Origin of the sequence: Algibacillus agarilyticus (assembly GCF_003286125.1) — a bacterium.
Lineage (GTDB): Bacteria > Pseudomonadota > Gammaproteobacteria > Enterobacterales > Alteromonadaceae > Algibacillus > Algibacillus agarilyticus.
On sequence record NZ_QMED01000009.1, the window covers coordinates 115,343 to 166,623 of the forward strand.

General features: G+C 38.6%; 44 protein-coding genes and 2 pseudogenes. 21 read left to right on the top strand and 25 right to left on the bottom strand.

The window, feature by feature from the left end; translation table 11 throughout:
* Window positions 1–902: 902 nt before the first annotated feature.
* The 4 genes from xseB (at window position 903) to DPX34_RS09320 (ending at window position 4,849) form a co-directional block, all read left to right on the top strand.
* A complete protein-coding gene (gene xseB, locus DPX34_RS09305; RefSeq protein WP_438938514.1) occupies window positions 903–1,178 on the top strand; it encodes an exodeoxyribonuclease VII small subunit in 276 nt (91 codons plus the stop codon).
* A gap of 2 nt (window positions 1,179–1,180) precedes the next feature.
* The gene (ispA, locus tag DPX34_RS09310) at window positions 1,181–2,065 is read left to right on the top strand and encodes a (2E,6E)-farnesyl diphosphate synthase (protein WP_111978158.1); all 885 of its coding nucleotides are present in this window, start codon (window positions 1,181–1,183) and stop codon (window positions 2,063–2,065) included.
* 17 nt (window positions 2,066–2,082) lie between these two features.
* Window positions 2,083–3,948, top strand: a complete 1,866-nt coding sequence (gene dxs / locus DPX34_RS09315; RefSeq protein ID WP_111978159.1) for a 1-deoxy-D-xylulose-5-phosphate synthase — start codon at window positions 2,083–2,085, stop codon at window positions 3,946–3,948.
* Between the two features lie 169 nt (window positions 3,949–4,117).
* Complete coding sequence (locus tag DPX34_RS09320) at window positions 4,118–4,849, top strand: hypothetical protein (RefSeq protein ID WP_111978160.1); 732 nt, start codon at window positions 4,118–4,120, stop codon at window positions 4,847–4,849.
* 384 nt (window positions 4,850–5,233) lie between these two features.
* On the opposite strand, the gene DPX34_RS09330 is transcribed toward DPX34_RS09320, so the two are convergent.
* The 5 genes from DPX34_RS09330 to DPX34_RS09350 all read right to left on the bottom strand — a co-directional run bounded on the left by DPX34_RS09330 (window position 5,234) and on the right by DPX34_RS09350 (window position 9,075).
* A complete protein-coding gene (locus tag DPX34_RS09330) occupies window positions 5,234–5,677 on the bottom strand; it encodes an NUDIX hydrolase (protein WP_111978161.1) in 444 nt (147 codons plus the stop codon).
* Between the two features lie 2 nt (window positions 5,678–5,679).
* Entirely contained in the window at window positions 5,680–6,957 is a 1,278-nt protein-coding gene (locus tag DPX34_RS09335; protein ID WP_111978162.1) for an ATP-binding protein, read from the bottom strand.
* 27 nt (window positions 6,958–6,984) lie between these two features.
* Window positions 6,985–7,701, bottom strand: a complete 717-nt coding sequence (locus DPX34_RS09340) for a response regulator (RefSeq protein ID WP_111978163.1) — start codon at window positions 7,699–7,701, stop codon at window positions 6,985–6,987.
* The gene (locus tag DPX34_RS09345; protein WP_157964677.1) at window positions 7,698–8,027 is read right to left on the bottom strand and encodes a DUF3019 domain-containing protein; all 330 of its coding nucleotides are present in this window, start codon (window positions 8,025–8,027) and stop codon (window positions 7,698–7,700) included. Before DPX34_RS09345 ends, DPX34_RS09340 begins: the two co-directional genes overlap by 4 nt.
* 67 nt (window positions 8,028–8,094) lie before the next feature.
* A complete protein-coding gene (locus tag DPX34_RS09350) occupies window positions 8,095–9,075 on the bottom strand; it encodes a MipA/OmpV family protein (RefSeq protein ID WP_111978165.1) in 981 nt (326 codons plus the stop codon).
* A gap of 177 nt (window positions 9,076–9,252) precedes the next feature.
* Here DPX34_RS09350 and DPX34_RS09355 point away from each other — a divergent pair, with 177 nt between their 5' ends.
* On the top strand, window positions 9,253–11,442 hold the full coding sequence (locus DPX34_RS09355) for a beta-propeller domain-containing protein (RefSeq protein ID WP_111978166.1): 2,190 nt from the start codon (window positions 9,253–9,255) through the stop codon (window positions 11,440–11,442).
* 358 nt (window positions 11,443–11,800) lie between these two features.
* Here the strand turns inward: DPX34_RS09355 and DPX34_RS09360 are convergent, their stop codons facing one another.
* Window positions 11,801–12,406: a pseudouridine synthase gene (locus DPX34_RS09360; RefSeq protein ID WP_111978167.1), complete on the bottom strand. Its 606-nt coding sequence runs from the start codon at window positions 12,404–12,406 to the stop codon at window positions 11,801–11,803.
* 393 nt (window positions 12,407–12,799) lie between these two features.
* Here DPX34_RS09360 and DPX34_RS09365 point away from each other — a divergent pair, with 393 nt between their 5' ends.
* The 3 genes from DPX34_RS09365 to DPX34_RS09370 all read left to right on the top strand — a co-directional run bounded on the left by DPX34_RS09365 (window position 12,800) and on the right by DPX34_RS09370 (window position 16,266).
* The gene (locus DPX34_RS09365) at window positions 12,800–15,016 is read left to right on the top strand and encodes an NADP-dependent isocitrate dehydrogenase (protein WP_111978168.1); all 2,217 of its coding nucleotides are present in this window, start codon (window positions 12,800–12,802) and stop codon (window positions 15,014–15,016) included.
* Window positions 15,017–15,194: 178 nt separating this feature from the next.
* Complete coding sequence (locus DPX34_RS22285; RefSeq protein ID WP_269815518.1) at window positions 15,195–15,326, top strand: hypothetical protein; 132 nt, start codon at window positions 15,195–15,197, stop codon at window positions 15,324–15,326.
* Window positions 15,327–15,378: 52 nt separating this feature from the next.
* Window positions 15,379–16,266 (top strand): DUF1186 domain-containing protein, encoded by an 888-nt coding sequence (locus tag DPX34_RS09370; protein WP_111978169.1) that lies wholly within the window; start codon window positions 15,379–15,381, stop codon window positions 16,264–16,266.
* A 398-nt stretch (window positions 16,267–16,664) separates the two neighbouring features.
* Here DPX34_RS09370 and DPX34_RS09375 read toward each other — a convergent pair whose 3' ends face one another.
* Both DPX34_RS09375 and DPX34_RS09380 read right to left on the bottom strand, forming a co-directional pair.
* Complete coding sequence (locus tag DPX34_RS09375) at window positions 16,665–17,057, bottom strand: hypothetical protein (protein WP_111978170.1); 393 nt, start codon at window positions 17,055–17,057, stop codon at window positions 16,665–16,667.
* A gap of 544 nt (window positions 17,058–17,601) precedes the next feature.
* Window positions 17,602–18,780, bottom strand: coding sequence for an aldo/keto reductase (locus DPX34_RS09380; protein ID WP_111978171.1), 1,179 nt, complete (start codon window positions 18,778–18,780; stop codon window positions 17,602–17,604).
* Window positions 18,781–18,921: 141 nt separating this feature from the next.
* Here DPX34_RS09380 and nadD point away from each other — a divergent pair, with 141 nt between their 5' ends.
* Both nadD and DPX34_RS09390 read left to right on the top strand, forming a co-directional pair.
* Complete coding sequence (gene nadD / locus DPX34_RS09385) at window positions 18,922–19,494, top strand: nicotinate (nicotinamide) nucleotide adenylyltransferase (protein WP_111978172.1); 573 nt, start codon at window positions 18,922–18,924, stop codon at window positions 19,492–19,494.
* 122 nt (window positions 19,495–19,616) lie between these two features.
* The gene (locus tag DPX34_RS09390; protein WP_157964678.1) at window positions 19,617–20,714 is read left to right on the top strand and encodes a glycoside hydrolase family protein; all 1,098 of its coding nucleotides are present in this window, start codon (window positions 19,617–19,619) and stop codon (window positions 20,712–20,714) included.
* 239 nt (window positions 20,715–20,953) lie between these two features.
* Here the strand turns inward: DPX34_RS09390 and DPX34_RS09395 are convergent, their stop codons facing one another.
* Window positions 20,954–22,063, bottom strand: a complete 1,110-nt coding sequence (locus DPX34_RS09395) for a methyl-accepting chemotaxis protein (RefSeq protein WP_111978174.1) — start codon at window positions 22,061–22,063, stop codon at window positions 20,954–20,956.
* Window positions 22,064–22,426: 363 nt separating this feature from the next.
* Between DPX34_RS09395 and DPX34_RS22410 the strand changes: the two are divergent.
* Window positions 22,427–22,504 (top strand): annotated as a pseudogene (locus DPX34_RS22410) (transposase); the annotation flags it as partial.
* 211 nt (window positions 22,505–22,715) lie between these two features.
* Window positions 22,716–23,252, top strand: coding sequence for a hypothetical protein (locus tag DPX34_RS09405; RefSeq protein WP_111978175.1), 537 nt, complete (start codon window positions 22,716–22,718; stop codon window positions 23,250–23,252).
* Window positions 23,253–23,763: 511 nt separating this feature from the next.
* Here the strand turns inward: DPX34_RS09405 and DPX34_RS09410 are convergent.
* From DPX34_RS09410 to DPX34_RS22415, 3 genes and pseudogenes are all read right to left on the bottom strand, one after another.
* Window positions 23,764–24,648, bottom strand: coding sequence for a hypothetical protein (locus DPX34_RS09410; protein ID WP_111978176.1), 885 nt, complete (start codon window positions 24,646–24,648; stop codon window positions 23,764–23,766).
* Between the two features lie 192 nt (window positions 24,649–24,840).
* Window positions 24,841–25,260 (bottom strand): IS1096 element passenger TnpR family protein, encoded by a 420-nt coding sequence (locus DPX34_RS09415; RefSeq protein ID WP_111978177.1) that lies wholly within the window; start codon window positions 25,258–25,260, stop codon window positions 24,841–24,843.
* 231 nt (window positions 25,261–25,491) lie between these two features.
* Window positions 25,492–25,581: pseudogene (locus DPX34_RS22415) on the bottom strand (transposase); the annotation flags it as partial.
* 145 nt (window positions 25,582–25,726) lie between these two features.
* On the opposite strand from DPX34_RS22415, the gene DPX34_RS21720 reads away from it, so the two are divergent.
* Window positions 25,727–25,870, top strand: coding sequence for a hypothetical protein (locus tag DPX34_RS21720; protein WP_157964679.1), 144 nt, complete (start codon window positions 25,727–25,729; stop codon window positions 25,868–25,870).
* Window positions 25,871–25,927: 57 nt separating this feature from the next.
* On the opposite strand, the gene DPX34_RS09425 is transcribed toward DPX34_RS21720, so the two are convergent.
* The 3 genes from DPX34_RS09425 to DPX34_RS09440 all read right to left on the bottom strand — a co-directional run bounded on the left by DPX34_RS09425 (window position 25,928) and on the right by DPX34_RS09440 (window position 31,890).
* The gene (locus DPX34_RS09425) at window positions 25,928–26,998 is read right to left on the bottom strand and encodes an SMP-30/gluconolactonase/LRE family protein (RefSeq protein WP_111978178.1); all 1,071 of its coding nucleotides are present in this window, start codon (window positions 26,996–26,998) and stop codon (window positions 25,928–25,930) included.
* Window positions 26,999–27,708: 710 nt separating this feature from the next.
* Complete coding sequence (locus DPX34_RS21890; RefSeq protein WP_198673666.1) at window positions 27,709–30,174, bottom strand: sulfatase-like hydrolase/transferase; 2,466 nt, start codon at window positions 30,172–30,174, stop codon at window positions 27,709–27,711.
* Window positions 30,175–30,816: 642 nt separating this feature from the next.
* Window positions 30,817–31,890 carry a family 16 glycosylhydrolase gene (locus tag DPX34_RS09440; protein ID WP_232824697.1) on the bottom strand — a complete coding sequence of 358 codons (1,074 nt, stop codon included), beginning with the start codon at window positions 31,888–31,890 and terminating at the stop codon, window positions 30,817–30,819.
* Window positions 31,891–32,439: 549 nt separating this feature from the next.
* Here DPX34_RS09440 and DPX34_RS09445 point away from each other — a divergent pair.
* The gene (locus DPX34_RS09445) at window positions 32,440–33,345 is read left to right on the top strand and encodes a nucleotidyltransferase domain-containing protein (RefSeq protein ID WP_232824698.1); all 906 of its coding nucleotides are present in this window, start codon (window positions 32,440–32,442) and stop codon (window positions 33,343–33,345) included.
* 64 nt (window positions 33,346–33,409) lie between these two features.
* On the opposite strand, the gene DPX34_RS09450 is transcribed toward DPX34_RS09445, so the two are convergent.
* Genes DPX34_RS09450 through DPX34_RS09460 form a run of 3 tightly spaced genes read right to left on the bottom strand, consistent with a single transcriptional unit; the run spans window position 33,410 to window position 35,013 of the window.
* On the bottom strand, window positions 33,410–33,973 hold the full coding sequence (locus DPX34_RS09450; RefSeq protein ID WP_111978179.1) for a DUF3833 family protein: 564 nt from the start codon (window positions 33,971–33,973) through the stop codon (window positions 33,410–33,412).
* Window positions 33,970–34,512 (bottom strand): chalcone isomerase family protein, encoded by a 543-nt coding sequence (locus tag DPX34_RS09455; RefSeq protein ID WP_232824699.1) that lies wholly within the window; start codon window positions 34,510–34,512, stop codon window positions 33,970–33,972. Before DPX34_RS09455 ends, DPX34_RS09450 begins: the two co-directional genes overlap by 4 nt.
* A 12-nt stretch (window positions 34,513–34,524) precedes the next feature.
* Window positions 34,525–35,013 (bottom strand): DUF2878 domain-containing protein, encoded by a 489-nt coding sequence (locus DPX34_RS09460; RefSeq protein WP_111978180.1) that lies wholly within the window; start codon window positions 35,011–35,013, stop codon window positions 34,525–34,527.
* 38 nt (window positions 35,014–35,051) lie between these two features.
* Here DPX34_RS09460 and DPX34_RS09465 point away from each other — a divergent pair, with 38 nt between their 5' ends.
* Window positions 35,052–35,228, top strand: coding sequence for a hypothetical protein (locus tag DPX34_RS09465; RefSeq protein ID WP_438938515.1), 177 nt, complete (start codon window positions 35,052–35,054; stop codon window positions 35,226–35,228).
* A 611-nt stretch (window positions 35,229–35,839) separates the two neighbouring features.
* On the opposite strand, the gene DPX34_RS09475 is transcribed toward DPX34_RS09465, so the two are convergent.
* Window positions 35,840–36,172: a YnfA family protein gene (locus tag DPX34_RS09475; RefSeq protein WP_111978181.1), complete on the bottom strand. Its 333-nt coding sequence runs from the start codon at window positions 36,170–36,172 to the stop codon at window positions 35,840–35,842.
* 305 nt (window positions 36,173–36,477) lie between these two features.
* Here DPX34_RS09475 and DPX34_RS09480 point away from each other — a divergent pair, with 305 nt between their 5' ends.
* Window positions 36,478–37,818, top strand: coding sequence for an alginate lyase family protein (locus tag DPX34_RS09480; RefSeq protein WP_111978182.1), 1,341 nt, complete (start codon window positions 36,478–36,480; stop codon window positions 37,816–37,818).
* Between the two features lie 290 nt (window positions 37,819–38,108).
* Window positions 38,109–39,026, top strand: a complete 918-nt coding sequence (locus DPX34_RS09485; RefSeq protein WP_111978183.1) for a manganese-dependent inorganic pyrophosphatase — start codon at window positions 38,109–38,111, stop codon at window positions 39,024–39,026.
* A gap of 57 nt (window positions 39,027–39,083) precedes the next feature.
* Here the strand turns inward: DPX34_RS09485 and DPX34_RS09490 are convergent, their stop codons facing one another.
* Window positions 39,084–39,830, bottom strand: a complete 747-nt coding sequence (locus tag DPX34_RS09490) for an RluA family pseudouridine synthase (protein ID WP_111978184.1) — start codon at window positions 39,828–39,830, stop codon at window positions 39,084–39,086.
* A 222-nt stretch (window positions 39,831–40,052) separates the two neighbouring features.
* Here DPX34_RS09490 and DPX34_RS09495 point away from each other — a divergent pair, with 222 nt between their 5' ends.
* On the top strand, window positions 40,053–40,874 hold the full coding sequence (locus DPX34_RS09495) for a ribonuclease H1 domain-containing protein (protein WP_111978185.1): 822 nt from the start codon (window positions 40,053–40,055) through the stop codon (window positions 40,872–40,874).
* Between the two features lie 148 nt (window positions 40,875–41,022).
* Here the strand turns inward: DPX34_RS09495 and DPX34_RS09500 are convergent, their stop codons facing one another.
* The 3 genes from DPX34_RS09500 to DPX34_RS09510 all read right to left on the bottom strand — a co-directional run bounded on the left by DPX34_RS09500 (window position 41,023) and on the right by DPX34_RS09510 (window position 43,732).
* Window positions 41,023–41,862 (bottom strand): class I SAM-dependent methyltransferase, encoded by an 840-nt coding sequence (locus DPX34_RS09500; protein ID WP_111978200.1) that lies wholly within the window; start codon window positions 41,860–41,862, stop codon window positions 41,023–41,025.
* A 156-nt stretch (window positions 41,863–42,018) separates the two neighbouring features.
* The gene (locus DPX34_RS09505; protein ID WP_198673667.1) at window positions 42,019–42,576 is read right to left on the bottom strand and encodes a GNAT family N-acetyltransferase; all 558 of its coding nucleotides are present in this window, start codon (window positions 42,574–42,576) and stop codon (window positions 42,019–42,021) included.
* A 58-nt stretch (window positions 42,577–42,634) separates the two neighbouring features.
* Complete coding sequence (locus DPX34_RS09510) at window positions 42,635–43,732, bottom strand: SGNH/GDSL hydrolase family protein (RefSeq protein WP_111978186.1); 1,098 nt, start codon at window positions 43,730–43,732, stop codon at window positions 42,635–42,637.
* Between the two features lie 292 nt (window positions 43,733–44,024).
* On the opposite strand from DPX34_RS09510, the gene DPX34_RS09515 reads away from it, so the two are divergent.
* Both DPX34_RS09515 and DPX34_RS09520 read left to right on the top strand, forming a co-directional pair.
* Entirely contained in the window at window positions 44,025–45,302 is a 1,278-nt protein-coding gene (locus tag DPX34_RS09515) for a DEAD/DEAH box helicase (RefSeq protein WP_111978187.1), read from the top strand.
* Window positions 45,303–45,851: 549 nt separating this feature from the next.
* Complete coding sequence (locus DPX34_RS09520) at window positions 45,852–47,438, top strand: esterase-like activity of phytase family protein (RefSeq protein WP_111978188.1); 1,587 nt, start codon at window positions 45,852–45,854, stop codon at window positions 47,436–47,438.
* Window positions 47,439–47,502: 64 nt separating this feature from the next.
* Here the strand turns inward: DPX34_RS09520 and DPX34_RS09525 are convergent, their stop codons facing one another.
* On the bottom strand, window positions 47,503–48,381 hold the full coding sequence (locus DPX34_RS09525; RefSeq protein WP_111978189.1) for a transporter substrate-binding domain-containing protein: 879 nt from the start codon (window positions 48,379–48,381) through the stop codon (window positions 47,503–47,505).
* A gap of 229 nt (window positions 48,382–48,610) precedes the next feature.
* Here DPX34_RS09525 and DPX34_RS09530 point away from each other — a divergent pair, with 229 nt between their 5' ends.
* Window positions 48,611–49,777 carry a transposase gene (locus tag DPX34_RS09530; protein WP_111978190.1) on the top strand — a complete coding sequence of 389 codons (1,167 nt, stop codon included), beginning with the start codon at window positions 48,611–48,613 and terminating at the stop codon, window positions 49,775–49,777.
* A gap of 943 nt (window positions 49,778–50,720) precedes the next feature.
* On the opposite strand, the gene DPX34_RS09535 is transcribed toward DPX34_RS09530, so the two are convergent.
* Window positions 50,721–51,185, bottom strand: a complete 465-nt coding sequence (locus DPX34_RS09535) for a DUF3806 domain-containing protein (RefSeq protein ID WP_111978191.1) — start codon at window positions 51,183–51,185, stop codon at window positions 50,721–50,723.
* Between the last annotated feature and the right edge of the window lie 96 nt (window positions 51,186–51,281).

Below are 51,281 nucleotides of genomic sequence, written 5' to 3' on the forward strand. Positions count from 1 at the left end.
ATTCGTTAGCTTGGTCGATTTTTTCATTACTGACTTAACTATAATCCGCGCGCTAACAATAGTCGACCGCAATCTACTACTTTCATGTTACAAATCAATATGCTGCTAGGGCGTGTTTATCTTTTATGTATACTTTTGCAGCCGTATTTGCACGATTTATACAAGGCAGAGCGATTGCGGTGTCGTTATTCTACATAAAAGAGCGATAAAGACTTTATGCTTCTGCAAAGTCACCTTACCCCACATCCATGTTGGGCAACATAGTAGAAATAGGGCAAATGCGCTGCCCTTTGGGTTCAATCCAAAACGTTTTGCTCTTTGTTATTGGCTTTTGACGTAGAACCACTATGCCATCAAGCCAATGCCGCGATCAAAACGCTTTGGAATTGAACAAAATCTATACGACAAAGATAAACACGCCCTAGTTTATTGCAACCCATTTAAGCGTTAACATACTAAAACCAGCTATAGATTAGCTAATATTACTCAATTTAGTTAACTTTAGTTGGAATACAAAGCGATGTCTGCAACTTGATGAAATTAAACCAAGCCCAAATGCCCGTTCAGCGTCTTTTAAAACCACTGAGGAATATCAAGCCAATTCCCCTGATAAAACAGCGTGTTATGATATTAGTATCGGCCTGTAACAGCATGACTTTAACTCAAATCTAAGCATACGCCAATTAAAATACCTCCGTATTAAAATAGTATAACAATCATAGCGCTTTATACTTTATTGAATTCAATAACAAACAACTAGCGCGTTTAAATAAAACCCTATAAAAAGTAAAGAATACAAGATTAAAAACATGACGACCAAGCCAACCCAATACTCTGACTCTAAGCCCTATTTTATGCTAATTTTGCGGGATTAAAGTTGACCGAAAACCAGTCGTCATGTAGTGTTGCGCAACATTTTTAAAACACTTGATATCATGGCCGCTAAAAAACCTGAAAACATGACTTTAGAAGCGACGCTCGGTGAACTAGAAAACCTCGTTACACAGTTAGAATCAGGCGATTTACCGCTTGAAGATGCCTTAAAAAACTTTGAAAGAGGCATAGGTTTAGTCACTGCAAGTCAGCAAAAATTAACGCAAGCAGAACAAAAGATACAGATGATCACGCAAGCTAGTGAAACCGCTGCTTTAAAAACATTCAAACCTGAAGAGGATTAAGAGTGTCACTTGAACAAGCGCTAAATACGGCCCAGCAGCATATCGCTGATGTGTTCGATCACTATTTATCTGAATTACCGGTCAACAAAAAAGACACACTGCATCAAGCGATGGCTTATAGTTTAACAAACGGCGGCAAACGCATACGTCCGTTTTTAGTCTTTATTGTTGCCGACATATTAGGTCTACCCACCAAAGACGTATCGGCAGCTGCAGCCGCACTCGAAATAATCCATTGTTATTCATTAGTACATGATGATTTACCGGCAATGGATGACGATGAATTACGTCGTGGAAAACCAACTTGCCATATTCAATTTAATGAAGCTCAAGCTATTTTAGCCGGCGATGCATTGCAGCCATTTGCTTTCGAAATTTTAGCAACTGCACAGCAAACCGATGCCGTTAAAGTAAAATGGGTACAAAGTTTAGCCCAAGCTGCGGGTATTGTTGGCATGTGTGGTGGCCAAAGCTTTGATCTAGAAGCTGAAAACAAACAACTGACCTTAATTGAACTCGAAAATATTCATAACCGAAAAACCGGTGCCTTATTATCTTGTGCAATAGAGCTTGCTTGTGCAGCCAAACCTAACTTACCGCCACAAGAACAACAAGAACTCCTCACCTTTGCTAAAAACATCGGGCTCGCTTATCAAGTTCGTGACGACATTTTAGATGTTATTTCGAGCACCGAAGTACTAGGAAAGCCGCAAGGTTCAGATGTTAAATTACTAAAAAGTACATACCCTGCACTAATGGGACTTGAAGAAGCACAAGTAAAAGCAGACAGCTTATATCAAGAAGCACTAGAGGCTTTAAGTCGCTTACCGTACAATACACAGCAACTAGCAGATTTTGCTGCTTATATTGTTAAACGAAACTATTAAAATATTCATACCCATACATGAGCACAGATATTAGCAACTACCCTATTTTACGTTTAATTAATTCACCCGAAGAGCTTCGAAGTTTACCCCTGTCTGAGTTAAATCAAGCAGCGGATGAATTACGTCAATTTTTGTTAGCATCTGTTAGCCAAAGTAGTGGGCATTTTGCCTCAGGTCTTGGCACGGTTGAGCTCACTGTCGCCTTACATTATGTTTATAACACGCCCTTTGATCATCTTATCTGGGATGTGGGCCATCAAGCTTACCCACATAAAATATTAACGGGCCGTCGTGATAAAATTGATACCATTAGACAGCTAGATGGATTACATCCGTTTCCATGGCGAGAAGAAAGCGAGTTTGATACTTTTAGTGTCGGCCATTCTTCGACTTCAATCAGTGCTGCCGTGGGCATGGCCATTGCGGCAGAAAAAGAAAAAGCCAATCGCAAAGTGGTCGCGGTTATCGGCGATGGTGCCATGACCGCAGGCATGGCATTTGAGGCCATGAACCATGCAGGTGGCGTTAAAGCGGATATGTTGGTCGTATTAAATGACAATGATATGTCTATCTCTGAAAATGTTGGCGCCTTAAATAGCCATTTAGCCCGCCTATTATCAGGTTCAATGTACACATCATTACGTGAAGGCAGTAAAAAATTATTAAGTGGTTTACCGCCAATTAAAGAACTAGCCAGCCGAGCAGAAGAACACTTAAAAGGAATGGTCGTTCCGGGGACTATCTTTGAAGAATTAGGTTTTAACTATATTGGTCCAATTGACGGACATGATGTTAAAGGTTTAATCGACACCTTAAAAAATATGCGTGGCCTTAAAGGCCCTCAGCTATTACACGTGGTAACTAAAAAAGGCAAAGGGTACAAACCTGCTGAAGCCGATCCGATTGGTTATCATGCCGTACCCAAATTTGATCCGAGTATCAGTAAGTTACCCAAAAAATCGGCATCCTCGCCTAGCTATTCACAAATATTTGGTGATTGGTTATGTGATATGGCAAAACAAGATCCAACATTAATGGCCATTACCCCTGCCATGCGTGAAGGCTCAGGTATGGTTAAATTCTCTAAAGAATTTCCTGCACAATACTTTGACGTCGCCATTGCCGAGCAGCATGCTGTAACACTAGCAGGTGGTATGGCAGCAGCCGGGTTAAAACCCGTAGTCGCCATTTATTCATCATTTTTGCAGCGAGCCTATGATCAATTAATTCACGATGTTGCATTACAAAATTTACCCGTACTTTTTGCCATCGATCGGGCTGGCGTTGTCGGTGCAGATGGCGCTACACACCAAGGGCTTTATGATTTAAGCTTTTTACGCTGTATTCCGAACCTAATTATCATGTGCCCAGCAGACGAGAATGAATGCCGACAAATGTTATACACCGGCCATCAACTAAAACAACCGGCTGCAGTGCGCTACCCCAGAGGTTCAGGTACGGGCATTGAACCCAACAAAGCCATGCAAGCACTTGAAATAGGTAAAGGTCGTTTACTTATTCAAGGCCAAAAAATCGCAATTTTAAATTTTGGTAGTTTAATTACTTATGCCCAAGAAGCCGCAGAGCAATTAAACGCCAGTGTGGCTGATATGCGATTTGTTAAGCCGCTCGATTTATCTTTAATCGATCAACTGCTAGCAGATCATGATGTGCTCATTACACTCGAAGACAACGCAATCGCGGGTGGCGCAGGCAGTGCGGTTAACGAATATTTACAACAACGTAAATTGATTAAACCCGTACTAAATATCGGTTTACCTGATGAGTTTATTAGACACGGAACCCAAGAAGAAATTTATTCATTATATAAACTCGATACAGCAGGTATTGTCGAACAAATAAAAGCATACCTAGGTCAATAACAACATTTTACCACACTGCTATTTGTAACTATAAATAGCAGTGAAATGCCGTTTTTACACTTCCCGCGACTCTTTTACATTTTACGTACACTTCTTTACAGTTACGCTAACCTTCAATCGATACACTTATTCCGACCTTTAAAAAGCACATAAAGACGAGGAATACGTTATGAAACACTTAGTTGCCGCTTCTATATTTTCAGTGGGTTTAATCGCCTGTGGATCAGATTTTGATACTAAATCAAATGGAATGCGTTACAGCCATGATTTTGCTACAGAATCAGATGTTTGGACAGCAGGCTATGCCGATTACCCAACAACCAATACCGATCAGTATGAGCTAACCAGCCAGCCTTTTACTACGTTTGATTACATGAGTCATGATGTAGAAAAAAGTACCGATGGTCACTTGTTGTCAGGCAATAATCATTCAGATGATTTGGTCATGTATTTAAAAACCCCCATTGATAACCTAGACAGTAACCAAAAATATAAAGCGGTGTTTTTTCTGCAACTAGCCGCAAATTATGGCCCTAACTGTGTCGGTACAGGAGGCTCACCCAGCGACAGCGTTTGGATAAAATCAGGAATTGCAGTTGAAGAACCCGAAACCCTTGTTGAAAGTGGTGATACCGATATGTATCGATTAAATTGGGATATTGGCTCGCAATCTACTGATGGTACACAAGCTATCGTATTAGATACGTTAACGGCGCCTGGGCTAGATTGCACAGGCGATGATTATGCTATTATCAATGTTAACAGCGCCGACAAAACGTTTGAATTTACCACGGATGATACAGGTTCAGCTTGGATATTTATCGGCATAGATTCAGGTTTTGAAGGCACAACAAAAACATATTTAACCGGCTATGCGCTCGATTTATACAAAGTAGATTAAAATCAAGCGAGCTTTTATACCAATTCATATAAATAAGTGATCTCTCAGAATGCATCCAGCGGTTTTTGAACAAGGCGTCGGTGTACAGGAATGGTTGTTCCCTTTCAAATACCGATAACGCAGGTCAAAAGCCGCTGGGGCATTCCTTTCAGGCGAGTTTTAAATGCGCTTACTCTGTGTTGCTCGAATTCAAAAGAGCACCACTATTCTTTTATTTAAGCGCATTTAAACGCTCGCTGAGTGGGCACTTATTATTACGGATTGGTATTAGTCTCAAATAAAGCGGTTATGCATAAGTGTGATAACCGTTAATAGGCATGATTGCCATTTATACCTGAGTCACGTCAATATGCCTGTTCAGAACCTTGAAGTGACTTGGGTATATTAACAATATTGGATCGCTTGTAACGCGTATTGTTGACCTAATAGATAATCATCAATACAAAGTTGAACCATATGGCTACGATGTTGAGGTGCTAATTGTTTGATTTGATCTAAGGTAAACCAGTGAGCAGCTGTAATATCATCATCTTGCGGTTGTGTTACAGGGGGTTCACCGGTTAATTCGATTGCATAACAAAAACGCAAATACTGAATATTTTTTTCAGGGATTTCACTTTGATAGATCCCCACAATAAATTCAGGTTCTAATACAAGACCCGTTTCTTCCAATAACTCACGTTTAGCGGCGTCTAATAAGCTCTCATTCGCTTCTAAGTGACCGGCGGGTTGATTATAAACCACCTTGCCATCTTCAAACTCTTCAACCAATAGAAACTTTTCTTGGCATTTTACCACTAAGGCTACGGTGGTGTTTGGTTTAAACATGCTTAATCCTTTAATGTTTTACTAAATTGTAATTCAAAACGTGCGCCACCCGATTTACTTTTACCCAGTGCAACAATCGAGCCTTGGTGCCACTGCATAATATGTTTAACAATAGCCAAGCCTAAACCAAAGCCCCCCGAACTGCGGGTACGGCTTTCATCCAAACGTGAAAAAGGCTGAAAAATAGTCGCTAAATTATGCTCTGCAATGCCATCCCCGTCATCTTCAATGGCAACAACTAATATATCGGGTTGATCAATCAGCTCTACATTAACTTGAGAACGCCCATATTTACAGGCATTTAGTAATAAATTTTGCAAAACCCGATCGATAAAATGACCATCACACATTAACAATGTTGATGCTTGGCGATTCAATTTAAATTTTATTAGCGGGTACTGCAACGCCAGCGATGCAAATTGCGTGTTAATAAGTTGAATGATATCGACTTCACTTAAATGTAATGCGGGTTGAGTTTGTTCAAATTTTGCATAAGTCAGCATTTCAAAAACCAATGCATCAATTTCATCTAAATCTTCGATGATTGAATCAGCATAAGTTTGTGCATCTGCATACGCTTGCTTTTGTATTTTATTCGACATCATCTCAACGGCAAATTTGGCTCGTGCTATTGGGGTTTTTATTTCATGTGAAACAGCCGATGTCAGTTCTTTGTGTGATTGAATTAAAGCCGCAATCCGCGAAACCATATCATCAAAATTGTTAGCAATAATACTGATCACTGAGAGCGATTTAACCCCACTACGGCTTGATAAATCACCTTGACTCACTCGAATAGACGCTAATCTTAATTTAGTTAAATCGCGCCACAGTGGTTGTAACCAAAGCCAAATAATAGCGGCTAAGCAGGCATAAAAAACCAAAGTGATAATAAATTTAACCCAAGCTGCGGTGGGTAAAACAAATTTAACAACAAGCAGTTGGTTATGCACTGGCAACCAAGCGTAATAATAACCTTGCCCTTGTTGATCATCTAAAATAATGGGCGCGTGTTTAATATCGGCTAATAAATGTGCAGGCAGTTGTAAATCATTAACCGACCATAAACTAAAGTCATGCTGGTATATTGTTGATAAAGAAGTTAAAACATCATCTAAAGGAGGATCAACACGGTTGAGTAACGTGCTAATAGCTTGAATGTCGTGTTGACTAAAGGCGATTTCATACGATATTTGCTGCCAAACCCAATCAAATAATAAACCTAAGCCAATAAATGAAATAAACAATAATATGTATAAACTCGTAAAAAGTTTGCGCATGTTAACAGCCTAAAAAATCAATTTGATTTACCAAGCATCAGGCACAAGCAAATACCCTTGCCCCCAAATCGTTTTTATTCGTGTCGGCGCATCCGGGTTATCACCTAATTTTTTGCGCAATTTAGAGATTCGAACATCAATAGACCGATCTAAACCATTATAGTCACGACCTCGAAGCACTTGGGTTAAATAATCTCGACTTAAAATATCGCCAGCATTCGTTGCTAAAACCAATAACATATCAAACTCATGACTCGTTAACGAAATCGGTTCATCACTTAAATCTACAGTACGTGCACTCTGGTTTATACTTAAAGATCCAAACGTTAAGTGTGTTGAATCGACACCTGTTTTATCTGGTGAGCTTGGGTTAATTCGGCGTAACAATGCATGAATTCGCGCTAGCAAAACACGGGGTTCAACCGGTTTAGCAATAAAATCATCGGCCCCAATTTCTAACCCAAGCACCTGATCAAAATCAGTGGTTTTGGCGGTTAAAAATAAAATAGGGCCATTAAAGTGTGGGCGGATCCGTTTACATATTTCAAAACCATCTAAACCAGGTAACATAACATCCAATATAATTAAGTCAGCTTTAACTGAATGCGCTAATTGCACAGCGGCTTTGGCACCGTTGTTTATCACTTCAACTGAAAAATTATTACTTTCTAGATAATCACTAATAAGACGAGATAATTTTATGTCATCTTCGACTAACACAATATGCTTAGTTGAATTAATCAAAACAAACTCCAAGGGTTACGTTGCCGACGGCGATAATGAGCCAACTGTAAAACGGGTAATTCACTCTCATAAATAATGGTTCCGGTTTCATCAACTAACGTGACTAATAGTGGCTCTGAGCCTAAATAGGTATAAGTAAAAGCGTGCTCAACGGGCGTGTGAATACAGTTAACGGATTGTTCATTAACATGTAAGCAGGCTGCAACAGGTGAATAATAATGAATAAGCACATCAACACTGCAAATAGCATGATTATTAAGCGCACAGGCTTTAGGTTTTAGAATAATATAGGGCTTTTTTTGTGCAACAACCGAAAATGAGCTCATTAATAGTGAACTCATTATTAATAAAAATAAGAAAATACCTTTTAAGAGGCTACACACGTTATTTACGCTAAAAATGGTAACTTACCCCAGTAAACCACTTCGTAAGTGATTTTCGATTAACCAATGGACTATCAACAACGTCTTGACTCAGTCGTTCAATTTTAAAATTTGAAATCAATGACCAATTCGAATTAATTGGGTAAATGGCAGTCATCTCGGCAAAAGCAGAAAAACCACCCGCCGCTTGATAAACATAACGCGGATCATTCGTTTCATCATCGTTTATACCATAATAATAGTCTAGCCAATTATCGCTTTTATAGTGTAAACCCAATTTGCTAATCAATTTTAAATGGGTAAAAGCCCACGGATAACTCGCCTCTGCAGCTAAACCATAACCTTTATGTACGCCCGATACATCATGAGTCAATCGAATATGATAAGCACCATGTTCATAAAAGCGGTTATATTCAACCCCCATGTTAATCGCAATCTTGCGTTCTATGTCTAACATTAACGGTGTTACCGTGGGTTGGTCAATACTGTCGCCTTTATTTATGGGGGGCGTAAAACCACCGCCACTCGCAGGAGGACTCAAATCATCTTCGACAGGCTCACCTACATCGGGGCTCTGCGTTTCATCGGGTGTTGATACCGATTGTGAAGTCGTCACATTGCTTAAATGCCACTGATGAAAATAAGCAGAGTCATCGGCCAAATTAGCGATCACATTAAATGATGAATGGGGTGTATCTCTAAATGAATAGCCAACCGTGCCATTATCAATAAACCAATTACCGTAATAAAAATTAAAATCGGCTAACACAACAAGCGGAATATCATCACGATATTGATACGGGTTTTGCTTACGGCCATAGCCTAAGGCTACACTCAATTCAAACTGCCCGTCTTCGACACACAAGTCATCAATATACGAAGCGACAGTACAACTCGAATCACTTTGTGACGCATTAGCTTGTGCAATCATCAACACACTGAGTATTGAAATACCTAAATAAAATAAAATAAATCGATTAAAGTCTGGCATTGAAACCTATCTTAAAAATACATGCGCTGATTACAATGTATCATTCGTAAAATAATATACCTAACCACAAGCAACTAGATTTACATTTCGTTACAATTATCAACATAATTAATACAGTTTCATTAGACGTACTGAGCTAAATTTAAGCTGTTACCTCTAAACAAACAAGGAATTGACATGAAGCACGCACCTAACTATTTAAAATTAAGTGCTGTAAGCGCAAGCTTAATAGCACTAGCAAGCTGTGGTTCAGATAACACAGTTACACCGCCAACCCAACAAACAGATGAACCCTTTGAAATAATACAGCTGAACGCCCCGACGCCTACACTTGCCAAACTAAAAAAAACCAGCAGTGCAGATGAAACAAAAACACGTTTAAAAAATAGTTTATTACAAACAACCAATCAAAATTATTTCACCAAGACCAGTGACACCATTGAAACCGCTCTACCTTCAGTTCCACAAGAATCGGCTGATGCGGTTACAGATGATTCAAGTGATGGTGGCAGCACAGACGATTTTAGTCAAACCAATTTAATAGAAGCCAATGTTGATGAAGCTGACTTTGTAAAATACAACGGCAACACATTATTTGTCAGTGTAAACAAATACAATCATAGTAATATAGATACGGCTATCGAACCGTTTATTAGCGATACATTACCCTCCTATAGTGTAGATTCGTATATTAGAGTTTTGCAGCCTAACAACGACAATGTTATGCAAGAAATAGCCAAAATTGACGCGCCCACCGATACGTTACACTACGATAATTTGTATCTAAATGGCGACACACTCACGGCATTTGCTCACGAAAATCAATATTTTTGGTCATTTAGAACATGGGGGTATCCTAATGTTTGGCAAAATGGGTCGTTTGATGTTCTAAGTTATGACATCGGCACCCCGAGTACACCAACCGCATTAAATCAAATAAAAATATCGGGCCATTTAGTGCAAAGTCGCCGGATTGGCGATAAATTGTATGTATTAAGTCAGTTTTCGCCGACTTACCCAACCGATCTAATCTATTACCCAAAAACAGAAGAAGATTACCAAACGAATGCCCAACAAGTTGAGCAATTAACCGATGATCAACTGTTTCCAACTATTTCGATTAATGATCAAACGCCAGTATTATTAGGATCAATGGACGATTGTTATATACCAGAGACAAGTGATGAAAAATCATCCTATGGCAACATATTGTCGGTTACCGTTTTTGATATAAATAATTTAGCGCAATTCGAATCAAGCTGCTTAAACACCTATAATGACGGCTTCTACATGTCTGAAAATGCGATGTATATTACGTCACACGTATACGACTCTGATAGCTTAGCCATTCATAAACTGGATTTAACCGATACAGGCGTAACATATGCGGCCACGGGCATAGTACCGGGTTATTTAGGCTGGCGTGGTATGTCGTTTAAAATGAACGAAAAAGATGATTTATTACGCGTAATGACCACGCGTAACACAAACGATAATAATGACCGATTCGACCATAATTTGTACATATTGCAAACTAACGAATCAACCAATACATTAGAACCAATCGCACAGTTACCTAATGCGCAAAACCCGAAAAAGATAGGTAAAGATAACGAAGATATTTTTGCTATCCGGTACTTTGGAGACAAAGCTTATGTTGTTACCTTTGAGCAAATCGATCCTTTATACGTTATCGATTTAAGTGTGCCGAATGCGCCGGTGATCACAGGCGAGTTAGAAATACCCGGCTTTTCAACGTATTTGCACCCTCTAGGTGAAAATTATGTGATGGGTATAGGTGAAGATGCTAATGTGCAAAGAGGGTTTGGGCTGATTGAACCCGCAATAGTAGACCCAATTAATACAAGTGATACTGAAACTGAAAGCACTTCACCAGTCAATGATGAAATAGAAGACGTAGTGAATGAAGGTGGCATTAAATTAGGCCTATTTGACGTATCCGATATAAATAACCCCGTTGAAATGCAAAGTTATGTGCTGGGTGATCATGGCACATGGAGCCAAGCACTCTACGAACACAAAGCGTTATCCATATTAAAAACGGGTGATACACAATACAAATTTGCGATACCGGCAACAGTTTATAACAACAGCCCTACCAATGGCTGGTGGCAGTGGCAATACACGGGGCTTGAATTATTTAATATCGATTTAGCTAATTCAACCGCACCTTTGGTTCATACTGGCACATTAAAAACAGAAGTAAAATCAGCCACCAAAACGTATCAAACTTACAACGCGAGTGGTCGAGGTATTATTCAAGGTGAAAGAGTTCATTATGTACAAGATAGTTATGTTTGGTCGGCAGACTGGATAGCAGCAGAAGATGCCGTCGGTCCTAATTAGCGTCAAATATAGTCAAAGCGATCGGGTTTTAGGGGAAGCCGTCAAGCTTCGAGACCCCATGAGCATATGCTCTACTATGTGATTGGGGTCGCCTAAATGGATTTAGGTGTTAGAACGACGCAGGAGCCAAAGTCGAGAGTAAGCGCTGACAATGAACCATAAAACCTGAGCGAGAAGACTATAAAAGCGTTAGCCATCAAGTCAATATAGATAAGCGGTGCGTTTAACAACGTGCCGCTTTTTATTATCCAACTGAGGGCGTCCAAAAATATTGCATTCAAGAAAGCATTAATACCAATTCATATAAATAAGTGACCTCTCAGAGTGGGCACTTAGTATTACGGATTGGTATAAACAGCTAATCTATAACTTTATATTCCCCAACCTTTAAACCATCCAATGAATAAGGGCCAACACGAGCGCGGATCAGCCTTAACGTTGGGTTGCCCACATGCGCAGTCATTCTTCTCACTTGTCGGTTTTTACCTTCACTTATAGTGATCTCAAGCCATGTCGTCGGAATATGTTTACGTTCGCGGATAGGAGGAACACGCGGCCAAACAACAGGCGCTTTAATAACGCTAACTTTAGCCGGTTTAGTTAAGCCATCTTTTAACTCAACACCTTGGCATAATGCCTTAATCGATTCGTCACTCACCTCGCCTTCTACCTGAACCCAATAAGTTTTTTGCTTATTGTTTTTAGGGTCAGCTAAAGCATGCTGCAATTTGCCATTATTAGTTAAAACCAATAAGCCTTCAGAATCTTTATCTAAACGCCCTGCTGCATACACATGCGGTATATCAATAAATTCTTTAAGCGTTTTTCGATTTTGATCATCCGTAAATTGGGTCAAAACATCAAAAGGTTTGTTAAACAAAATAACTTTAGTATCTTGCGGTTCTTGCACCTTGTAAGCGGGTTTTCTTGGTTTGCGATTATATGAGCGGGCCGGTTTTTTCATTTAGAGAGGTTTCGGTTACCGGTAAAAAACAGGTTTAACTGCTAAATACCATTATTCTTTAAAGTTATGATCAGTATAACGCCAAAACGGTGCAACGATAAGATATTCATCTCAACTTCGACTATAATATCACCGCATAGAGCTTAAACCCAATAACATAGACCAGCGAATTATTGGGTGTAAGTTCTTTTAAAAATTATGTTTAAAGTGCAACCTATAAAAAATAGGTCACCGTGAAACAATAGTTAAATTTTATATTTCAATAGATAACGTTAAAACAACATGTTTTTTAAACTGATTAGTGATAAAAACCTTAACGCATCTTAATAATTGACTATATTTATTCACAAAATTACACACTTTTAATTCGCTATTAAAAATTTAAGGAAAACCATGTCTAAAATTATTTATACAATTACTGACGAAGCACCAGCGCTTGCAACGCATTCTTTATTACCTATTATCCAAGCTTTTACCGCGCCAGCGGGCGTAGAAGTCGATACACGTGATATCTCATTAGCGGGTCGTATTCTTGCAAATTTATCTGAATTTTTACCAGCTGACCAACAAATCGCAGATGCATTAGCTGAACTTGGCGACTTAGCTAAAACGCCAGAAGCAAACATCATCAAATTACCAAACGTTTCAGCTTCTATTCCACAATTACAAGCTGCAATTAAAGAATTACAAGCGCAAGGCTACGCACTTCCTGAGTTCCCTGAAGTACCACAATCAGACGAAGAAAAAGCAATTAAAGCGGCTTACGCTAAAGTATTAGGTTCAGCTGTAAACCCAGTATTACGTGAAGGTAACTCAGACCGTCGTGCTCCAGGTTCAGTTAAACAATACGCTAAAAACAACCCGCACCGCATGGGTGCATGGGCTAAAGATTCAAAGTCTCACGTTGCTCACATGTCAGGTGGCGATTTTTACGGTAGCGAGCAATCAGTTACCGTGGCAGATGCAACCGATGTTAAAATTGAATTCCAAGGCAAAGACGGTTCAGTTAACGTTTTAAAAGCATCAACGCCTTTACTAGCCGGCGAAATTATTGATTCATCAGTAATGAGCGCTAACGCATTACAAACGTTCTTAGCCGAGCAAATTGCCGACGCTAAAGCACAAGACGTTTTATTCTCTTTACACATGAAAGCAACCATGATGAAGGTTTCTGACCCGATTATTTTTGGTCAATGTGTATCGGTATTCTACAAAGACGTATTAACTAAACATGCAGCCGTATTTGCTGAGTTAGGTGTAGATGTTAATAACGGTATTGGCGACGTATACGCTAAAATCACATCATTAGACGAAGCTAAGCAAACTGAAATCAAAGCTGATTTAGATGCGGTTTATGCTAACTCGCCTGCAATGGCAATGGTTGATTCAGATAAAGGTATCACTAACTTACACGTACCAAGCGATGTGATCATTGATGCTTCAATGCCTGCCATGATCCGTGGTGGCGGTAAAATGTGGAATGCAGAAGGTAAAGAACAAGATACTAAAGCTGTTATCCCTGACCGCTGTTATGCTGGCGTTTATGACGAAACAATCAAGTTCTGTATCGAAAACGGTGCATTTGATGTAACAACAATGGGCACCGTGCCTAACGTTGGCTTAATGGCTCAAAAAGCTGAAGAATATGGTTCGCACGATAAAACATTCCAAATGTCAGCTGACGGTGTTGTTAAAGTAATCGATACAGCAGGCAACGTATTAATGGAACAAAATGTTGAAGCTGGCGATATCTTCCGCATGTGTCAAGCGAAAGACTTACCGATTCAAGATTGGGTTAAATTAGCCGTTAATCGTTCACGTTTATCAAATACACCAGCCATATTCTGGTTAGATGAAAACCGTGCACACGATGCAGAGATGATCAAAAAAGTTAACGCTTATTTACCACAGCATGATACTGAAGGGTTAGATATTAAAATTTTAGCACCTGTGGCAGCAACTAAAGTCACCTTACAACGTGCTAAAGATGGCTTAGATACTATCTCTGTAACAGGTAACGTTTTACGTGATTACTTAACAGATTTATTCCCAATTTTAGAATTAGGTACATCAGCTAAAATGCTTTCAATTGTGCCATTAATGAACGGTGGCGGTTTATTTGAAACCGGCGCAGGTGGTTCAGCACCTAAGCACGTACAACAGTTCGAAAAAGAAAACTATTTACGTTGGGATTCACTGGGTGAATTCTTAGCGTTAGCGGCTTCTTTAGAGCACTTAAGCAACTTTGCTAACAACCCTAAAGCACAAGTTTTAGCAACAACGTTAGACAAAGCAACAGGCACATTCTTATTAAACGATAAGTCACCTGCCCGTAAGCTTGGCTCAATTGATAACCGCGGTAGCCACTTCTATTTAGCACTTTACTGGGCTCAAGAATTAGCAGCACAAAATGATGATGCCGAATTAAAAGCCACATTTACTAAATTTGCAGCTGAATTAACCGCTAACGAAGATAAAATTGTTGGCGAATTAAACGGTGCTCAAGGTCCAGCTCAAGAAGTAGGCGGTTACTACAAGCCAACGGTTGAATTAGCCTCTAAAGCAATGCGTCCGAGTGCAACACTAAATGCCGCACTTGCTACCTTATAAGATTTAGCTTTACGCAAAAACTGTAAGCTAAACTCGATAAAAGCCGTTAATATTTATATATTAACGGCTTTTTTTTAGGCTAAAAATTTAAACGGTCAATAAGCAACCCAAGCTAATCGCTAATAGAACCATTTGGTACCCCAAATACCCAGACACTCGATGGCTAAAGCTTAAACTAATGATTAACACTAATAACAAACATAATGCCGAAACTATTGCCGAAACAGGTGAAGTGCAATGGACCGTACCTTATTCCATGTTATTTCCTGTTATTCAGTCAATGCTTGATGATGACACACGGTTACTTTAAAATTTAATCAATTAACTTGTTCCCTATATCTATACCTACAAAGAGCCACCGCATGAAATTAACCGAAATAACTGAACACTTAAGTACGATTGTTAATGGCAAACCACCCATTGAAGCTATTTTAGCGGCAAAAGAGAACTGGTCAGAATTTTTGCCAGTTATTGTCGAGTTAATGAATAAATTTCACCAAGAAACGTTAACTAAACAAGAAAATACCTTGTTATTTATGGGCATACTTCTGCTCGTTGAAATGCAGCAACATGATGCTTTTGAAAATTTTATCGTATTGTGCGACGGTGACGACGAGTATGCAGAACCATTAGGGGAATTGCTAGGCGATAGCGTAACAGAAGGTTTAAGTAGCTACTTTTATATTTTAGCCAACGGCAGACATGAATCATTAGCAAAATTATTATCAAGCAAAGTTGCTGGTGAATACATTAGAAAAGCAGCACTTGAAGCAATATTTTCTCAATATGAATCAGAGCAGATATCTAAAGAAACGTTAAGTGCGATAGTTGATTGTTTATTGGTTTTATATAAAGAGCAAAATGACTTTTACTTACTCGGTAGTTTGGCCTGTTTATTAATGAACTATCAATGGCAAGAATACCAGCCCCAAATTTTAGCCTTGTTTGATGATGATTATCTTGAGTCCTTGTATTTATCAAGAAAAAACATAGAGAAATGGCAAACAACAGCCAAAAGTAAACGCCTGCTAGAATCAGGTTTAGTTAAGAAAGAACTCGATGTTATGGCAGGAATAAGTAATTGGATATGCTACAGCCCCACAGATAATAAAATATCAACAGATAAAAAAAGCTATATAACCGCAAAAACACTCACACCAGAACGCATTGCAGAAGACAAAAAAGCCCCCGGCAGAAATGAACCTTGCCATTGTGGCAGTGGAAAAAAGTATAAAAAATGCTGTATGTAAAAGATCAACGATAGAGATCATTGAGAACATAAGATCATCATGGACATGCATGGATGCATAGTCGATGCACTTAGGTAATATCAAATAAAATCAAAGATTTATTTGTGCCTGTCCTGCACGAACATTTCTTCAAATAAAACAGAAGCTTATTTGTGCCAGAAGCTTATTTGTGCCTGTCCTGCACGAACATTTCTATATCTGACCGGAATAAGAAATAGTGAGGCAAAGAACAGAAAACACAACTGGGATGCAAAGGCGCTAATCGGCCGGTGAATTTTAAACATTTGGAGGAAACGCCCTCTGCTCTGGCATCCTGCTTCGCTCTACCGACTATAGTCATGTGCGGAGCGCATGCAGGGTGTTGTGTGGCTGGATGCTAGATACCTCCGGTTACCCGATTAGTTGCCATCTTTAGATGCCCAAACTATGTCTACGCCATTGATTAAAAATTTGATATGTTCACTCGTCTGAATCATAAATTCATTCGTTAAACTTGGATGCCCCCATAAAACAACGCTCTTATTTTTACAGTCTGTATTTAATGGGTGAAACTTGATATCTGAATATAGAGTTTCTATAGAAAACTCTCCGTGTTTGTTTTCTATTTTTAAGTTCTGATTAATATATACTTGAATTTCACATCCTATGGCATCAATACGACAAATATGATTGTTTTTTATCGTCGGTATTTTAATATCATGAGCCTTATCGTTTGACGGCAAAATAGAAAAGTAACCAACCAAAGAAAGAAGTATAGCGATAACACCTAAATGCAATGGACTAGAATTCATACACTGTACCTAATAGCAACTAACATTTAGTGTTCATTCACACGTAGTGTGTGGATTAATCATTTGTTGAACGGGCAGATGAACAACGAGGTTGGTTTGATTTATGCTATAGGGATTTGCTTTTTTAAGCTTGATTGATGTTATCAACATAGCATCCCTGTTATTTGCATTTTCTATCAATTTTCGACGACTTGCTCGCTCTATACAACCTAATTTAAGCTAGCCACGCGTTTGATTCAACTCTATTTTTTATTTCACACAACCGAGCTTCGCTTAACAAATCATAAAGAAATCAAATATTCATGCGGGACAGCAAATCAAATATTCATGCGGGACAGCCATCGATGCATAGTCGCTGAATCAACAACTTCTTCGTGCCTTACTTATCTAATATCAAATAAAATCAAAGGCTTATTTGTGCCTGTCCTGCACGAACAATTCTACATGACCACACTGCAAGTACGAGGCAAAGAGAAAGTACTTGTGTGATTTAAGGCCAACACCATTTTGTTGTTGAAGTGAAACCGTATAAGATTTCACCGTTTTAGACTGACGCTATATCTACCTTTCTACCCATTACTTTCAAATTGTCGACCATAATATCGATTGTATTCATTTCAGAAACACAAGCTGACAAATTGGGGTTTTGCAAAGCCCATAAATACGCTTTAGAGAATTTAGACATGTCTGGCTCGGGAATTGCCGTGTTTAATTTTTCGAGGCGCCATTCTGGCTGATCTTTTAACCATAATAATTTAGCGACTTTCATGGCGACCATACCTATTCCCGCTTCTTTGGCTTTAAACATAAGGTTTTCTAGAGCAGCATGGTTAGCAATATTGTAAGCAAACATAGTGATATCGTAATAATCGACCTCGATAGCTTTTGCCAAATGCCCTGCCACATCGTTGTGAAAAGAAACAGCAGAAGCGCTAATCAACCCTTTTTGTTTAAATTCGGCTAAGACTTCTTGAAGCACTTCATCGTCCATCATTTCGGGCATAGCGATACCGTGGGGGCAATGTAATACGTCTAGATGATCGGTTTGTAAACGCTTAAGTGAGTCTTCGAATATTTTGTAAGCGTGCTGCTTAATTTTACCTCGCCATTCAGACTTAAAACCATATTCTTGAAGCATTAAATATCGATAATAAGTCTTCGGAAATTGTGCTTCTTGACCCGTAAAATAATTCATATGGTAACCTGGTTTCATCACCGATCGCTGCTCAATCATTGCATTGGCTTTTTTTAGCAAAGCGTCTTTTTTACCTTGTGGTAAACCTTTTTCAATATCGCGAATGACTCTGTCTATATACCCATAATAAAAACTTAACTTAGTCGATAAAAAGACTTTGTCTCTATTACCTGACTTTTTAAGATATTGACCTATCGTAGACTCCACTTGTCCATTGCTATAAGCCGGCGCCGTATCGATATAATTAAGGCCTTGATCAATCCCATAGTCCATTACTCGATCGTAAGAGTCGTCAGTAAAAGGAAAAGTGCCAATCACTAACTCCGAGACCATCATTCCAGTTCTGCCCATCATTCGATAGGCCACACCATCTTGTTTGTTGCGCCAAATAGGCTTAATTTGGTCTAAAGATTTAGCAACTTTTGGCGTATTTGTGCCCCCGAATGAGCTATGTGCTAGTGTCAGCCCTATAGAAGCTGCAGCTGTTTTTTTAATGAAATCTCTTCGAGAATTTGTTGGCTTAGACATACGACAATCTCCTGAACTTGATTATTAAGCACAATACTCAATAAATAACACTTTTAATATATCACAATTAAACTTTACACTTTAAATATAAAATTGTTAACATGTTTTTTTACTGATTACGTTTTTGAGAATTAATCAAACATGCTTACAGGATTATATTTCGGTTCTTTTAATCCCATTCATATAGGACATTTGGCCGTCGCCAATTATATGCTTGAGTTTACCGATCTGGATGAAATATGGTTTGTGGTGAGTCCGCAAACGCCTCTTAAAAAAAAGCATTCACTGCTAAATGATCAATTTCGTTTAAAGATGGTGAAATTAGCGATGAGCCAAGACCCAAGGTTTAGCGTATCTGACGTAGAATTTGAAATGCCTAAACCGTCTTATACATCTGATACGTTAACGCATTTAAGCAAACACCATCCTGATAGACAATTTGTTTTGGTTATGGGAGCAGATGGGTTGTCAACGTTTCCCGGTTGGAAAAAATTCGAATTCATTCAGGATAAATATACACGCTATGTATATCCCCGGTTCGAAGACGATATTGAGACCTACAAAGAGCAGAAAAATATTAAATTTGTACAAGCACCCAAAATGGAAATCTCTTCCAGTTTTATAAGAGATGGGATTAAAAGTGGTAAAGATATTCGGCACTTCTTACCTTCTAAAGTGTACGACTTTATTCAAACGAAAGGTTTCTATCTCTAACTTTCGTTCGCGGTTCATACACGTAGGCATAAACGCAGTAAAGAAGAGATCAACAAATTACTCATAGCACCGTAAGCTAAGCAATGCGAGTGCTATTAACTCGATGATATGGAAAAGTAACGATGAAAAAAAACATAACCCCCACACTGGTGCGCCACCGCTATATTCCGCTTTTTTTATCCCTGACGTTATGTCTATTTACAATGGGAGCAACCGCCAAAAACACTGACACTTACAACCTGTCAGCTGCGATGCAGCCGGTTGCACAAGAAAATGTTTTTCATGATGATGAATATTTCAACTGGGGCTCAACTATTGTTAAAGGCAAAGATGGAAAATATCATTTGTTTTACGACCAAATGCCTAAAAAGCATGGCTTTTACTCTTGGTTAACCGATGGCATTGTATCTCGTGCTGTTTCTGATAGCCCCACGGGGCCGTGGACAAAAGTTCAAGAAGTCATGGCCGGAAGAGGCGATGGTCATTGGGATCAATACACAGTGCATTGTACTAAAGTGTATGAATTTGACGGCAAATATTACCTTTATTATATGTCGACAAACTCAGGCATTACAGACTTAACCAAAGAGCAACTTCAAGAAGCTCGTAGTTCAGATTGGAAGCCGGGTAACCTTAGAAACATGCTGCGCTTAAATCAACGTATTGGTGTTGCAGTAGCCGATAATATCGAAGGACCTTGGAAACGCTTTGATAGACCCGTATTTGAACCTCAATTACCCATTGCCAATCAGTCAAATAACGTCACGGTGACTAAGCGCCCTGAAGGTGACTTTTTAATGGTTATTCGCGGTGATCAACCGGATCAAAAACCGAATGAAATTATCCGAATGCAAGCTGCATTACTGGCCGACAACCCGCTAGGCCCTTGGAAAATGCAACATAAACCTGTGGTCATTAATTATAATTCAGAAGATCCAGAAGTTTGGTATGACGCCGAGCGTAAGCGTTATTATAACTTATATCATGCATTTGGTTACATGGGCATGTTAACCTCAACCGACGGTTTAAATTGGGAAAGAGCCAAACATTATAAAGTGGCTGATAAAGAGTATGTAACCACAACAGGGAAAACCGTAGAAGTTCATCGATATGAGCGAATGGGGATATATTCTGAAAACGGTAAACCGCTGGTCATGACCGCAGGAATATTTTTAAAGAACGGCGATACTCATTCGTTGTTTATTCCGCTTAAACAATAACGTTTTTTAAATAATGTATATGATTAAACACCTTCATCATGAAGGTGTTGATATTATAGTCTTCTCGCTCAGGTTTGATGGTTCATTGTCAGCGCTTTGACGGCTTTGCTTACAGGGATGTCAGTACTTATGTTTCGTCTGAAACGAGAAATCGGCCGCTAAAACCCGGTCGCTTTGACTATATTCGCATGTTTTACTAAACATGCGCTGCAAGCACAAGGTAATTAGAGGGCTGTTTGTTACAGCGCTTTTAGCTCGTCAGATAGTTGATTTAAGTTTTGTGCAATTGAATCAATTTGTTTAATTGTTGTTGAGAAGGCTTGGTTGGTTTCTTCCATTGCATGAGTCCCTTCACTAACAACTTGTGAGCTGGCTTTAATTGCGGTTTGGATTTCTTTTACGGCTTGCTCACTTCTTTCTGCTAATTCACGAACTTCATGAGCGACAACACCAAATCCTCGTCCACTCTCGCCGGCTTTAGCGGCCTCAATTGCAGCATTAATAGATAATAATTTAGATTGGCTTGCAAGGGCTTTTATTAATTCAATGGTGCCTACAATTTGTTCATTCTTTTCGTCAATTTGTGTAATGATGTTTGTCATTTCGCCAACAATATTTGAGCATTCTCCCGCACTTGATTTAGCTTGATCTGTTTCTGATTGTATCGCGTAAACGCGGCTAATTTTGGCTTGTATTTTTTGTGCGTTTTCTTGAACTTGCTGGCGATCGTTAACGGCTTCTGTGACATTACGAGTGACACCGATTAAGCCATTAACTTGTTTAGATATATCATGCTTCCAAATTACTTTACTTGTTGAAAACCAGGTATCACCCGCTTGCTCTTCTGCATCTTTAATTGGCTGGCCAGTCTTCATTACGGTTTGTTCATCTCGCCAAATTTTTTGGCAAAAATCAATTGGCATAAATTTGTCATCACTGAAACCGATTTGTAAATTAGGCAGCGCTTGTTGGAATGATTGGTTAGCAAAGACATAGTTATGTTGAATATCTTTTACGTAAATCCAATCGGGAATTAAATCGAGTACGGTTTTATACAGTCTTTCTTTATCACTCGATTGTTGTAATTTTAGGTTAACGGCAGCTAATTCTTGCTTTAATTCGGAAATTTGCTGTTGGTTTACTTTTAATTCTGGGGCTTCAGATACTTGATCAAGGGGCACGGCAAATAAACTTGGTAACGCCAACATTATAATGATATTGCAACTCAGAATTGCAATGGTGAGCCAAGTTGGTAAATATAAATCGACTAAGATCGTCAATAAAAATAAAGCAGCGGCTATGTAACCCATCTTTTTAATGGCCAATGCGGAATTATGATTGTCGGGCATGTGTAAACTCACTTTGGTTTTGGCCAATTAATTTGGCACGATTAAAAGCTATTCCCATTAATTTAAAACAAATATCATCCCTGCTACTTATCTTATATTAATTACATATAAAAACAAATGTTCATTTATAAATTAAAATAATAAGAGAGTTAAAGGTAAGTATCAGTCCCGTTTTAAGTTAGCGACTAACTTTACGCCATAATCGTTGTTTAAGTGATATAGATAGGTGTAAGCCTAAGTTATGCATTAACAATGTAAAAATAGATGTTTTAATAAAATCGTGTGCGACAGGCAGCGTTAGTACCCTAACTGAAAAATTGAAATCAAATTAAAGGCTTATTATTGGCTGTCCTACATGGGTGCTCGGAAAAAGTGAATACACAGTGGCAACTGTATTGTTTAGTGCATAATATTGAGAAGTTAAGAGGCAAACTACACTAATAGCGCAAAACAGCCTCTATTTACGGTACAAACCAGCATAACAGCCACCCAAATCACACTCACCTGAAATAGCTAATCAGCATAAATACCCTCAAAAAATACGGTAAATAAGATTGAAGCGACTGACAAACTCAGATACTGTTTAATGCAATTAAAAATAACAATAAAAACGAGTTATTCTACAAGCTCGTTAGGTTTCTAGGGGAAGTTTTTGAGTAGAATTGAATATCGTAAACAGGTAGACCAGCTAGAGGTAATAATTAAGCCAATTAATGAGGGGAAATTTCAGACTTACTTTCTAGCTTTTTGGCTAATTGGATGGGCATTCGGCTGGGTCGCAGCATTCAATATGTTGCTTTCAGAATCTATTAGCCCGGGATATCTATTCGTGGTCGTATGGATTGTTGGTTGGACTTTCGGTGGAGCTTTCGCTGGGCTTTGGTTGGCGTGGAAGGCAGCTGGTTTCGAGCAAGTTATTGTCGACAAGACACAGTTAAGTATCAAGCACAATATATTCGGGTACGGTCCGCAAAAAGTACACCAAGTAAGTTCATGTAATAACTTGAGGGCTGCAGGTTACTTTGGAAACGACAAGGACATTTCAATACTTAATCAAATTGGCATGAAGGGCGGTGTGATAGCGGTTGATATTCCGAATGAAGTTGTTCGGTTTGGCGTGTCGCTTGAAGAGGGTGAAGCACTTGAAGTTGTCGAATCACTTCGAAAATACATAAAAACGCCTTGCTAAGCGCGCAAAAAATTGTTGGCTAAAATTAGCGAGGAACGAGCAAAAAGCCAACTGTTTTTTGTCCGTTTAAGCAACTTAGGCATATTTTGAACTTAGCTTTGACCAAATTTGATAAGTACCAATTGAAGACCAATTGCGACATCGAGGACAGTCACTCTAAGAAAAGAAAGGTTTCACCGATTCTAGCTACATTGTGTTTGATAAATTAGTTGGTTGATCGCGTTATTTATTCACTTTTCTGGTTTTAAACGATGATATGCAGGACATCCACTTATATTTTTGAGAAGTAAGGGTTCACGGCTCTTAAAATATGCGGTAGAAAGTAAACTTTAATGCTTGCTGTCACCTCAGGGCGTGTTGTTAGACATATGCTACCAATCAACATCATGATATTGTTCTGGTTTATTGCCTGATTCATAACTATTCATGCGGGACAGTCATCGATAAAATTATGTAATACCAAATAAAATCAAAGGCTTATTTATGCCTGTCCTGCACGATATGTTCCATTCTAAACCGATTCGCTCTTAGTTAATTGTTTTAACAACGGGTATCTTTCTTGATAATACTCATATTCTTGCGCTTTACCTTCTGGCGTTTGCGCATATTGCCAGCGCGTTTTTAATTCATCTGGTAAGTTTTCTCTTTGTAATTTTTCGCGTACTTGATTGACTAAGCTCCATGCAGCTTGATAGCGCTCTTCATCAACTTCTTTAAAAGGGTCAAGCTGTTCATAATAGGCAATGAGTTGCAAAAACTGATCAACCTCCTCAGACACTCGCCCCCATGAATAGTCAACTATATTTGAACAATAGAATGAGAAATCTAAAAGGTATTTATAATATGAATGAATATAGTATTTTTGGTCTAATAAAATTGAGTTACTTGCACTACAAAAAGCAGGAAATATCAGGTCATTGCGAGATTCTCTTAACTTAGAAAATTGTTCTTCGGTTTCACCATATAACAGCTTGCAATAAATCGCCTCATTACCATCTAAATAGCCTTGTTCGTTAAGCCCTAATGACATTGTCGGTGACATTCGTTTAAAAAACTCAATGTAACGACTAAAGCTTAGCTCGCTCCTAAAAAAAGCGCAGTCCTCAAATACTTTCGTTAGCCCTTTTTCTGTTTGATCTGCATGAAACATCATACAGATAATAGGATTAAACTCTTTATAATTACGATCTGACTCGGCACCATCTAGTTGACCTGTTAAATAATAGTTTTTATAAGAGTTAACATCTTTAGCAGACATTTTTTTATCTTGCTTGATAACTTTACTTAATTCGCGCCACTTAGCTTTGCGGTTTTTAACCCACTCTTTATCGTCTAGCCGCCAAGCTGATGTGTCAATCAATTTTGCAACCTGTTGCCTTAGTGTTAAATCTGACATAAAGCCAACTCCTCTGTGTCTATATTTGCAGCTTCAAATATGTCTGTTGCAAACTAAGTTATTATTTCGTCGATGATATGCAGGACATCCACTTATATTTTTGAGAAGTAAGGGTTCACCGCTCTTAAAATATGCGGTAGAAAGTAAACTTTAATGCTTGCTGTCACCTCAGGGCGTGTTGTTAGGCATATGCTACCAATCAACATCAGGATATTGTTCTGGTTTATTGCCTGATTCAGATACTATTAACGGATAAGATTGGTTAGCAATTGCCGGCTTAGCCTTATGCCTTGTTTTAGACACCCGAAAAATCCAATCATCTCCAAAATCAAACCAATAAAATAGTTTTCTATTTTTTGGTAAAGGAAATATATCCGTTAATTTAGTATCGAGGGAATGTTCATTTTCATCGAAAGAAATTCGTTCAGAGCCAAAAGCCTTTGAAGATATAAAAAAATCGAATAGGTGATCATCATTAAACCTAACTGCTTTTTGAATTTCATTATGAAGGTCGGCTAGACTGGTTGCCTCTTCAATTTCAAAAGTACAAGACCATTCCTCTTTGGCATGTAAACCTGCCAGTAATTCAATTTGTAATTTTATTATCATCATGAGCTAATAATGTGCCTAACGAGCTTGTAGAATAACTCGTTAATATTGTTATTTTTAATGGCGTTAAACAGTATCTGATTTTGCCTGCTGCTTCAATCTTATTTACTGTATTTTTTGAGGGTATTTATGCTGTTCAGCCATTTTAGGTAAGTGTGATGTGGTAGCTGTTATGCTCTTTTTATCGCCAATAGAGGCTGTTTTACGCTATTAGTGCCACTTGCTTCTTAACTTCTAAATATTATGTACTACACAATACCGTTGCCACTGTGTATTTACTTTATCTTGAACCCGTAACGTGAATTTATTCAAGCCTTTGTTCACTATCTATGCCGCGTTATCTATGCCCGGCAGGCATAGATATAGTCTTCTCGCTCAGGTTTTATGGTTCATTGTCAGCGCTTTCTCGCCCCAATCACATAGTAGAGCATATGCTCATCGGGTCTCGAAGCTTGACGGCTTTGCTTACATGGATGTAAGTACTTCGGTTTCGTCTGGAACTAGAAACCTGCCCCTAAAACCCGATCGCTTTGACTATAGCTTTGAAGGTTTATTTGTGTCTGTTCTGCATTATTGCCAGCAGGCTGCAGAAGCGGTGCCTAAATCAATTTAACTTCCCATTGGATCCTGCTCCTTGAAGTCACTTGAGTATAAACACCTTAAAATCGGTTTATAACTCGATAGCTGAAATAGTGTAAGGCTTGCCATGGCCTTTATTTACAATGCCTTTACCTTTCATTAAATCAAAATTAGAAATAACTAATTTGTCTTGGTAGACGATTAAATCAGCGGGTTGATCAATCTCACCATTAGCGCCATTGTTATCACTATATTGCGCTAACAAACTAATTTTACCGCTGGCCGTGACTTTATAAATTTCATTTTTTAAAAAGCCGGCTAAGTAAACGTTATCTGCTTTATCAATGGCTAATCCATCAATACCTACCGAGTTATCTAACTCTGCAAATACTGATTTTTCTACGACTTTACCTGCTTGATCTAAGCGTAATTTGTAGATAATAGCATCGCCAAAGTCACCGACTAACAAATCACCTTTTGAATCAAAAACTAAGCCATCTAAACCAAACTGACGGCTCTTGTTTTCAGTTTGTCTTGAAAATATTAAGTGTTCAGATGTTAAGTCACTCGCCACTTTAACGTTTCTGTCGTTCTCTGAAAAACGGTATATACCACTACTCATATTAGCCGTTTTAGCTTTAGGTAGTCTTAATTGTGATACATACAAATTACCTTCTTGATAACGGACGCCATTAGGTGAGCTCATGCCTGTTGCAATTACTTCAGTGCTCGCAATTTTGTTACCATTCAGTGTTACTTTTAATAAGCTCCCTTTATGACGACCTGCATTATCGCAAACATAAAGGCTACCATCGGGGGCATATGCTAATCCCATTGGTTGAGCAAAACCGTTCTTGGTTTTTATTTTACCGATTTCAGTGACAGAGCCATCAGCTGTCACGTTTAAAAGCATACCTTTTACTTTTTTGCTTGCGTAGTTAGGGCACGATAGCGTTAAACTTGAATCGGGCGCGATAGCAAAAGCATCGGGGTTTGGACATGAGTCTGGTAAATTTGCGAATAACGTGGCTGGCTGCAAGTTTATAGGAGCCTGTTGTTTAACGGCTGTTGGTGTTTGCTTGGCTGTACTGTCAGTTGTGGTAGAGCATGCTTGCAACAAACCAATAGCGGCTAATGAGATTAATGTTAGTTTGGCTTTCATGAGAGTCCTCTGTTAATTATATTTCCATCAACTTAAGATATGATGTTTATATTTACACCATCTAATAACCATAATTAAAATAATGTTATCAATGTTAATGAGTTTGTTATGAGGACTTATTAAAAAATTAATGCAAATCAGGAGGTAGAACAGACACAGGTAAAACAGGTGATTTCTTGAGGAAACAAAAGAAAATTGAGGTGCAAAGAATAATCAAAATTGACGGCTCTTATACTCACTTATACTCAAGTCACTTCTACATGTTTTTTCATCATATCTATGCCGGACAGGCATCGTTAACAGTCTTGCCAGAAAAGCTAAATTCATCAATCAGACGTAATTTATGCGTATTTATAGTCAAAGCGATCGGGTTTTAGGGGCAGATTTCTCGTTCCAGACGAAACCTCAGTTCTTAAATCCCTGTAAGCAAAGCCGTCAAAGCTACCGCGTCCTGCTCTCGCCCCTTACCTGCATCCATGCAGGCAAGCTTCGAGACGCTATGAGCATATGCTCTACTATGTGATTGGGGGGGGTGAGTAAGCGCTGTCAATGAACCATAAAACCTAAGCGAGAAGACTATAAAGCCATCACAGTGAATAAATAACATGAGCAACTAATTTATTTATCAAACACAATGTAGCCAAAATCAGTTAAATTTATCTTTTCTTAGATAGGCTGTCTGCGATGATCTTCTTAAATATAAATAGGCGTTATTTGCTCTGCGCATTATTTATCGGAACAACAAAAGCCGTGGACGTGTTAGCTTTACCGCCCATTAACGCTAAAAACAGATGAGTCGGCTTGCCTGATTGCATCAGTACTTGTGGACGTTCCATACGCTCAATGGTGGTTTCATGGGTGTAGTCCGTATTGGTTTTGTAACCTAATAGAGGCTCACCCCAATTGATGCCATCATCTGATTCTAACAACAAACCTACGTGTGGATGAATTACGCCCATATCGCGCATGATCATTTGAAACTTACCGTCGTGCTGAAAAATATAAGCATCTTCAACTTGTTTTTTTAGATAAGAAAAACTGACCAATGGATTTTTCTCATGTTTTTTATAGGGCCCTTCAATATTATCAGCAATGGCTACGCCCATTTTTCGCATGTTGTCGTTGTATTTATCCCACGCTTTGTAATAAAGCCAATATTCACCATTTGGGTGTTGTAATAACGCGGGGTTAGTTGTTAAGTAACTGTCCCAATCTTTCGAGTTTTTACTAATATCAAGAATTGGATCATTTTGAACTCTTTTGTATGGACCATAAATATGATCGCTTAATGCTAAACCGATACGTTGAGTAGAAGCATGATGGCCGTCATAATCGCTCGCGCGAGCTAAGTTATTACCAATATAAAATAACGCGTATTGGTCACCCACTTTTTGAATTGTTGGGTTATGAATGGTGTCGGCATCCCAATGTTCGCCACCTCGACCACTTAAGACTGTTCCTAAAGGTGTGTAAGGCCCTTCTGGTTGATCGGCTACCGCATGTGCTATTTCACTATGGGTTAACCAAGCGCCATGATCACCACGCCAGCGAGAGTAAAATAGATGATATTTGCCTTTTTCATCAACAATAGGTGACGCGCCCCAAATGTTCCAGTTGTCACGCTCGAGTATGCGTTGGCCTTTGTAAAGTTGTTTACTGAAGTCTGACTGAGTCACTTGCTCATAATTAGGTGGTGTACTTTTGTGTGATGAGTGTTTTTTGCCACTAAAAAACGGCTTCGTTAATGGGTCATTAGTTTTTAACATGTTGTTAAACATTTTATCGTCTAACTGCGCAATCACCTTCAGTAATTTGGGTTCAATTGTGTTAATTAAATTGGTTGTTTCTTCTGGGTCATTGCTTAAGTCGTAAAATTCATCACGGCCTTTATTAACAAAATCTTTCATTAATTTATATTTGCCGTCACTGTACATACGCATTCCACTAACCGATTGATGAAGAGTGCTATAGGCCGCATAGTAATCGGTTGAAAGCACAGCATTACTGTTGAAGAAGGCTGTGGATTTATCGGTACCTCGTAATAAGGTATTTGCATCAGGTTTAGCTTCAACAAGGGATAATAAAGTTGGATACCAATCTAAGTTTGAGAATGAGGTTACGTTTTTAGCGCCTTGTGGAATATGTTTAGGCCAGCTAACAATCATCGGCACTTTAATCGAGTTATCGTACATATTGGGTCGTTGGTTACTTGGAATATTTTTAGTCCCTTGAGTGTCGTTTTTTAACAGCCAATGACCATTACCTTTATGCCACATGCCATTGTGAGCCATGTTATAACCATGATCTGAGGTGAACACGACAAGCGTATTTTCTCGTAGTCCTAACTTATCTAATTGCGCCATTAATCGGCCTAAATTACGATCAACACTGCGTACGCTAGATAAATAGTCTTTCATCATTTTTTTAGCGCGCGGCTTGTCTAAATTTGGGTAATCAGGGTGAGGTAATTTTATGTCTATATTTTCATATGGGGCCGCATCTTCAGGGGCTACAGGTAACCAATAGGTATGAGGGGCTCTGTAGTTTAAAGATAATGAAAATTTTCCATCTTTCTGACGCGTTAAAAAGTCAATGGCTTGGTCGGTTAATATATCAGCAGTTAAGCCTTGGTATTTTTTTTCAACGCCATTTGATTCTAAAATAGGGTCTTTCGTTGTTGTGCCTCCCGCGATAAAACCATGGAATTCATCATAGCCATAATGGGTAGGATGATGCTGGTTTAAATAGCCTAAATGCCATTTACCGACTAAGCCAGTATGGTAACCCTTTTTTTGTAGTATTGATGGCCAGGTGACTAAATCTGGATTTAAGCCTAACTTGGGCTCTTTGCGGGTCAGTGATTTGTGTGTGGTATTTATCCAATCATCAATATCAACTTCATAACCGTAACGAGAGGTTAATAAACCCGCACGAGAAGGGCTACAAACCGGTGTAGTGGTATAAGCATTTGGAAAATACATACCTTCACTGGCAAGTTTGTCCATATTGGGGGTTATTGCTTGCTCATTTCCACTGTAACCCAAGGCCCACGGCGCTTGATCATCGGTATAAATAAATAAAATATTGGGAGATGTTGTTTTGTCAGACGAGTCAACAACTTGACTACAGCTGGTCATTATAAATAACGATAATAATACTAAGGCGATTTGTTTCATTTTAATATGCTCTAACTTATTTATAGGGGTTTTGATTTTGTAATTGAGATTAACGATTTTTTTTTCAAATATTTATATTATTCAATTTAACAATCAATAACTTAACTTTATGTAAATCACATTCAACTTTGTGAACCTTAAGCATTTATATCAATATGCTAAATCACAATAGTTTTATTAGCAAATAAATAAATTCATATACAAACAAAAAAGAAAGAAAAAGTAGAGTGCGGGAATTAAATAAATGTGTTAATTGGGTAGCGGCATTAATCCACGTTCCGACTTCAATTTAGAGCAACAGCTAAGTATTAATGTGAGCTTCATTTTGTTTAGGGTGGTGGCAATCTTATTTAACGAATCCACACCCTACCCTGTAATGATTAACACAATAAAGAAATAAATCTGGCTGATCAGGTTGTTTTAATCATTTGCTCTTAAGTCGAGCGAAAACGAGATTGAAAAACCTGTGCGAAACGCTGTTGGACCAACAACGATCGCCAAACGAGTAACCGTTTAATTTTTGCCTTAATTAGCTAATTAATATATCAACCCACCAAACTAAAAAACGCCACCTCACCCTTTAACAAGATGAGTGGCGTTTTTGTGTGTTTAAGCGCGTAGCTAAATTTTATTCAAACCGCTTTATTTACTTTCTGGTTGTTGCCAAACGCGAACATATTCAATTTCATAATCAACAACAGCGTCGTCTTTTTCACCTTCAGGGCTGTTCTTTTCTAAATCTTCTTTCGAATCGGGGTAACCACGCCATGGAAAGGCTTCAGAATCTAACCAAAGGTGCATGGCTTTATCAATAACGTACCCTTTATCGCGGCCTTTCTTTTTGGCAAATTTTTCAACATCGTCACGCGATACATCAGAAACTAATTTACCATCAACAAAATAGCGAATGCCTGTTTCTGTCCATTCAAAGCCATACGTGTGAAAGTCAGCTGCGACTCTAAAACCTAAATCTTTGGTCTCGGTGTACGTGACATTTTTACCGTTCTCGTGCCCAAACTTTGGATCCCAATCATGTATTGTCCACCATAAATCACGATCACGATGGGCTTGACCCTCGATTCGATGACTACCAAAATGCTCAAACATATCAAGTTCTAACTCTGTGTCATTTCGCTGACCATTAGGTTTTTCATGTCTTGTCATCCAAAATGCACTTGAAACTTCGGCATCTGCCGCTTTAGCGCGTACTTCCATGTAACCATATTTAAATATTTTACGGTTAATAACAGCTGCTGTTGTAATATTACCGTATTGATATTTTACGTTATCTAAACCTTTTTCAGTTGTAAACGGAAAATCGGGTTCCCAGCGTGTTTCAAGCATGAGTTTGCCATCTTCTAAACGATAGTTTCGGCCCGAGAATTGTGCTGGTGCGCGCCCAATCCAAACTTCACGGTTGGGATGGTCAGGGTCTTTATAAACGGGTTTACCGTTTTCAAATTTACCCACAATAAACCAACGCTCTTCATTTAGGGTATCACCTTCAAATTCATCACTTACCTCGGTGTTTAAAACCCAACCACCGATGTTATCCGGATCTGAATGCGGTAAAACCGAAGTTTGATTTGTGGTTTTCTCTTGTGTTTCAGCACAACCTATTAATGATGCTAAAAGGCTTGTAACGCCTATAACGCTTAATAAACAAATCATTTTACCGAGTTGTTTTTGATGTTGTTTTAAATGAGTATCACGCATATATCCAAACCTTTATTAAATTGGTAAGACAACAAATTTTTAACTTTGCGCTTAGTCAGTTATTTAAAGCGCAAACTTATCCTAACAAAATAATAACATAAACATATAATGTTTATATAGATACAATTTACAGTTTATTTACACTCAATGTACATCAACCTACTTTATATTCGGTTGATAATTAAAACAGGTACGTAATTACACTGTTTAAACGCTTAGAACAATTTTTACAAACTTGCTTATATGATGTACAAAGCAGAGGTGAATTTTTTGTGAATAAAGATACGGATATATTAATACCAATCCGTAATAATAAGTGCCCACTCAGCGAGCGTTTAAATGCGCTTAATCAAGGCGCTTGAATGAAAGAATAGTGGTGCTCTTTTGAGTTCGAGCAACACAGAGTAAGCGCATTTAAAACTCGCCTGAAAGGAATGCCCCAGCAGCTTTTGACCTACGTTATCGGTATTTGAAAGGGAACAACCATTCCTACACACCGACGCCTTGTTCAAAAACCGCTGGATGCATTCTGAGAGAGCACTTATTTATATGAATTGGTATAACTTAAAGCGCGGTGTAAAAATGGCAGTTAACGGCATAAACAACATAACCCAATATCAAATAAATACAGCGGTTAAACAAGAAATAATGGAACGTATTAAGCAGGCTGAAATAGAGCATGGCGTTAAAGTGCTTTATGCGATTGAATCGGGTAGTCGGGCGTGGGGGTTTTCTTCACCCAATAGCGATTATGACGTGCGTTTTGTTTATGCTCATCCAAAAGATTGGTATTTATCGGTTAACCTAGAAGATAAACGAGATGTCATTGAGTACCCGATTACCGATGAAATAGATATCAACGGTTGGGATATACGCAAAGCGCTTAAACTATTTTATAAATCGAACCCGACTATTATTGAGTGGTTATACTCCCCTATTATTTATATTGATAATAATCACTTTGCCCAGCAATTAAGGCAATTAGTTAATCCGGTATATTCACCGTCAAAAGGCATTTACCATTATCGCAATATGGCAAATTCTAATTACCGTGCGGTAAACAAAGACGAACGCGTGCCACTCAAAAAATATTTTTATATATTGCGTGCTTTGCTATCCGTCCAGTGGATTGAAAAATTTCAATCGCCGGCCCCTGTCGAGTTTGAAAAATTACGCACGTTATTGGCCGATGATCATGGTAATAATTGTGAGGGTAATAATCAGAGCAATAATAATGAGGTCGATAAAAATGAACTTAACACCACTATTTCGCATTTGCTTAACCGCAAGCAAATAAGCGAAGAGGTTGCATTAATACCGACTATACCCATTATGAATCAATTTATTGAAACAGAACTTAACCGTTTAAAAATTTATCAGGGTAAACAAGTCGATAAAACAATACGCTTTGACGAGCTCAACACGTTGTTTTTAGCTGTGCTTAATAAAAATTAAACACTGAGTAAATTGAGGGTCGGTATTTTATGTACTGTCCTTAAGCTTATTTTCCAAGTTGAGCCTAAGATTGAAATGTTCCACAATTTTTAACCGGCTGTTGTTTATCAAAAAATAATGTGACCTCGGCTATTTGCACGCCTAATTTATACATGGCGGTTTTATTCATCACGCGATATTGATCAAGCTGATACATCCAATCATCCATTGTTACTTCGATAACGTCATCATCTAATTGAAGTAACAATTGGTATTCAAACTGAAAAGCGAAACCTTGATGCCGACCAATTGCTTGTCCAATAACATCTTCTGCCGTTCCTTGGTAATCGCCATTGGTTTGTTTAATCAACGCCCAGTTGCGGTATGTTACTTCACCATCGGCAAAATAAAAGGTTTCGGCTAACAATCCTTCATTGCCTTGCCAGCTTCCGTCTATTTCAACACAAAACCGGCGTTGAACGTGATTGGTATAATCTTGAACGATACCCCAAGCAATGACGCGCCCACTAAAATAGGCTTTAACATCAAATGGTTTATCAACTGCCTGATAATCATTTAATTGTGTAGTGCAACTTAATAATGATAAGCAGCTGATTAACAAAACAAAACGCATGACAAAAAATTTCATTGTGTTATTCCTAATAAATCCGTTCTCAGTTCCGGTTGGCTGGTTTTTTCTGATAACCATATATCAAGAAATAAAGGCCCAAATGCAGGTTCTATAATTTGTCCTATATAAACACCATTAAAATAAAATTCGGTGGTTCCATTCGTTAGTACTAAAGTGAGCGTGTCGCCAGATTCAATATCAGGCCAGATCTGATTTAATGTTTCAAGATAAGGGGTATATAGGCTTTCTTTTATATCGATATGTTGCCATTGCTCGACAGTGCGCTTAATCAAGTCTTTTTTAGAAATGTCAGCTAAATAGTTAATCTCATAGATCAAATGTTCAAATTTAATATTAATGGGATAACGACCGGTTGTGGTTAATAATTTACTTTTGTATAAATCCCAAAATAAAATCGAAAACGTCGCTTCACCCATTTGAGTAAAGGCATGTTGTTCATAAACTTTATCAAGTGTTTTGTTATTATTTGCCAGTAACGTCGCTGATAAATTTAAAATGCAAAACCCGATTAACCAGTAGCATGATTTTTTAAACATATGAATCCAATCCTAGTAACCTTTAAGAGTAAATTGAGCGCTTAAATAATAAAAAAGTAAAAATAATACTGACCATATAACCGCCAGCACGCCATACATAATCACCAATTCATAACCCAACGTGACCGCGTCAAATTGAGATGCAGCAATATAACTAAATGGGGCGAGCCCGCCACCAATCCCAACTTGTAAATACTTTGATGATTTTAAAAAACTTAAACTATGACAAAGCGTGCAAGCAAAACATGCCCACATAACACCCAGCCATATAGGTATATACCTTGACTCGTTATTAAATATATAAAACTCAAAGTAATATAATGCTGAATCAACTAAAATACCCAGCAAGGTAACACTTAAAATAAGCAACCATTCAGAATATTTTTTTGCATAAAAAATCAAATGAAATGCCACCAGCACCATGGCTATTGGAATAAACGCATTTTCCCAATATAGCAAACCAAACCAGCAAATTTGAAAACCAATAATATTTAGTATCATGAATATACAGCCCCTACATTTTTACTTACGGACGTAAAGTGGATGAAGATCACTTTCCAAGTAGGGCTTTTCACCAAAAGGTATTAGTGCATGGAGGTTCGGGTGTTGTTGGTCAAATTGCCTTGCAAATTGCTAATTATTTAGGGGCTAACGTTTATTCAACTGGCGTCGGCGAAAAGCAATTAGCATTAATTGAAACCGGTGAAACTATGTAACAACATACAAATGGCCACAACCGTTTCAACTGTTGAATATCGATTTATCACCTGCACTCTTTAAAGGTTTGTTTTTGCCTTTATGTTGATCCCCATGCTGCATAACGTGAAGCGTGCAGCTCACCGAGAAATACGGCGTAATACCAATCCGTAATAATAAGTATGCCCACTCAGCGAGATTTTAAATGCGCTTGAATGAAAGAATAGTGGTGCTCTTTTGAGTTCGAGCAACACAGAGTAAGCGCATTTAAAACTCGCCTGAAAGGAATGCCCCAGCGGCTTTTGACCTGCGTTATCGGTATTTGAAAGGGAACAACCATTCCTGTACACCGACGCCTTGTTCAAAAACCGCTGGATGTATTCTGAGAGATCACTTATTTATATGAATTGGTATAAATTAGCGGATATGGTTGATGCCGGAAATTAAAAACCGATAGTTGATGAACGGCATTTCAATTTAGCACAAGTAGGCAAAGCACACGACCATTTAGCCAGTGATAAAGCGGTGGAGTAAGTGGTAATCGCTATTTAATCGCATTGTATTTAAAGGTATATCAATACCTGACCTTATACTCAAAAAACGCGATCGCGAGCAAAAAATGCTCGCTTATTTATGCAGGGCGAGGTGCAAACATAATGATAGCCATACCGAGCAAAGCCACACCCGAACCCACTAAATCCCAAGTGGTTGGTCGAATACCATCAACGCCCCATAACCACAACATCGCCACAAAAATATATACACCACCATAGGCGGCATAAACTCGGCCTGAAGCTTCAGGGTGCAATGAAAGTAACCAAGCAAAAGCCATTAAGCTGAGCGCAGCTGGCAATAATAAAAAGATTGATTTCCCTTCACGCAACCAAAGATAGGGTAAATAACAGCCTAAAATTTCGGCCAGTGCGGTGATCACAAACAGCCCTACCGTTTTAAATTCTTGCACATTATATGACCTCTTAATTATTTAACGATTAAAAACCGATACTGAGCCTCTAAACGAGTGTCGTTCGATTTGATTTAATATGTCCCGCTTTTTTTTCACACCTCTGTGTTTCAATCACCTTCATAAAATCAAACTAAATGACAAAAAATGAGCTACTTATTAACATTGATCAGCATGATGAGTCAAAAATGCATCAACATAATCGTTAACACTCATATTCTTGTGATTTAAATTAAACATTTGCGCTTAATTATTCTATTATTTACAAACTATTTACACTTATTGTTGTTCTATATAGGTTTTTTATGCAAATTAAACGTACTTCTCTACTTGCTTCCATTTTAAGTTTGTCGGTTACACTCACCGCTTGTCAAAACACAATAGATACGGGTTCTGCACCGTCAACTAAAACCAAATCATCTACATACTTATATCTTGATGAAAACTGGTTAAACGACAGTTACCAACGTTATCAAGCAGGCGATCCCGTTAGGCAGTTAGTCGTTAAACGTTTAATTACTAAAGCCGAACAAGGTTTAACCAAAGGCCCTGTTTCGGTATTAGATAAATCGCATGTCCCACCCAGTGGAGATAAACACGATTACATTAGTATTGGTCCTTATTGGTGGCCAGATCCAACAAAACCAGATGGTTTGCCTTGGAAAAAACGCGATGGCAAAGTCAACCCAACCAGCGCAACAGGGGGGACAGATAAAACAACCATGAACAACATGCTATTTCAAATTAGCGATTTAACCCTTGCTTATCATTACACCAAAGAAGAAAAATACGCTAAACATGCCGCTTTACTGATCAAGAATTGGTTTTTAGACCCTGCGACCCGCATGAATCCATCGCTAAATTTTGGTCAAGCCGTGCCGGGTGATAGTGACGGACGTAAATACGGGATTATTGAAACACGTTGGTTTATTCGTTTAATAGACGACGTTAACTTGCTGTCTCATTCTAAACATTTTACCCACACAGATGAAAACCAATTTAAAACCTGGATCAGTGATTATTTAACCTGGTTACAAACAAATGAATTAGGTAAAGGCGCCTGTGACGCTCATAACAACCATGGCACTTATTGCGAAGCGCAAGTTGCAGCTTATGCACTTTACACTGGTGATAAAGCACTCGCTCGTGAATATGTTGAGCGTATTTTTAAGCACAGATTACCTGAACAAGTTAAACCAACAGGAGCACAGCCTGATGAGCTTGCTCGTACTCGACCATTACATTATTCAGTCTTTAATTTAGAAGCCTATCTATATGCGGCGCGAGTAGCCGATCAACTCGGCTTAGATTATTGGCAATACAAAGCCGAAAATGGCGTAGGCTTGCAAGAAATAATCGACTTTTTATTACCAGCCATTAAAAAACAAGGTTACTGGGCAAACGTAAAAGATAAAAAAATGCGCCGCGGCCGTTTATACTACTTCTTACAATATGCTTACCAACGTTATGGCGATGACAAATATCGCCAAGCGATTGAAGATTTATATCCATTAATCATCAAAGAAGATCGCAGCGAGCTTGCGCAATGCTTTTTAATTATGCCTAAGCCTGATTCAGTTACATTAGACCTTTATAAGCAAATGGACCCAACAGGCAAAAAATCGGGCTATCGCTGTTATTATTAGTCAATCTGTTTTAACGTGTTATACCCATCACCGTTAATAAATGTTCAGATATTAAAATCGATGGGATAACATCAAATCCAATATAAAGGGGCTTAACCATAGGCCCCTTTTTTTTAGCATATTGACAAGCCTTTCACCTGTTTAATACGGTTAATTCGCGAGCTGGCTAAAAACCCATTCATCTTGGTATGAGCAGGACAATTAAAGTCTAAAAACAGCGCTTCACTATTCCGCAATTTATTTGTTAAAATCGCACAAAATTTATTAAAAACTAAACAAGAGCCAACAAAATGCCTATATATGTAGTGGGTCACAAAATCCCAGATTCAGATTCAATTTGCGGTGCAATTGCACTTGCTCATTTAAAAAACCAAATCGACGAACCAGCCGTTGCAACTCGACTAGGTGAACCTTCACCAGAAACACAGTTCATTTTAGATAAATTTGGATTTGACGCACCAGAATATAAAGAAAGCTACGCCGGTGAAGAGGTTTACATTGTTGACCATTCTGAATTAACACAAGCACCAGACGACATAGAACAAGCTACGATTGTCGGTATCGTGGATCATCATAAATTAGGTGATTTAACAACCTCAACACCACTTGAATGTTGGATCAGACCGGTGGGTTGCAGCAATACCGTTATTAAAATGATGTACGATTTTTATGGCGTAGAAATTCCTAAAGACATCGCGGGCATCATGATGTGTGCAATTTTAAGCGACACCGTTATTTTTAAATCGCCTACGTGTACCACTGCCGATATTAAATGTGTTGAAGCATTAGCTGAAATTGCCGGCATTGCCGACCCTAAAGCGTTAGGCATGGAAATGTTCAAAGTTAAATCAGCGGTTGAAGGCACCCCTGTGCGTGATCTTGTTATGCGTGATTTTAAAGATTTCAACATGAATGGTAACTTAGTTGGTATTGGCCAATTAGAAGTTATCGACTTAGCAGTTTTTGATGAAATTAAAGCCGATTTAGAAGCTGACTTAACAAAACTAAAAGAAGAAGGTAAACGCCACAGCGTATTATTACTTTTAACTGACATTATGAAAGAAGGTTCAGAGTTGATTATTGCGAGTAACGATACCGCAACAATTGAAAGTGCGTTTGCTAAATCAACCAACAATAAAGTGTGGTTAGACGGTGTATTAAGCCGTAAGAAGCAAGTTGTTCCACCATTGCAAGAAGCCTTTGCTTAAATAGCAACGTAAACCTTGTTGACAAAAACCAAGCATAATTGCTTGGTTTTTTTAATTTTACGCCTCATAAAATGGGCACGGACAAACTCCAGTAACGACCTTACCCTGCGTTGGATGAATAAATTCAAGTTCACTTGCATGTAGCAATAACCGTTTAGCCAGTTGCTCGCTACCCTCGCTTTTATACAGATCACAACCTAAAATAGCATGCCCTATATAATAACTATGAATTCGTAGTTGATGAGTGCGCCCCGTGAGTGGCTTATATTGCACCACACTGCGGCGTGGCATTTTAAATTCAGCATTTAAATCAGCGTCGAGTTTTTGTAATAATTTGTATTCGCTCACCGCCGTTTTACCCGTGACCTCACAAATTTTAACGCGAGGAAAAATAGTCGGGTCTTTTGCAATAGTAGCTGAAATTTGCCCTTGATCATGCTCAAGCCAGCCTTCTAGCACGGCAATATAACGTTTATTGACAGTTCTAGCTTGAAACTGTTTGTTTAAATGTGCTGATGAAGCGGCATTAAGCCCAACCACCATAATACCCGATGTGCCAAAATCTAATCGATGGGGTAATTTTGCATGAGGAAATGCCGGACTGATCCCTTTTTGGCCCTTTAGTAATCGATAGTGAACAGAATCCCAATTGAGTGGATTTTTACCCGATAAACTCAATAATCCGCTTGGCTTATCGATTAATAGAATATCTTCATCTTGATATAAAATAGTCACCGGCTGATCGCAAGCCGGTGCGATAAAATCATCAACTATTTTGCTTTTTGATAACACCGTTTCTGGCATCAAGTTTTCCTCAGTATCGCAGTGACTGACTTAAATAAAAGCAATCAATAACATAACCGCCATTTATTATTGTGAATAGCGGTTAAAAAGTTAATTGCAGGCTTAAGTGTAAAGTATACCGTGTAAACAAGCGCTTAATAATAGACAACTACCACTTCAATCCAATAAACAGTACTATGCCATGATATATCTAAATAATATTTTAAAGGATAAACGGCGAGTATGAGCAAAAAACATTATGTGATCTGGAAAGGCGCACAAACAGGCGTGTTTGATACATGGGCAACGGTCAAATCTCTCACCGCCGGCAGCAAAGATGCCCAATATATGGGTTTTGCTAGTAAAGCGGAAGCTGATGCCGCTTTTAAGTCAACTTACACCAAAGCACTGATGAAGCGCTCGTTAGAAAAATCGGGGGGACCCCGTAATAGCTCGCCCCCAACCAACGCAACTAATAGCAGCTCAGAAAACGCCAGTACCGTAAAAAAACAGACAAAAAAATCATCACTGACTCCCGAAAACAACGCCGATTTCAATATATATTGTGATGGTGCCTGTTCTCCTAACCCAGGTAAATCAGGCACGGGCATGGCAGTTTACGAAAAAGACACCTTAGCGCAATTATGGTATGGCCTACATCAAAAAATGGGCACCAATAATACGGCTGAATTAAATGGCATGTTAGAAGCCTTTCGATTTGCCAAACCTTTGATAGCACAAAATAAATCGGTTCAGGTATTGTCCGATTCTAAATACTCTATTGATTGCATTACAAAATGGGCTAAAGGTTGGCAAGCAAAAGGTTGGAAACGCGGTAAAAATGAAGAAATTAAAAACCTAGCGATCATTCAAGAGTGCTTCTCGTTGTATCAAGCCATGGCCGATAAAATAATCATTACCCATGTAAAAGGTCACGCCAACATTGAAGGTAATGAGCTATCTGATCGAATGGCGGTATTAGCCCGCATGAAAGCAGAACAAGGCTTTGTTCAATATACCGATTCAATCAATATACAAGATATTCTCGCGATGCCTTCGGGTTAAAATAGCACCGTTACGGTATTAAAAATTTGAAGTTAAAAAGAACTGAATTTAACAAGAGGATGTTATGGTTTTTAACATCCTTAGTTTAGGTGTTTATGCTTGTGTTAGTGCGCAAAATATTAAAAAATCAACAGAGGCGACAGCGCCGTTATTTTTGCGCACTAACACCCATTAAATGATCGACTTTTTCAATGCGCTTAAAGCCAACCGCTTTAAGTCGACGAATAACACCATCAACAAAACTGCTGCCTTTTTTAATTAAATGCGGATTACCCGTGTAATGAAAAAATTGGCCACCCGAGCGTAATACACGATATATCTGTTGATAAAATTCTTCACTATATAATTCACCGGCCAACGAAAAACGCGGCGGATCATGAATAACCGAATCAAAAGACGTGGACTCCATAGAGCGTATTAACTCATAACTACTGCCATGCAATTGCTCTATGCCATTATTGGCTAAATCACGCGACCATGGGTTTTGAGCTCTTAACCCCATCACTTGCGGGCTTAATTCAATGGTTGTGACCTTACTTGCGCCGATACGATGGGCAGCAATAGCGGCATAACCTAAACCGCTGCAACAATCCAGCACGTTATCGCCTTTAGACACCGCTTGCTGAGCCATCTCAGAAGCACTTTTATAAGGGTCAGTCCCTTTAGAAATATGCATTTTAACACCGCTAATTTCTAACAATGGCGCACCAGTTGTCGGTACTAATTTGTAGTAGCCCGTACTACGATCTTCAAGTGGAAACCAATCACCATCGGTGCAGATATAAATGCGGTGTTTACGCTTAACTAATTTTTTTAGATCGGCAACACACAATATATTTTCTTCATCGAGTACTAAAGATTGATCCCGTATTGAGTATTCATGCTCAGAAAGGTGTAAATCGGTTGAAATTGTCACCCAAGAAAGATCTTGCTCAATCGCATTCAATGCTTGTTGGGCGTTTAAAGCGTGAAGGTAATATCCAAGCATACTGTTCATCTATTAAATTAAAATACGGCCGGCATTATACACGTAATAGCAGGCTTAAATAAGTGATTGTAATTAACGTAAAAATCGTCAATCGACCGTTATAATTTGACGATTTAACGCTTACATTCACGCCAACTATTAAACACAGCGCATAAGTTATGTTGCCGTTTTACAAGCCAATTTATAATACTGATTATTATTAAATTCAAATTCATTTATAACCTGTAACGGCGTTTTACCCGTGTGCGCTGCAAACGATCTTGGGTTAATTTTGTTAATAAACGTGACCATAATCGGAAAACGCTTGTGCATTTCAGCCAATGAATAATTAAATATCTGTTCAAATACCCCAGAGCCACGATAAGATTTATCGACGCAAACCGGTCCGTATTGATAAGAATTATCAACGGTTATCACTTGATTTAAACATTCAGCATCGTTTAAGTGGTTTACCATGTATTCAAACAAAGGCCATTGCAGCCAAAAAGACCAAGAGGCCGCCATCGCATAGGCTACAATTTCATCTTCGACACAAGCGATAAAAAGCCCCTCTTCTTCTTGGATCAAACGTGTCAAATGCGCCGGGGTAAACGCGGTGGTAATAAACCCATCGGCTTTGTCAGCTTCGTTAATTGAATCTATTTGATACTTGTAATGCAAAGCCAATACTTCATCAACATCCGTTAACGAAGCGCGTTTAAATGCGATTTCCATTATTTTTTCACCTTAATTTATACCCAAATAACTTAACATGCAGTGTGATGATGATTGATCACCAAGCTTTTACTTTTTTGATATGCGCTATCAATTTTTTAGCATTGTTAATATGCTGCTTAACCCGAGGGTGTGCTCGATAACCCGTAAAATCAAATTGTATTAATTCAATATTAGCCGTTGGATTTTCGGCGTTAATTTCATTTAATGCGGTTTGAATATAACGTGGCCAATGCGCTCTTTTAGAATGGGTTGCATCCATACTCCCTAGAACCGAAACAAATCGAGCATTCGGATAATGTGTCATTAAGCGCAGAACAAAACGTTTATAAGCTGCGGTTATGTCTTTTGGCGAAGGCTCGGGTTGTAAACGTTTTTCGTTATCAATAAGCCAGCTATCATTTTGTCCTAAATTTATAACCACCACATCTGGCTGCCATTGGGCAAAATCCCATACCGTGTCATTATCACCGACGCCCGATATTTGGTCATAAACCTGAGGCATAACATGATCGAACCAACTCACCATAAAACCAATTCCGCTTGAAGAAATAGTATGAAATTCGGCATTCAAATGCCGTGCAGTTATTGGTGCATACGACCAGTAGTGGTTTTTGTCCGCACCGATATTATCTTTTGCGTTATCCGGCGCTTCATTGCCCATACCAGAAGTAATTGAATCACCAAAAAAGGCAATCCGTCGCTTTAATGCCTTAGGCTTAGCTAATAAATTGGCCTTATCAGCCAACTTAAGCCCTAAAAAATGCGTGCCGCCTTCATGTCCTTCTGTTCGCTTGAATATCTCTAACTCATTAACCTTTGAAGCTGTGTTGGTTAATAAATAACTTAAATCATATTCATGGCGACCTTTTTTAAGTTCAAGCACGGTAGGAAATTGATCATCACCATTTAATATCACGTTATAATAATTTTTCCCGAGTTGATCATCAAAAATAATAACTAATTCATCCCCCGTAAAAGTCGCTTTAATACTGCTGCCTGGCCAAGAAAGCCAAGGCTGTTTAGGCATTTTAAAATCGACTCGACCGGTATATAAAAACCCATCGTCATCAGCACCTATTTGTACTTGTGCCATAGATGAATAACTAATGACAAATAACAACGTTGCCATATTAATTAAACGCATAAACGCCATTTTCATTTTCCTTTATTGATATTTTTATCTAACGCGTTTTAAGTCGGTATGCCTATTATATTTTTATGCAATATATCTAAATCGACTCATCGGGTTTCACTTATTGACCGGCATTTTAATTTAAATGCCCCCTTTCACACTGTTATTAACACAATAACTAAAGCCGTTTTAGTGGCTTTTACTAACACTACCTTAAATATTCAAGCACAAATATAGATTAATCATTATTAGTGAGAGCCATTTTTAACGGGTTTAGTTATAATGCGCCATTATTCGCTAAAAAATTATCATTATGACATCTTTTGCTAAGCTCGGCCTTAATGCAACGCTGCAATCAAATATCAAAGTTTTGGGCTATAAAAAGCCAACCTATATTCAAGAAAAATCGATCGGAGCGGTATTGTCCGGTACTGATACTTACGCAATAGCACCAACGGGGACAGGAAAAACAGCCTCGTACTTACTGCCTATCTTACAAGAGCTGACTCAATCTGATCATAGTGATGACCAAGTACGCCCTATCCGTGCCTTATTTTTGGTGCCAACTCGAGAACTCGCACTGCAAGTCGAAGAATCAATTGCCCAATATGGCAAGGGTTTAAAGCTTCGCACAATTAGCATATTTGGTGGTGTGCGTATTGAGTCTCAAGTTAAACGCTTTAAACGCGGCACCGACATTATTGTTGCCACACCCAAACGCTTAATCGACTTAATGAAAAATGAAACAATTTCATTAAACGATATTAAATATTTTGTGATGGATGAAGCAGACCGATTAGTCAGTATGGGTATACACCAAGAGTTAAGAGCCATTTTAGCCGCTATTCCTAAAAATTCACAAAAAGTATTATTTTCAGCGACCGATTCAAAAGCCCTTAACAAGTTTAATGAAGAAAATTTATCACGCGTTAAAGTCGTTAAAGGTGGCAGCATACAACCCGCTTTAGATAAAATATTACACACCATGTATCGTTGTTTTAGAGAAGACAAAAACCAGCATTTATTAAGTTTGCTAAACATGCTTAACAGTGACCGCACACTTATTTTTGCCCGTACCAAACGTGATGTCGATTTTTTAACTCAATTATTAAACGATAACGGTTATGCCAGCACAGGTATCCATAATGAAATTCCACAAAAAAAGAGAACAGAACGCCTAGAAGGGTTTAAAAATGGTGAATTTAAGCTATTAGTTGCAACCGATATTGTTTCACGTGGCATCGATATTAATGGCTTATATTATGTTATTAACTTTGATTTACCGGTAAATAGTAACGACTATATTCACCGCGTGGGCCGCACCGCCCGAACCAAAACCAGCAAGTTAGAAACTAAAAAAGCCATGGCGACTAAAGCTAAAAACCAAGCATTATCAAAAGAAGTCGCAGCCAAAAACAAGCCGGTTATGTATCCGGTGCCTGAAGAAGAAGTCGGCATCAAAGTATCTGATATTCACGGCCATGTTTATTCGTTAGTGAGTCATGAGCAAGAGCGCCTTGTACCACTTATTACTAAAGCAGTGGGTAAAGACATTAAGCTCGAACCCACCCCTTGGAAAATCGAACGATAAAAAGCATGAATAAACTGAGCGTTTGACGCTCAGTTTATTCATATATAGTCAAAGCGATCGGGTTTTAGGGGCAGGTTTCTAGTTCCAGACGAAACCGAAGTACTTACATCCATGTAAGCAAAGCCGTCAAAGCTACCGCGTCCTGCTCTCGCCCCTTACCCGCATCCATGCAGGCAAGCTTCGAGACCCCATGAGCATATGCTCTACTATGTGATTGGGGCCGCCTAAATGGATTTGGGTGTTAGAACGACGCAGGAGCCAAAGTCGAGAGTAAGCACTGACAATGAACCATAAAACCTGAGCGAGAAGACTATAAAAGTAAAGGATTGCTGCTTAAATTTAAGTTTTACTAACCCATTCAAACGCCTAATTCACCCCGTATTTTATCTTTACCTTACTGACCTTAACTTTATTTAAACCCTATAAATTTAATGTTAAAACCATAACACGTTGCGGGTTTTCTCTTAAATCTGTCATTAAATTCTTACTTTATTGTCATATTGTTTTTTTATATTGACCGCCGTTTTTTAAATACAGGCAATAAAAGTAATGAAATTTAACACGATCTCTTTATGTTTGATCGCAACACTAGGTTTAGCAAGCTGTAGTGATGATGGCGAAAATGGAATTAATGGTACAAACGGTACAAATGGCACAAGTGGAACAAATGGCTTTAATAGCCTAATTCAACATCAAGCGTTAACACTGGGCGACAGTGACTGCTTTTTTGGTGGCTTAAAAATACAATCCGGTTTAGATACCGATAACAACAACGAGTTAGCCGCAGCAGAAATTACATCAACTTCATTATCATGTAACGTTAATCCAGTGAGTAATAATGGCTCACGTCTTCCTTATACCGTTTTACGAAATGATATTGATGACGGTGCGATGCCAGGCATGAAGTTTGAAATTCGTAACGGTGGTTTTGGTTCAGATATGGTTGCGCATCCAACCGACCCAAGCCTGTTTTATGCCGTAACAGATCGAGGCCCAAATGCAACTTTCACCGGTGCGCAAGGTAAAGGAAAAATATTTCCAACACCCGATTACACGCCACGTATTGGGTTATTTAAATTGCAGCCTAATGGTGATATCAAAAAAATCAAAGAGATATTGTTCAAACGCCCTGACGGTACTTTAATCACGGGCTTACCAAACGATGCCGCGTTTGGTGGTACTGGCGAAACCCCTTATAACATAGATGGTACACTAGTTACCGTAGATGCAACTCAACCTTATGATGCCACTACAAACCCAATCAAATTAGATAATTATGGTTTAGATGCCGAAGGTATAGTGGCACTATCGGATGGTACGTTTTGGGTAAGTGATGAATACGGCCCACATATTGTACACTTTGATGCCGACGGTAAAGAAATAGGTCGCATTAATGCATTTAGCAACGACACGCGTAACACGCACACCCTACCCGCAGAATTTGCTAACCGCCGAGCAAACCGCGGAATGGAAGGCTTAGCCATAACACCAGACGAATCAACTTTAGTTGGCATTATGCAATCGACCCTTTATAACCCAAGCAGTGCGGTTAAAAATTTAGATATCGTGCGTATCGTGACGGTAGAAATTGCCACAGGCAACGTCGCACAATACTTATATAAGCAAGAAAAAAATCAAAACTCACAATCAGGTATTGTGGCACTAAGCAATAACACCTTTTTAGTGATTGAACGCGATGGCGCATTTTATAATGCAACACCAACGGCGATGAAACACTTATATAAAATAGATTTAACTAACGCGACTAATATAGAAGCCATGACCGCGTCGGGCGATATCGAGCAAGATCCCGCCCTCGGTTTAACCATTGCAGGCGAAACACTTGAGCAAGTCGTCTTAAATTCAGGTTGGACCACGCTTGAAAATGCAGGCATAAACCCAGTCAGTAAAACAATGGTAAGCGATTTAGTGGCTGAAGTGAGTTACCCTCACGATAAACTAGAAGGCATTTGGTTAATCGACAATACACGTGTTGGCGTGATTAACGATGACGATTTTGCGACTTGGGCAACCGGTGGCGTGCTTGAACAAAAATACTTAGATGCAGGTAAAAATACCATTGACGGTAACACTTTGTATATTATTGAAAATCTTGACCTCGGCATGACGCCATAAAAAACTCACATTGCATTTATAGTAAAGCCTATGTATTTATACTTAGGCTTTACTTATTAAAGCGTTAATTGATGGTATGCAACAATGCTTTGTTGATGATGTCGTTTTCGTTAAAATTGGGGTTGTCTATTCTTATTATGGTTCGCTCATGTAACCTTGCTCGTTTAACATCTTCTGCATAATATCTATCAAAAATAGCCTTGAGCTGACCGTTACGGGTTATTTCTTGTAGGCCATGGTTTATTCTTGTTGCAATTTGAGGCGCATTTCGCGACACATATATATAAGTGGCCATAGGAATATAAAGGGCAATATTAGGCTCTATAACCGCATTAGGAATAAGGCTTCGGCGTTGCTTTAACTCATCATAAGCTTCATACACCGCTCGAGGTATGTAATGAAAGCGTTTCTTTTTGAGCATTAAAAACAATCCTTCAAACTCGTTACCATACACTACATTTAAGTTATGTATTTTGTAGACGTCGTCCGTAACCCAGCTATGTTGCAACCCTGCTGACAATCTTGATAATTGCTCTAGTGTTTTTATATTGGCAAACAAAGGAAGATGCTCTTCTAATGTGACTAATAAGCGATAACTCAGTAATCCTTGGCGAATAGGCGTTTTAATGGCAATTGATTTGCTTTCCCACTCGGGGCTGGCGGGTGCGATAAAAATGTTAATGAGGTCACCGTTGTGGATCTCTTGTAATGCACGCCCTGTTGTCATATCCACATTGACTTCGACAAACTCATATTGACCAAACTTAGGGACAGAGGCTTCTAATGCGCTTCGGATCACTTCATCTTTATGTTTGGCTCGTTTATCATAACTCAATATGGGCTTGAGTCTTTTAACGGAGTCAACAGCATATGCCTCAAAACTTAATGAGCTAAATGCAATAAGCAAAAAAGCGCTATTAATTAACCTGTATACATTATTCATGAATACACCTTCATTGAGTCATGAAATTGGCCATACCTAATCATTAATTATGGATATAAATCGATTTTTTGCACGACTGTCGGTCTTTGAAAATTTATTTAGCTAAATAGTGACGACGATTAATCAAATTACTTTCAAGAACATCCATTAATAAAACCCTTCATTACCTTGACTTTTTTGCAACACCCATCAAACTTAACTGTATATAAAAACACCTGTATTAATCATCATGACTAAAGCCCGTAAAAGCCAAATATCACTCGATGACACCGCTTATTATCATTGCGTTTCTCGCTGTGTGCGACGCGCTTTTTTATGTGGGCAAGACAACGCAACCGGTCAAAGTTTTGAACACCGCCGCACATGGCTTGTTACCCGCATTAAACAACTCGCCACTATTTTTGCGATTGATATCGCTGCCTATGCCATCATGAGTAACCATTATCACTTAGTATTAAGAGTCGACCGTAAAAAAGCTCTAGCGTGGTCAGATGATGAGGTATTAAAACAATGGCATTTGTTGTGTAAACCCACGCCAGTTGTACAACGTTATTTAGATAGCAACATCATCAGCGACAGTGATTTAATCATGGTAAAACAAGAAGCGGCTAAGTTTAGAGCAAGGTTATACAACATTAGTTGGTTTATGCGTTACCTCAACGAATTCATATCTCGCCAAGCTAACCAAGAAGATAATTGCACAGGACATTTTTGGGAAGGACGTTTTAAAAGCCAAGCTTTATTAGACCAAACCGCCATACTCGCTTGCATGGCCTACGTAGATTTAAACCCAATACGCGCAAACATGGCCGATACACCTGAAACATCCGATTTCACCTCAATTCAAGAGCGCATTGGCATGGCCAATCATTTAATCGACCCTCAAGTTAATAACGTTAGAATGGATAATGAAAAAATAGAGAGTAACAAAATAAGAAATACAAAAACGGATAATGACAGTACGAATAATAACAAAACAGATGATGAAAGAAGTGATAATGACAAAACGGTAAATAAACAAGCCATTGCTTCATCACTTGATAACATCAAACCCGCAACCTTATTACCCTTTGCCGGTAACTCACACATCAGCAATAACCCAACCCATATACCGTATGAATTAATTAACTACTTACAATTAGTGGATTGGACTGCACGACAATTAAAACCCAATAAACGCGGTAAAATGAATGACAACACACCGGAAATTTTAAAACGACTGAACATCACAGTTGATAACTGGCTTGAATATTCAAGCCATATTGAAGACCAATTTGGTTTTAGCCTAGGCGCAGAGCAAAGAATGCGCACCTATAGCCAACACGTAAATGTAAAACGCATAGCCAAACTCAAATCAGTACAACGCTACTACGCAACCCCCGCCGCACTCACTTAGCTAATCTAATTATTTACAGGTCAAAACCAGCAAAACTCAAAACACCAGCCATGATGTAAACCGTCACGCCTTAAAAAGCTGAATTCATCAATTAAACGTAATTTACGCGTATTGAACACCATCAAAATGAATAAATAACGCGATCAACTCACTCATTTATCAAACACAATGTAGCCAAAATCGATTAAATTTTTTTCTTAGAGAGACTGTCCCCGATAGTTTTCTCACAAAAGATAACTGGCTTGAGTATTCAAGCCATATTGAAGACCAATTTGGTTTTAGCCTAGGCGCTGAGCAAAGAATGCGCACTTACAGCCAACACGTAAATGTAAAACGCATAGCCAAACTCAAAGCTGCACAACGTTACTATGCAACCCCCGCCGCACTCACTTAGCTAATCTAATTATTTACAGGTCAAAACCAGCAAAACTCAAAACACCAGCCATGATGTAAACCGTCACGCCTTAAAAAGCTGAATTCATCAATTAAACGTAATTTACGCGTATTGAACACCATCAAAATGAATAAATAACGCGATCAACTCACTCATTTATCAAACACAATGTAGCCAAAATCGATTAAATTTTTTTTCTTAGAGAGACTGTCCCCGATAGTTTTCGACGTTATTATGTTAGTTTCTTTTCTGTATACATCACGTTTTCATCTTTATAGACCCTAACGCTTAGAGCGACTGTCCCCGATAATGCTCATCGTATGGGACAGGCATCGTCAAAACCCTAACGGAAGGATTAAAATCAAGTAAAATCATCGGTTTATTAGTGCCTGTCCCGCAGGACAGTTTTCGCACCCCGATGATCATGTTAGCATACTATCCTTGAGGCCTAACGCCCCGTTCAGGGGCCAATAATTGTTTGCTAAAATGTGTAGCGCAGCGGAACCGAGCAAACTGTTAGCGGTCCTTTGCAATGGCTTGTTAGGAGTATTATTGCACCTGTTCTGCAACACTTTTAATTACATCAAAGTTAGCTTTAAAAAAGCCAAACTCTTTATTACCTGCTTGTACTCTTTTTAAAACCATATCGATTGGAAATATTGTAGCCCCTCCACTCAATACAACGATAAAGCCAGCACCATGCTTATCAATTATTACTTTCCACTTAGAATCCACTTTTGATACAACGAAGTTACCAAACATAACTCCAAGCCCGTATATTACTTTTTGGTCTTTAGGTTTATCTAAGCTGCCGTCTTGTGCCCAAGTACGGTAAACAAAGTCTAAACTCGAGGGGGTTACCTCTTTGTCTTTAGCGTAGAGTTCAAAAATTTTACTGCCCCACTTGGTCGAGTCACTTTTTAACTTTACTTCGTTATCAGTCAGATCTCGGATAGTACTTTGCTGGCTTGCTATGCCAAGACTGCTCCATAAGATTGTTATTAAGGTAACCATGCAACTTAGATATAACCGCACTATAAAATACTCCTAACGAGCTTGTAGAATAACTCGTTTTTATTGTTATTTTTAATTGCGTTAAACAGTATCTGA

What these genes read in the sequence shown, in the direction of transcription:
- dxs (WP_111978159.1), top strand. Translation starts at nt 2,083, where the DNA reads ATGAGCACAGATATTAGCAACTACCCTATTTTACGTTTAATTAATTCA.
- DPX34_RS09320 (WP_111978160.1), top strand. Translation starts at nt 4,118, where the DNA reads ATGAAACACTTAGTTGCCGCTTCTATATTTTCAGTGGGTTTAATCGCC.
- DPX34_RS09330 (WP_111978161.1), bottom strand. Translation starts at nt 5,677, where the DNA reads ATGTTTAAACCAAACACCACCGTAGCCTTAGTGGTAAAATGCCAAGAA.
- DPX34_RS09335 (WP_111978162.1), bottom strand. Translation starts at nt 6,957, where the DNA reads ATGCGCAAACTTTTTACGAGTTTATACATATTATTGTTTATTTCATTT.
- DPX34_RS09345 (WP_157964677.1), bottom strand. Translation starts at nt 8,027, where the DNA reads ATGAGCTCATTTTCGGTTGTTGCACAAAAAAAGCCCTATATTATTCTA.
- DPX34_RS09350 (WP_111978165.1), bottom strand. Translation starts at nt 9,075, where the DNA reads ATGCCAGACTTTAATCGATTTATTTTATTTTATTTAGGTATTTCAATA.
- DPX34_RS09355 (WP_111978166.1), top strand. Translation starts at nt 9,253, where the DNA reads ATGAAGCACGCACCTAACTATTTAAAATTAAGTGCTGTAAGCGCAAGC.
- DPX34_RS09360 (WP_111978167.1), bottom strand. Translation starts at nt 12,406, where the DNA reads ATGAAAAAACCGGCCCGCTCATATAATCGCAAACCAAGAAAACCCGCT.
- DPX34_RS09365 (WP_111978168.1), top strand. Translation starts at nt 12,800, where the DNA reads ATGTCTAAAATTATTTATACAATTACTGACGAAGCACCAGCGCTTGCA.
- DPX34_RS22285 (WP_269815518.1), top strand. Translation starts at nt 15,195, where the DNA reads ATGATTAACACTAATAACAAACATAATGCCGAAACTATTGCCGAAACA.
- DPX34_RS09370 (WP_111978169.1), top strand. Translation starts at nt 15,379, where the DNA reads ATGAAATTAACCGAAATAACTGAACACTTAAGTACGATTGTTAATGGC.
- DPX34_RS09375 (WP_111978170.1), bottom strand. Translation starts at nt 17,057, where the DNA reads ATGAATTCTAGTCCATTGCATTTAGGTGTTATCGCTATACTTCTTTCT.
- DPX34_RS09380 (WP_111978171.1), bottom strand. Translation starts at nt 18,780, where the DNA reads ATGTCTAAGCCAACAAATTCTCGAAGAGATTTCATTAAAAAAACAGCT.
- nadD (WP_111978172.1), top strand. Translation starts at nt 18,922, where the DNA reads ATGCTTACAGGATTATATTTCGGTTCTTTTAATCCCATTCATATAGGA.
- DPX34_RS09390 (WP_157964678.1), top strand. Translation starts at nt 19,617, where the DNA reads ATGAAAAAAAACATAACCCCCACACTGGTGCGCCACCGCTATATTCCG.
- DPX34_RS09395 (WP_111978174.1), bottom strand. Translation starts at nt 22,063, where the DNA reads ATGCCCGACAATCATAATTCCGCATTGGCCATTAAAAAGATGGGTTAC.
- DPX34_RS09410 (WP_111978176.1), bottom strand. Translation starts at nt 24,648, where the DNA reads ATGTCAGATTTAACACTAAGGCAACAGGTTGCAAAATTGATTGACACA.
- DPX34_RS09415 (WP_111978177.1), bottom strand. Translation starts at nt 25,260, where the DNA reads ATGATGATAATAAAATTACAAATTGAATTACTGGCAGGTTTACATGCC.
- DPX34_RS21720 (WP_157964679.1), top strand. Translation starts at nt 25,727, where the DNA reads ATGGATGTAAGTACTTCGGTTTCGTCTGGAACTAGAAACCTGCCCCTA.
- DPX34_RS09425 (WP_111978178.1), bottom strand. Translation starts at nt 26,998, where the DNA reads ATGAAAGCCAAACTAACATTAATCTCATTAGCCGCTATTGGTTTGTTG.
- DPX34_RS21890 (WP_198673666.1), bottom strand. Translation starts at nt 30,174, where the DNA reads ATGAAACAAATCGCCTTAGTATTATTATCGTTATTTATAATGACCAGC.
- DPX34_RS09440 (WP_232824697.1), bottom strand. Translation starts at nt 31,890, where the DNA reads ATGCGTGATACTCATTTAAAACAACATCAAAAACAACTCGGTAAAATG.
- DPX34_RS09445 (WP_232824698.1), top strand. Translation starts at nt 32,440, where the DNA reads ATGAATTGGTATAACTTAAAGCGCGGTGTAAAAATGGCAGTTAACGGC.
- DPX34_RS09450 (WP_111978179.1), bottom strand. Translation starts at nt 33,973, where the DNA reads ATGAAATTTTTTGTCATGCGTTTTGTTTTGTTAATCAGCTGCTTATCA.
- DPX34_RS09455 (WP_232824699.1), bottom strand. Translation starts at nt 34,512, where the DNA reads ATGTTTAAAAAATCATGCTACTGGTTAATCGGGTTTTGCATTTTAAAT.
- DPX34_RS09460 (WP_111978180.1), bottom strand. Translation starts at nt 35,013, where the DNA reads ATGATACTAAATATTATTGGTTTTCAAATTTGCTGGTTTGGTTTGCTA.
- DPX34_RS09480 (WP_111978182.1), top strand. Translation starts at nt 36,478, where the DNA reads ATGCAAATTAAACGTACTTCTCTACTTGCTTCCATTTTAAGTTTGTCG.
- DPX34_RS09485 (WP_111978183.1), top strand. Translation starts at nt 38,109, where the DNA reads ATGCCTATATATGTAGTGGGTCACAAAATCCCAGATTCAGATTCAATT.
- DPX34_RS09490 (WP_111978184.1), bottom strand. Translation starts at nt 39,830, where the DNA reads ATGCCAGAAACGGTGTTATCAAAAAGCAAAATAGTTGATGATTTTATC.
- DPX34_RS09495 (WP_111978185.1), top strand. Translation starts at nt 40,053, where the DNA reads ATGAGCAAAAAACATTATGTGATCTGGAAAGGCGCACAAACAGGCGTG.
- DPX34_RS09500 (WP_111978200.1), bottom strand. Translation starts at nt 41,862, where the DNA reads ATGCTTGGATATTACCTTCACGCTTTAAACGCCCAACAAGCATTGAAT.
- DPX34_RS09505 (WP_198673667.1), bottom strand. Translation starts at nt 42,576, where the DNA reads ATGGAAATCGCATTTAAACGCGCTTCGTTAACGGATGTTGATGAAGTA.
- DPX34_RS09510 (WP_111978186.1), bottom strand. Translation starts at nt 43,732, where the DNA reads ATGGCGTTTATGCGTTTAATTAATATGGCAACGTTGTTATTTGTCATT.
- DPX34_RS09515 (WP_111978187.1), top strand. Translation starts at nt 44,025, where the DNA reads ATGACATCTTTTGCTAAGCTCGGCCTTAATGCAACGCTGCAATCAAAT.
- DPX34_RS09520 (WP_111978188.1), top strand. Translation starts at nt 45,852, where the DNA reads ATGAAATTTAACACGATCTCTTTATGTTTGATCGCAACACTAGGTTTA.
- DPX34_RS09525 (WP_111978189.1), bottom strand. Translation starts at nt 48,381, where the DNA reads ATGAATAATGTATACAGGTTAATTAATAGCGCTTTTTTGCTTATTGCA.
- DPX34_RS09530 (WP_111978190.1), top strand. Translation starts at nt 48,611, where the DNA reads ATGACTAAAGCCCGTAAAAGCCAAATATCACTCGATGACACCGCTTAT.
- DPX34_RS09535 (WP_111978191.1), bottom strand. Translation starts at nt 51,185, where the DNA reads ATGGTTACCTTAATAACAATCTTATGGAGCAGTCTTGGCATAGCAAGC.